At 68.7% G+C, this 56658-nt stretch carries 48 protein-coding genes and 1 pseudogene (2 of these 49 running past the window's edge); 23 read left to right on the top strand and 26 right to left on the bottom strand.

Translation table 11 applies throughout. From position 1 onward, the window contains the following. The 7 genes and pseudogenes from ACMV5O_RS15585 to ACMV5O_RS15555 form a co-directional block, all read right to left on the bottom strand. Positions 1 to 478 carry the 5' portion of a DUF5610 domain-containing protein gene (locus ACMV5O_RS15585; RefSeq protein ID WP_416164316.1) on the bottom strand. 107 nt of this gene lie to the left of the window's left edge, so only the first 478 of its 585 coding nucleotides appear in the window; its start codon is at positions 476 to 478; its stop codon lies beyond the left edge, outside the window. A gap of 35 nt (positions 479 to 513) precedes the next feature. Then, a pseudogene (locus ACMV5O_RS15580) lies at positions 514 to 1337 on the bottom strand (ABC transporter substrate-binding protein). 160 nt (positions 1338 to 1497) lie between these two features. After that, a complete protein-coding gene (locus ACMV5O_RS15575; RefSeq protein ID WP_416164315.1) occupies positions 1498 to 2577 on the bottom strand; it encodes a DEAD/DEAH box helicase family protein in 1080 nt (359 codons plus the stop codon). 45 nt (positions 2578 to 2622) lie between these two features. Continuing rightward, positions 2623 to 2922: a CcdB family protein gene (locus ACMV5O_RS15570; RefSeq protein ID WP_416164314.1), complete on the bottom strand. Its 300-nt coding sequence runs from the start codon at positions 2920 to 2922 to the stop codon at positions 2623 to 2625. Next, a complete protein-coding gene (locus ACMV5O_RS15565) occupies positions 2922 to 3167 on the bottom strand; it encodes a type II toxin-antitoxin system CcdA family antitoxin (RefSeq protein WP_416164313.1) in 246 nt (81 codons plus the stop codon). Before ACMV5O_RS15565 ends, ACMV5O_RS15570 begins: the two co-directional genes overlap by 1 nt. A 155-nt stretch (positions 3168 to 3322) precedes the next feature. Further along, a complete protein-coding gene (acnB, locus tag ACMV5O_RS15560; protein ID WP_416164312.1) occupies positions 3323 to 5920 on the bottom strand; it encodes a bifunctional aconitate hydratase 2/2-methylisocitrate dehydratase in 2598 nt (865 codons plus the stop codon). 146 nt (positions 5921 to 6066) lie between these two features. Next, positions 6067 to 6861 (bottom strand): DUF502 domain-containing protein, encoded by a 795-nt coding sequence (locus ACMV5O_RS15555; protein ID WP_416164311.1) that lies wholly within the window; start codon positions 6859 to 6861, stop codon positions 6067 to 6069. Between the two features lie 183 nt (positions 6862 to 7044). Here ACMV5O_RS15555 and ACMV5O_RS15550 point away from each other — a divergent pair, with 183 nt between their 5' ends. From ACMV5O_RS15550 to ACMV5O_RS15540, 3 genes are read left to right on the top strand one after another with little or no spacing between them, the layout of a single operon-like run. Then, positions 7045 to 7428 (top strand): YchJ family protein, encoded by a 384-nt coding sequence (locus ACMV5O_RS15550; RefSeq protein ID WP_416164310.1) that lies wholly within the window; start codon positions 7045 to 7047, stop codon positions 7426 to 7428. Positions 7429 to 7442: 14 nt separating this feature from the next. Continuing rightward, the gene (locus ACMV5O_RS15545) at positions 7443 to 7826 is read left to right on the top strand and encodes a DUF6394 family protein (RefSeq protein WP_416164309.1); all 384 of its coding nucleotides are present in this window, start codon (positions 7443 to 7445) and stop codon (positions 7824 to 7826) included. Positions 7827 to 7865: 39 nt separating this feature from the next. Continuing rightward, positions 7866 to 9602 carry an NAD-binding protein gene (locus ACMV5O_RS15540; protein WP_416164308.1) on the top strand — a complete coding sequence of 579 codons (1737 nt, stop codon included), beginning with the start codon at positions 7866 to 7868 and terminating at the stop codon, positions 9600 to 9602. A gap of 36 nt (positions 9603 to 9638) precedes the next feature. Here ACMV5O_RS15540 and ACMV5O_RS15535 read toward each other — a convergent pair whose 3' ends face one another. Continuing rightward, positions 9639 to 9878: an RNA-binding S4 domain-containing protein gene (locus ACMV5O_RS15535; protein WP_416164307.1), complete on the bottom strand. Its 240-nt coding sequence runs from the start codon at positions 9876 to 9878 to the stop codon at positions 9639 to 9641. A 90-nt stretch (positions 9879 to 9968) separates the two neighbouring features. On the opposite strand from ACMV5O_RS15535, the gene ACMV5O_RS15530 reads away from it, so the two are divergent. Further along, a complete protein-coding gene (locus tag ACMV5O_RS15530; RefSeq protein ID WP_416164306.1) occupies positions 9969 to 10916 on the top strand; it encodes an ATP adenylyltransferase family protein in 948 nt (315 codons plus the stop codon). 23 nt (positions 10917 to 10939) lie between these two features. Here the strand turns inward: ACMV5O_RS15530 and ACMV5O_RS15525 are convergent, their stop codons facing one another. Genes ACMV5O_RS15525 through ACMV5O_RS15510 form a run of 4 tightly spaced genes read right to left on the bottom strand, consistent with a single transcriptional unit; the run spans position 10940 to position 13867 of the window. Next, positions 10940 to 11269, bottom strand: a complete 330-nt coding sequence (locus ACMV5O_RS15525; RefSeq protein WP_416164305.1) for a YkgJ family cysteine cluster protein — start codon at positions 11267 to 11269, stop codon at positions 10940 to 10942. Continuing rightward, the gene (locus ACMV5O_RS15520) at positions 11262 to 12017 is read right to left on the bottom strand and encodes a UPF0149 family protein (protein ID WP_416164304.1); all 756 of its coding nucleotides are present in this window, start codon (positions 12015 to 12017) and stop codon (positions 11262 to 11264) included. The genes ACMV5O_RS15525 and ACMV5O_RS15520 overlap by 8 nt, the downstream gene beginning before the upstream one ends. Positions 12018 to 12071: 54 nt before the next feature. Then, positions 12072 to 12776 carry a tRNA (guanine(46)-N(7))-methyltransferase TrmB gene (trmB, locus tag ACMV5O_RS15515; protein ID WP_416164303.1) on the bottom strand — a complete coding sequence of 235 codons (705 nt, stop codon included), beginning with the start codon at positions 12774 to 12776 and terminating at the stop codon, positions 12072 to 12074. Positions 12777 to 12826: 50 nt separating this feature from the next. Continuing rightward, positions 12827 to 13867: a tRNA dihydrouridine synthase gene (locus ACMV5O_RS15510; protein ID WP_416164302.1), complete on the bottom strand. Its 1041-nt coding sequence runs from the start codon at positions 13865 to 13867 to the stop codon at positions 12827 to 12829. A gap of 168 nt (positions 13868 to 14035) precedes the next feature. Between ACMV5O_RS15510 and rpmE the strand changes: the two genes are divergently transcribed. Both rpmE and ACMV5O_RS15500 read left to right on the top strand, forming a co-directional pair. Beyond that, positions 14036 to 14254, top strand: a complete 219-nt coding sequence (gene rpmE / locus ACMV5O_RS15505; protein WP_324542870.1) for a 50S ribosomal protein L31 — start codon at positions 14036 to 14038, stop codon at positions 14252 to 14254. Between the two features lie 193 nt (positions 14255 to 14447). Continuing rightward, on the top strand, positions 14448 to 16106 hold the full coding sequence (locus ACMV5O_RS15500; RefSeq protein WP_416164301.1) for an ArnT family glycosyltransferase: 1659 nt from the start codon (positions 14448 to 14450) through the stop codon (positions 16104 to 16106). A 28-nt stretch (positions 16107 to 16134) separates the two neighbouring features. On the opposite strand, the gene orn is transcribed toward ACMV5O_RS15500, so the two are convergent. Continuing rightward, entirely contained in the window at positions 16135 to 16683 is a 549-nt protein-coding gene (gene orn, locus ACMV5O_RS15495; RefSeq protein WP_416164300.1) for an oligoribonuclease, read from the bottom strand. A 144-nt stretch (positions 16684 to 16827) separates the two neighbouring features. Between orn and ACMV5O_RS15490 the strand changes: the two genes are divergently transcribed. Genes ACMV5O_RS15490 through rsgA form a run of 3 tightly spaced genes read left to right on the top strand, consistent with a single transcriptional unit; the run spans position 16828 to position 19359 of the window. After that, positions 16828 to 18075: a M48 family metallopeptidase gene (locus ACMV5O_RS15490; protein ID WP_416164299.1), complete on the top strand. Its 1248-nt coding sequence runs from the start codon at positions 16828 to 16830 to the stop codon at positions 18073 to 18075. Between the two features lie 28 nt (positions 18076 to 18103). Continuing rightward, positions 18104 to 18421: a cytochrome c gene (locus ACMV5O_RS15485; protein WP_416164298.1), complete on the top strand. Its 318-nt coding sequence runs from the start codon at positions 18104 to 18106 to the stop codon at positions 18419 to 18421. A gap of 38 nt (positions 18422 to 18459) precedes the next feature. After that, complete coding sequence (rsgA, locus tag ACMV5O_RS15480) at positions 18460 to 19359, top strand: ribosome small subunit-dependent GTPase A (RefSeq protein ID WP_416164326.1); 900 nt, start codon at positions 18460 to 18462, stop codon at positions 19357 to 19359. Positions 19360 to 19412: 53 nt separating this feature from the next. On the opposite strand, the gene ACMV5O_RS15475 is transcribed toward rsgA, so the two are convergent. Next, positions 19413 to 20330, bottom strand: coding sequence for an alpha/beta fold hydrolase (locus ACMV5O_RS15475; protein WP_416164297.1), 918 nt, complete (start codon positions 20328 to 20330; stop codon positions 19413 to 19415). Between the two features lie 180 nt (positions 20331 to 20510). After that, a complete protein-coding gene (locus tag ACMV5O_RS15470) occupies positions 20511 to 22886 on the bottom strand; it encodes a DNA internalization-related competence protein ComEC/Rec2 (protein ID WP_416164296.1) in 2376 nt (791 codons plus the stop codon). Between the two features lie 153 nt (positions 22887 to 23039). Between ACMV5O_RS15470 and ACMV5O_RS15465 the strand changes: the two genes are divergently transcribed. Beyond that, positions 23040 to 23591 carry a DUF2062 domain-containing protein gene (locus ACMV5O_RS15465; protein WP_416164295.1) on the top strand — a complete coding sequence of 184 codons (552 nt, stop codon included), beginning with the start codon at positions 23040 to 23042 and terminating at the stop codon, positions 23589 to 23591. Between the two features lie 34 nt (positions 23592 to 23625). On the opposite strand, the gene lolD is transcribed toward ACMV5O_RS15465, so the two are convergent. Together lolD and ACMV5O_RS15455 are read right to left on the bottom strand one after the other, a co-directional pair. Beyond that, positions 23626 to 24342 carry a lipoprotein-releasing ABC transporter ATP-binding protein LolD gene (gene lolD / locus ACMV5O_RS15460; RefSeq protein WP_416164294.1) on the bottom strand — a complete coding sequence of 239 codons (717 nt, stop codon included), beginning with the start codon at positions 24340 to 24342 and terminating at the stop codon, positions 23626 to 23628. Continuing rightward, on the bottom strand, positions 24335 to 25591 hold the full coding sequence (locus tag ACMV5O_RS15455; protein ID WP_416164293.1) for a lipoprotein-releasing ABC transporter permease subunit: 1257 nt from the start codon (positions 25589 to 25591) through the stop codon (positions 24335 to 24337). The genes lolD and ACMV5O_RS15455 overlap by 8 nt, the downstream gene beginning before the upstream one ends. 196 nt (positions 25592 to 25787) lie before the next feature. On the opposite strand from ACMV5O_RS15455, the gene ACMV5O_RS15450 reads away from it, so the two are divergent. Then, positions 25788 to 27755 carry a CHASE domain-containing protein gene (locus ACMV5O_RS15450; protein WP_416164292.1) on the top strand — a complete coding sequence of 656 codons (1968 nt, stop codon included), beginning with the start codon at positions 25788 to 25790 and terminating at the stop codon, positions 27753 to 27755. On the opposite strand, the gene ACMV5O_RS15445 is transcribed toward ACMV5O_RS15450, so the two are convergent. After that, on the bottom strand, positions 27752 to 29854 hold the full coding sequence (locus tag ACMV5O_RS15445) for a YgiQ family radical SAM protein (protein WP_416164325.1): 2103 nt from the start codon (positions 29852 to 29854) through the stop codon (positions 27752 to 27754). The genes ACMV5O_RS15450 and ACMV5O_RS15445 overlap by 4 nt on opposite strands. A 475-nt stretch (positions 29855 to 30329) precedes the next feature. On the opposite strand from ACMV5O_RS15445, the gene ACMV5O_RS15440 reads away from it, so the two are divergent. From ACMV5O_RS15440 to ACMV5O_RS15430, 3 genes are all read left to right on the top strand, one after another. Next, a complete protein-coding gene (locus tag ACMV5O_RS15440) occupies positions 30330 to 32252 on the top strand; it encodes a PrkA family serine protein kinase (RefSeq protein ID WP_416164291.1) in 1923 nt (640 codons plus the stop codon). 103 nt (positions 32253 to 32355) lie between these two features. Beyond that, positions 32356 to 33630 carry a YeaH/YhbH family protein gene (locus ACMV5O_RS15435; protein ID WP_416164290.1) on the top strand — a complete coding sequence of 425 codons (1275 nt, stop codon included), beginning with the start codon at positions 32356 to 32358 and terminating at the stop codon, positions 33628 to 33630. Positions 33631 to 33662: 32 nt separating this feature from the next. Continuing rightward, positions 33663 to 35231, top strand: coding sequence for a SpoVR family protein (locus ACMV5O_RS15430; protein WP_416164324.1), 1569 nt, complete (start codon positions 33663 to 33665; stop codon positions 35229 to 35231). Positions 35232 to 35311: 80 nt separating this feature from the next. Here the strand turns inward: ACMV5O_RS15430 and ACMV5O_RS15425 are convergent, their stop codons facing one another. Together ACMV5O_RS15425 and ACMV5O_RS15420 are read right to left on the bottom strand one after the other, a co-directional pair. Continuing rightward, a complete protein-coding gene (locus ACMV5O_RS15425; protein WP_416164289.1) occupies positions 35312 to 39010 on the bottom strand; it encodes an AAA family ATPase in 3699 nt (1232 codons plus the stop codon). After that, a complete protein-coding gene (locus ACMV5O_RS15420) occupies positions 39007 to 40464 on the bottom strand; it encodes a toll/interleukin-1 receptor domain-containing protein (RefSeq protein WP_416164288.1) in 1458 nt (485 codons plus the stop codon). The genes ACMV5O_RS15425 and ACMV5O_RS15420 overlap by 4 nt, the downstream gene beginning before the upstream one ends. A gap of 259 nt (positions 40465 to 40723) precedes the next feature. Here ACMV5O_RS15420 and ACMV5O_RS15415 point away from each other — a divergent pair, with 259 nt between their 5' ends. Further along, positions 40724 to 41407, top strand: coding sequence for a hypothetical protein (locus ACMV5O_RS15415; RefSeq protein ID WP_416164287.1), 684 nt, complete (start codon positions 40724 to 40726; stop codon positions 41405 to 41407). Between the two features lie 22 nt (positions 41408 to 41429). On the opposite strand, the gene ACMV5O_RS15410 is transcribed toward ACMV5O_RS15415, so the two are convergent. From ACMV5O_RS15410 to ACMV5O_RS15400, 3 genes are all read right to left on the bottom strand, one after another. Next, the gene (locus ACMV5O_RS15410; RefSeq protein ID WP_416164286.1) at positions 41430 to 41738 is read right to left on the bottom strand and encodes a hypothetical protein; all 309 of its coding nucleotides are present in this window, start codon (positions 41736 to 41738) and stop codon (positions 41430 to 41432) included. 94 nt (positions 41739 to 41832) lie between these two features. Further along, positions 41833 to 42345, bottom strand: a complete 513-nt coding sequence (locus tag ACMV5O_RS15405) for an RES family NAD+ phosphorylase (protein WP_416164285.1) — start codon at positions 42343 to 42345, stop codon at positions 41833 to 41835. Continuing rightward, positions 42345 to 42821 carry an antitoxin Xre/MbcA/ParS toxin-binding domain-containing protein gene (locus tag ACMV5O_RS15400; protein ID WP_416164284.1) on the bottom strand — a complete coding sequence of 159 codons (477 nt, stop codon included), beginning with the start codon at positions 42819 to 42821 and terminating at the stop codon, positions 42345 to 42347. Before ACMV5O_RS15400 ends, ACMV5O_RS15405 begins: the two co-directional genes overlap by 1 nt. Before the next feature lie 150 nt (positions 42822 to 42971). Here ACMV5O_RS15400 and ACMV5O_RS15395 point away from each other — a divergent pair, with 150 nt between their 5' ends. Together ACMV5O_RS15395 and recJ are read left to right on the top strand one after the other, a co-directional pair. After that, positions 42972 to 44048, top strand: a complete 1077-nt coding sequence (locus tag ACMV5O_RS15395; RefSeq protein ID WP_416164283.1) for a hypothetical protein — start codon at positions 42972 to 42974, stop codon at positions 44046 to 44048. Beyond that, a complete protein-coding gene (gene recJ, locus ACMV5O_RS15390) occupies positions 44045 to 45736 on the top strand; it encodes a single-stranded-DNA-specific exonuclease RecJ (protein ID WP_416164282.1) in 1692 nt (563 codons plus the stop codon). Before ACMV5O_RS15395 ends, recJ begins: the two co-directional genes overlap by 4 nt. Positions 45737 to 45959: 223 nt before the next feature. Here the strand turns inward: recJ and ACMV5O_RS15385 are convergent, their stop codons facing one another. Then, positions 45960 to 46514 (bottom strand): hypothetical protein, encoded by a 555-nt coding sequence (locus ACMV5O_RS15385; protein WP_416164281.1) that lies wholly within the window; start codon positions 46512 to 46514, stop codon positions 45960 to 45962. A 120-nt stretch (positions 46515 to 46634) separates the two neighbouring features. Further along, positions 46635 to 46973: a hypothetical protein gene (locus tag ACMV5O_RS15380; protein ID WP_416164280.1), complete on the bottom strand. Its 339-nt coding sequence runs from the start codon at positions 46971 to 46973 to the stop codon at positions 46635 to 46637. Between the two features lie 457 nt (positions 46974 to 47430). On the opposite strand from ACMV5O_RS15380, the gene ACMV5O_RS15375 reads away from it, so the two are divergent. The 6 genes from ACMV5O_RS15375 (at position 47431) to ACMV5O_RS15350 (ending at position 54064) form a co-directional block, all read left to right on the top strand. Further along, positions 47431 to 49449, top strand: a complete 2019-nt coding sequence (locus ACMV5O_RS15375) for a PAS domain S-box protein (RefSeq protein ID WP_416164279.1) — start codon at positions 47431 to 47433, stop codon at positions 49447 to 49449. Positions 49450 to 49451: 2 nt separating this feature from the next. Next, complete coding sequence (locus ACMV5O_RS15370) at positions 49452 to 50087, top strand: response regulator (protein ID WP_416164278.1); 636 nt, start codon at positions 49452 to 49454, stop codon at positions 50085 to 50087. A gap of 60 nt (positions 50088 to 50147) precedes the next feature. Beyond that, the gene (locus ACMV5O_RS15365) at positions 50148 to 50720 is read left to right on the top strand and encodes a polyhydroxyalkanoate granule-associated phasin (RefSeq protein ID WP_416164277.1); all 573 of its coding nucleotides are present in this window, start codon (positions 50148 to 50150) and stop codon (positions 50718 to 50720) included. 182 nt (positions 50721 to 50902) lie between these two features. Then, entirely contained in the window at positions 50903 to 51991 is a 1089-nt protein-coding gene (gene pdhA / locus ACMV5O_RS15360; protein WP_416164276.1) for a pyruvate dehydrogenase (acetyl-transferring) E1 component subunit alpha, read from the top strand. Further along, positions 51984 to 52964 carry an alpha-ketoacid dehydrogenase subunit beta gene (locus ACMV5O_RS15355; protein WP_416164275.1) on the top strand — a complete coding sequence of 327 codons (981 nt, stop codon included), beginning with the start codon at positions 51984 to 51986 and terminating at the stop codon, positions 52962 to 52964. The genes pdhA and ACMV5O_RS15355 overlap by 8 nt, the downstream gene beginning before the upstream one ends. Further along, positions 52961 to 54064: a dihydrolipoamide acetyltransferase family protein gene (locus tag ACMV5O_RS15350; protein WP_416164274.1), complete on the top strand. Its 1104-nt coding sequence runs from the start codon at positions 52961 to 52963 to the stop codon at positions 54062 to 54064. Before ACMV5O_RS15355 ends, ACMV5O_RS15350 begins: the two co-directional genes overlap by 4 nt. A 14-nt stretch (positions 54065 to 54078) precedes the next feature. Here the strand turns inward: ACMV5O_RS15350 and ACMV5O_RS15345 are convergent, their stop codons facing one another. Beyond that, on the bottom strand, positions 54079 to 56658 hold the 3' portion of the coding sequence (locus ACMV5O_RS15345; protein ID WP_416164273.1) for an EAL domain-containing protein. It continues 72 nt past the right edge of the window; the window shows 2580 of its 2652 coding nt (coding positions 73–2652); the start codon falls outside the window, past its right edge; the stop codon is at positions 54079 to 54081.

Raw genomic sequence — 56658 nt, 5'->3', positions numbered from 1 at the left:
AGACGCCGAGCCCATCGAGAATGTCGCGCGCCTCGCCGAAGCCCTTTTCGAAACCGCCGCGGATGACGTCCATGAAGTCGCGCAGCACCGTCTCCGGGTCGTCGCCCGGGCGGCGCGCGGCGTAGGCATCGAAGAACGCGGTCGACATCGACACGATGCGCTCGGCCGTGGCCTCGGCCGAGTTGTCCTGGCTCATCGCGTTCTGGATCGCATCCGGCCCCAGCATCGGCGCCAGCGCCTCGTTGATGCCCTCGATCGCCGTGCGCAGCAGCAAGGCCTGCGACTCGTTACCCGACCGGATCGACACCTCAAGCGAGGCCTGCAGGATCTTGCCGTTGAGATCCTTGCGCAAGGCGCCTTCCGACACCTCGTCCTGACGCTGTGCGCGCGAGCCCGCCGCGCCGTTCTGGCGCACGACCTCACCCGGCTGAAAGGCACCACTGGCGAGGGCAGACTGCGCGGGCAGGATCGTGTTCATGGTCGACTCCTTCTTCAGAATTCACTGTTTTAATTCTAGACCGTGCCCGTAGGTCCCGCCTCACGCCCCGCCCAGCGCGCAATGATCTGCGCCAGCGCCGGCAGGCCCTCGCGGATCGCCACCGGCCCCGGCGCCAGGATCAGCGCCGACTTCAGCTCGTGCAGCTCGCCGTCGCGCACCGCCGGTACGTCCTCCCAGCCCGCACGCGTGGCCACGCGCTCGGGGGGAAGCGCTTGCCACACCACGAGCCCACCACGATGTCCGGCGCCCGCCTTGCCGCCTCCAGCGGATCGGCCAGGATGCGCTGGGCCGCGCCCGGATGGCGTGCGCGCTCGGCAAACACATCCTCGCCGCCGGCGATCCCGATCAACTCCGACACCCAGCCCACTGCGCTGATCGGCGGCTCGTCCCACTCCTCGAAGTACACCCGCGGCCGCCGCGGCAGCGCAGCGGCCTGCGCACGCACCGCCGCCATTGTCGCCTCGAGCTGAGCCACCAGGGCCAGCGCGCGCTCCTCCGCCCCCACCAGCCGGCCCACTGTCTCGACCATCGCCAGGATGCCGTCGACGCTGCGCTGGTTGAACACATGCACCACCACGCCCGCCTTGATCAGGTCGCGCGCCACGTCCGCCTGCATGTCGGAAAAGCCCAGCACCAAGTCGGGCTCGACCGCGAGGATCTTCTCCAGGTCGCCGCTGGAGAAGGCGAACACCTTGGGCTTCTCCTTGCGAGCGCGCGGCGGGATCACGGTGTAGCCCGTGATGCCCGCAATGCGGGCTTCCTCGCCCAGGGCGTATAGGACCTCGACCGTTTCGGTGGTGAGGCAGACGATTCGGGAGGGGAGTCGGCGTGGGTTCATGCGCCGATTATCCCTCACCAGCGAGCACCTGCAGGCGCGTCCCCAGCCGCAATTCTTTCCCAATCAGACCGCCCGCCCCTGCCGCTCACGCCCCTCGCAAGATGCTGAACTCCCTGAACAGCAGCCGCGGCCGCCCGCCAGCCTGCAGGCAAAGCCGCTTTTAGTCGAAGGCCGCCACCACCGTCTTGCCGGTACCGGTCGCAGCCACGACCAGGTTGCGCCAGCGGCCGTGATCGCGCTCGAGTTGCAGCTGGTCGAGCATCTCCTGCTGGTAGGCCTTGGGCTCGAGGTCGAAGTAGGTCGGACGCGCGATCAGCCCGTCCCCCGACTCGCGCCTGAGCGCCTCGCCCAGCGCCTTGCGATGCGCCGGGTTGGCGGGGTCGTAGCCCTGGAACTCGCTGTCCTCCCACAGCATCTCGAAGTGCGCGCTGGCGCGCTCGAACAGATCGGGCTGGCCACGCTCGGTGAACTTCACCGTCCATTCCAGCCCGCCCATCAAGGCCGCACCCGACAGGTTGGCGCTGCCCACGTAGGCCGAGCCGAAGCCGGTGCGGCGGCGGAACAGCCAGGCCTTGGCATGCAGCCGCGTGCGACGGCCGTCGAGTGAGACCCGGATCTCGCAGCCCGGCAGCCGGGCGAGTTCGTCCAGCGCGCGGATCTCGGTGGCGCCGGTATAGGTGGTGGTCAGCACCCGCAGGCGCGTGCGCGGCTGGCCATCGGGCCCGGCCGCGGTGATCGACTGCAGGATATCGAGCAGCTTGCGCACGCCGGAATGGGTGATGAAGCTCACCAGGATGTCCACCTGATCGCAGGCCGCCAGTTCGCGGCGCAACTCGGTCAGCAGCGACGGCGAGCCCTTGCCCGCGGTGAAGAGCCAGGGGAAAGCCAGGCCGGTCTCCGGAATCGACGGTTTGGGCGACTGCTGGTGGATAGCCTGGAGGATCTGCGGCGGAGCGGCGAGCGTCTCCCCCTCTTCGGCGCGCGTGCCGAGACGCTGCTTCAGGCTGATGAGGAGAAAATTGACCAGGTCGAGCTGTTGGCGGAGCTTCTCGGCGCCGTCGCCGTGCAGGTCGTCGAGGATGCGGGAGAGTTGGGAGGCGAGCGCGTCGGCGAGGCGTCCGGGGGCGTCTTCCGCGGTGAGGGGTTTGAGGCTGTGCGCGTGCTCGTCAGTCGTCCGGGTGACGGCGTCGCGAAGGGCCTCGGTGAGGAGTTGGTCGTAGAGACCATCAGGCAGTGTCATACGACTCCCGCTGGTCCTCCGCCTTGGCGAATGGTCCCTGAGACTTCAGAACCCCTGAAACAACATATCCAGCGCTGTCGTAATTTCGGCCCTGAAAGCGCCAAGTCGCGCCACCGGCGCCTTGAGCAGGCTGGCCGGTACCGCCGCCATGAACTGGGTAGCCATCACGAAACGGCCGTCTTCGATCTCAAAGATGGGATTGAGCCCTCGGGCTGGCTGGAGCTCACCACCGCTCGGCAGCAGCGGCACGACGACCCGGGTGTTCAGGTGGCTCAGCAGGTCGGCTTGAACGTCGAGCAGAAAGCCCTCGCCCGCGCTATTTCGGTAGACGTCGAAGCGTGCCATCAGAAGTTCCGAAACTGCGCGAGCGGCAAGCCGTGCTGCTCAACGTATGCGTTCGAGCTGTCGAGCGCGCGACGATTCTCTTCGAGCCATTGCGCTGCGCGACGCTCCGCCACGGCAAGTGCCAAACCGGCCTCGGCCGCCTGTGAAATGTTGATGCGCAGGGCCTTCGCCTCTACAAGCAAGGCTTCATCGAGCGTCACGTTCGTCGGTTTGCGGGCAGCGCCGGGAGCAGTCGTGTGCATCATGATGGAGTCGCCTCGTGAAACATGTGCCTACATTATAGATGCGGAATTTCGTGCGCATTCACGCCCACATAAAGCAAAACCCCCCGCCATGTCTGACGAGGGGTTCCCTGTAAGACGGCCTCGCGGCCGTCCCACCCAATCAGCTACCTACCGACTCAAACTTCCACCGTATCCGCCACCGAACGGAATTCCTCGATCTGGTCGAAGTTCATGTAGCGATAGATGTCGGCGGCCTTCTTGTTCACCACCTCGACCTGCGCCATGTACTCCTGCACCGTCGGGATCTTGCCCATCAGCGCGCACACCGCGGCCAGCTCGGCCGAGCCCAGATAGACGCGGGTGTCGATGCCGAGGCGGTTGGGGAAGTTACGCGTCGAGGTCGACATCGCGGTGCTGCCCTTGCGGATCTGCGCCTGGTTGCCCATGCACAGCGAGCAGCCCGGCATCTCCATGCGGGCGCCGGACTTGCCGAGCACGCCGTAGTAGCCTTCCTCGTTGAGGATCATCGCGTCCATCTTGGTGGGCGGGGCGATCCACAGGCGGGTCGGGATGTCGGTCTTGCCGTCGAGCACCTTGCCGGCGGCGCGGAAGTGGCCGATGTTGGTCATGCACGAGCCGATGAAGACTTCGTCGATCGTGTCGCCGGCGACCTCAGAGAGGAACTTGACGTCGTCCGGGTCGTTCGGGCAGGCGACGATCGGCTCCTTGATGTCGGCGAGGTCGATCTCGATCACGGCGGCGTATTCGGCGTCGGCGTCGCCCTTGAGCAGCTCGCCCTTGGCGATCCACTCTTCCATCGCCTTGATACGGCGACCCAGGGTGCGCTTGTCCTCGTAGCCGTTGGCGATCATCCACTTCATCAGCGTGATGTTCGAGTTCATGTACTCGACGATCGGCGCCTTGTTGAGGTGGACCGTGCAGCCGGCGGCGGAGCGCTCTGCCGAGGCGTCGGTGAGTTCGAAGGCTTGCTCCACCTTGAGATCCGGCAGGCCTTCGATTTCGAGGATGCGGCCGGAGAAAATGTTCTTCTTGCCTTTCTTCTCGACGGTCAGCAGGCCCTGCTTGATCGCGTACAGCGGGATGGCGTTGACCAGGTCACGCAGGGTGACGCCCGGCTGCAGCGTGCCCTTGAAGCGCACCAGCACCGATTCAGGCATGTCGAGCGGCATCACGCCGGTCGCCGCGGCGAAGGCCACCAGGCCCGAGCCGGCTGGGAAGGAGATGCCGATCGGGAAGCGGGTATGGCTGTCGCCGCCGGTGCCGACGGTGTCGGGCAGCAGCAGGCGGTTGAGCCAGGAGTGGATCACGCCGTCGCCCGGACGCAGCGACACGCCGCCGCGGGTGCTGATGAAGCTCGGCAGCTCGCGGTGCATCTTGACGTCGACCAGCTTCGGGTAGGCGGCGGTGTGGCAGAAGGACTGCATCACCAGGTCGGCGGAGAAGCCGAGGCAGGCGAGGTCCTTGAGTTCGTCGCGGGTCATCGGGCCGGTGGTGTCCTGACTGCCGACGGTGGTCATCTTGGGCTCGCAGTAGGTGCCCGGGCGGATGCCCTGGCCTTCCGGCATGCCACAGGCGCGGCCGACCATCTTCTGCGCCAGGCTGAAGCCCTTGCCGGAATCGGCGGGGGCCTGCGGCAGGCGGAACAGCGTCGAGGGCGGCAGGCCGAGGGCCTCGCGCGCCTTGGTGGTGAGGCCGCGGCCGATGATCAGCGGGATGCGGCCACCGGCGCGCACTTCGTCGAGGATCACCAGGGTCTTCAACTGCGATTCGGCGATCACGGCGCCGTTCTTGAGCGCGGTGACCTTGCCCGACTTGTCATCGACCTTGAGCTCGATCTCGTCGCCCATCTCCATCTGGCCGGCATCGATCTCGATCGGCAGCGCGCCGGCGTCTTCCATGGTGTTGAAGAAGATCGGGGCGATCTTGGAGCCCAGGCACACGCCGCCAAAACGCTTGTTGGGGACGAAGGGGATGTCCTCGCCGGTGAACCACAGCACCGAGTTGGTGGCGGACTTGCGCGAGGAACCGGTGCCGACCACGTCACCGACGTAGGCGACCAGGTTGCCCTTGGCACGCAGCTCTTCGAGGAACTTGACCGGGCCTCGCACGCCCGGCTCTTCCGGCTCGATGCCCGGACGCGGGTTCTTCAGCATGGCCAGCGCGTGCAGCGGGATGTCAGGGCGCGACCAGGCGTCGGGCGCGGGCGACAGGTCGTCGGTGTTGGTTTCGCCGGTGACCTTGAACACGGTGAGCTTTTGCGAGGCGGGGACTTCCGGGCGGCTGGTGAACCACTCGGCGTCGGCCCACGACTGCATGACGGCCTTGGCGTTGGCGTTGCCGGCGGCGGCCAGTTCCTTGACGTCGTGGAAGTAGTCGAACATCAGCAGGGTCTTCTTCAGACCCTCGGCGGCGACCGTGCCCACTTCGGCGTCGGCCAGCAGGTCGATCATCGGCTTGATGTTGAAGCCGCCCAGCATGGTGCCGAGCAGTTCGGTGGCCTTCGCGCGCGAGACCAGGCCACAGGCTTCCTCGCCCTTGGCGACCTTGGCGAGGAACTCGGCCTTGACCTTGGCGGCATCATCCACGCCTGCCGGCACACGATAGGTGAGGAGCTCGACGAGGAAAGCCTCCTCGCCGGCGGGGGGGTTCTTCAGCAGCTCGACCAGCTCGGTGACCTGCTGCTTGGACAGCGGCAGCGGCGGAATTCCGAGGGCGGCACGTTCGGCGACATGGGCGCGGTAGGCTTCAAGCACGGCGACTTCCTCACTTGTTCGTGGCGGTGATCAGGCTCCGGACGGAGGATACCCGTTCGGATCAGGCCGGATTATATGTCTTTTATAAGACTTGCGGTGCAGTGCAACACCAAGACATCCGATCCGGATGCAAAACCGGCAAAATTCTACTCCTCTCGCTGGCGCAGGCCCAGATCGACATCCCCCCGCGCCGGCGCCTCTGCCATCGTCGTAGTGTCCACTTCGCCCACACCGGCCGCGGGCGCAGCGCTTTGCCCGCCGACGGCGAGGCCGCCGCCGGGCGGGTTGCGAAAGCGGATGTGCGAGGGCGAGGTGGCGCCGCCGGTCATGACGAAGCTCATCGCCTCATCCATGGTCCAGTCGGTCGACACCACCTGCGCCACCGGCACGATCTCGATGTAGCCCGAGGTCGGATTGGGCGAGGTGGGCACGTAGACCGCGGCCAGCTCCTCGCCGGTGCTCTCGTCGCGGATGACGCGGGTGACGAAGCCGACCGCCTTCATGTCCTGGGAGGGAAAGCTGATCAGCACCACGCGCTGCACGCCCTCCGGCTTTTCCTTCACCGCCGCCAGGAAGCGCTTGGTGCCGCCATAGATCGCCGCCACCAGCGGGATGCTCTGCACCAGGCGCTCGAGCCAGCCGATGATGCGCTGGCCGATCACCAGCGAGGCCAGCCAGCCCAACACGTAGAGCACCACCACGGTGAAGATCACCCCCAGCACGGACTGGAACTGCGGCAGCAGGATGAAGTCCGCCACCGCCGGGTAGTTGCGCCGTAGCCCGCGTGAGATCGCGACCACCCAGGGCGTGCCGAGCTTGGATAGCTGGGTGAAGATGAAATCCAAGACGAGCCAGGTGACCCAGAGCGGTGCAGCCGTAAGCAGGCCGATGAGCAGGTAGCGTCGCGTGTTGCGGATACGTTCTTGGGTATGTTTGTCCATCGCGAGCGTCTGGTCTCGGGCCGTGTGCGAAGGAGCACGAGGATACCGCAAGCGCCGCGCCAACTGCCGCAGCGCACTTCGAGGGGAAGGCGTCTCGTGTCCACGCGAGAGGTCCAGCGCGGGTTTTTTGCGGCCGCCGCCTGCCATGGTGCAGAATTGCATCGCCATGCAAGCTCATGCCAGATGAAGCCCGACCAGCCCTGCCCCTGCGGTTCGGACCGCCCCTATGCACGCTGCTGCGGGCCGCTGCACGCCGGCGCCAGCGCCGCAACGGCCGAGGCCCTGATGCGATCGCGCTATGCAGCCTTCGCACTCGGCCTGGACAATTACCTGCTCGCCACCTGGCATCGCACCACCCGCCCCGCCGCCATCGACCACGACGACACTCATCCGCCAAAATGGATCGGGCTGCAGGTCAAGGCGTACCGGCAACTCGACGCCGAGCATGCCGAGGTCGAGTTCGTCGCCCGCTACCGAGTCGGTGGCCGAGCGCACCGTCTGCATGAGCTGAGCCGATTCGTGCTCGAGGACGGGCGCTGGTTCTATGTCGATGGCACCCTTTACTGAACCGGAGATCCGCCATGAACCTTGAAAAAGTCATCTTCGGTTTCTTCATCGTCCTCGCCGCCACGCTGAACTTCGGCTTCTTCATCGGCGACATGGACAACCCCGCCCATCACGACATCTACGAACTCTTCGCGGCGCTGGTGGTGAGCCTGGTCGCAACCGTGCTCAAGTTCGGCGACCGCACGCAGATCGGCGCGATCCACCTGTCGACCAGCCTCGTGGCCGACCTGCAACTGCTCGCCGCGGCGATGGTGTGGGGCTACGCCGCCCACGTCTCCGGCACCGGCCTGACGGCCGCCTCCACCGCCAGCGTGGTGTCGCTGTCGGGTGGCGCCCTGCTCGCCAACATGGTGTCGGTGATCATCCTGATCGCCGAAACCATCATCCAGCGCCGCTGACACCGCGCGGCCAACGCACACCGCGCTCGGGCCCCGGCCATGCAACAGCTTGCCCGCCACCACAGCATCTTCTTCATGATCCTGCGGCGCCTGCGTGCGCCGCTGATCGTGCTGATCACGATCATCGCGATCTCGGTGCTTGGCCTCACCCTCACCCCCGGCGTGGATGACGAAGGCAAGGTCACCTATCTCAGCTTCTTCCACGCCTTCTATTTCATCAGCTACACGGCGACCACGATCGGCTTCGGCGAGATCCCCTACGCCTTCTCCGACCAGCAGCGCCTGTGGGTGACGATCTCGATCTACATGTCGGTGATCGGTTGGGCCTACACCCTGGGCTCGGTGTTCGCCCTGCTGTCGGACCGCAGCCTGCGCCAGGCCATCTCGATGCAGGCCTTCGTGCGCGCCGTCCGTCGTCTGCGCGAACCCTTCTACCTGGTGTGCGGCTACGGCGAGACCGGCCGCCTGATCTGCCAGGCCCTGGACCGGATGGGCGTGCGCGCCGTCGTCATCGAGATGGACGAAGGCAAGGTCGGCGAGATCGACCTCCACAGCTATGCGCTCGACGTACCGGCCATCGCCGCCGACGCCGGCAACCCCGAGACCCTCAAATTTGCCGGCCTCACCCACCCGAGCTGCGTGGGCGTCATCGCGCTCACCAACGATGACCCGACCAACCTCGCCATCGCCATTGCCGCCCGCCTGCTCGCGCCCCGCGTCCCTGCCGTGTGTCGCGCGGAGTACCGCGCCACCTCGGCAAACATGGCGTCCTTCGGCACGCGGCACATCATCAACCCCTTCGAGCGCTTCAGCGAGACGCTCGCCCTAGCCCTGCACGCCCCCAAGACCTCGCAGTTGATGAACTGGCTCACCGGCCTGCCGGGCACCACCATCGAGCGCAGGCGCGATCCGCCGCGCGGCCCCTGGATCGTGTGCGGCCACGGTCGCTTCGGGCGCTGGATGGTCGACGCCATGGATGCCGAAGCAGTGCCGGTGACGATCATCGACATGGAGCCCAAGGGCGATGGCGTGCACCGCTGGGTGCAGGGCGACGGCACCGGTATGGAGGCGCTGCTCGAAGCCGGCGTCGACACTGCCACCGGCATTGTCTGCGGCACCAGCTCGGACGTGGACAACCTGTCGATCGCGGTTACCGCGCGCGAACTCAATCCCGACCTGTTCGTGATCCTGCGCCAGAATCACTACGACAACCGCGCGCTGTTCGATGCCTTCGAGTCGGACATCACCGTGGTGCCGAGCCGCATCATCGCCCACGAGTGCCTGGCGATCCTCAGCACCCCCTTGCTGATCCCCTTCCTGCAGGAAGTCAGGCGGCGCGACGAGGACTGGTCCGCCGTCCAGCTCGAGCGCCTCACCCATCGCCTCGGCTGGACGGTGCCCGAGGTCCGCAGCATACGGATCAACCTCAGCCGCGCGCCCGCCCTCTATCGACGGCTGATGCGCGGCGAGACGGTCACCCTCGAGATGCTGCTGCGCTCACCGACGGACCGGCGCGACGTCCTCGATTGCGAAGTCCTGTTCCTCGATCGCGACGACGATGACCACCTGCTCGCGCCGCCAGGCAACACCCGCATCCGCGCCGGCGACGAGATCCTGCTCGCGGGCAGCGCGGGGGCGCTCAGCGACGTCAGCCTCGTGATCGCCAACGAACACACACTCAACTACGTGCTCACCGGCGAGGACCTGCCCGGCGGCTGGGTGTGGGAGAAGCTCTCGCGCCGGCGGCCGGCATCGAACAATCCGCACCTTCCTTGAGCCGCGCCGCAAGCGAGTTCCGACACCGCGATGCCGCTACGCTGATTCAGGCGCCCCCGCCGCAGTCGCCACCAGCTCGACCTCCTCGTCACCGAGCCGCACGCGTTGCCCGGGCCGCAGCTTGGCGCGCTTGCGCGTCTCAAGCACGCCGTCGACCTTCACCCTGCCGGCGTCTACCGCCGCATGCGCCGCACCGCCCGAGTCGACGAGCCCCACAGCCTTGAGCAACTGATCAAGCTGGATGTATTCGCCGCGCACTGCAAACCGCATCGCCATCACCTTCCCCTTCGCCTTTGCGCCCCGCGACGGCGCAAGGCCGGGGAGCTCGTGTCAGAATGGCGCCATTGTCGCCCGCACCCCACACGCATGACCAGCCACGTCCCATCCGAGACCCGGATCAATGCCGGGGCCGTCCGCCCCCGCGCACCCGCCCCGCTCCACGATGTCGCCTGCGCCCCGGGCGACCTGCTCTGCCGCGCCGACCGCTGCGTCGCCGACGCGCTCGCCCATGGCGCGTTGCAGCCGATCCGCACCGAGCAGACTTGGCTGGAAAGCGCAGGCTTGCGCTTCTCGGTGCGCTGGGTGTCCTCGCTCGCTCTGAAGGATCGCGCCCGTGTCGACACCGTGATCCGGCGCCGGCCCGACTTCAACCCCTTCCTGCCGCCCGAGCCGGAACTGACCGTCGCCGCACTCGGCGACGAACACCTCGTCGTCCTCAACAAGTTCCCGGTCATCGACCGCCACCTGCTCATCATCACGCGCGACTTCGAGGACCAGACCGCGCCGCTGTCGGCGGCGGATTTCGCCGCCCTGGCCACCGTGATCGCCACGCATGGCGGCCTCGGCTTCTACAACGGCGGGCGCATCGCCGGCGCCAGCCAGGCGCACAAGCACCTGCAGTGGATCCCCATCGCGGCGGCCGACCTCAACCCCTTCGTGCCCGCCGCAGCCGCCAAGCCCGGCGGCGAGGTGGCGACCAACCCGGCGCTGCCCTGGGCGCATGCCTTCGTGGCACTGGATGCGGGCATCTGGCAGGACGGCGCGCGCGCTGGCGCGGCCATCCAGGCTGCGTTCCGGCGCGCCTGCCGTGCGCTCGGCATGCCTTCAGACTGCGAACCAATGCCGGCCTACAACCTGCTGGTCACGCGCGAGTGCCTGTTGCTGGTGCCGCGCACGCAGGAGAAATGGCAGGACGTGTCGGTGAATTCGCTCGCCTACGCCGGCTCGCTGTTCGTGCGCGACCGCGAACAGATCGAGCGCCTGCGCCAGGCCGGACCGCTGGCCGTGCTGGCCGCCGTGGGCCGGCCGCGCTGACCCATCGGCCTCGGGTCATTCATTTACAGCGGCGGCAGCCCGTGACGTGCGCGAGCGCGGTCGCAGGCCTCGTCGCCGATGCCCAGGGCCGCATAGGGGGCAAACTCGTGGCAGGGCGACGGGCGGCGGTCGTAGATGCCGCAACGCACCCCGACGCCGACCGTGCCTTCGAGCGCCACGCAGCGCGGCGCCGTGGCGTCGGTACCGCGCATGCGCACCAACGTGGCCGTGAGCGGCACGGTCAGCGCATCGGGTACGCCGTCCGAGCGGCGGCTGGCGAGTTCCGAGTGGTGGAAATCGACCCGGAACGCGCAGCAGCAGGCGCCGCAGCGGGTGCAGTGGTCTTCACGCATCCGCGTCGCTGCTTTCGGCCCCGCAGCACTTCTTGTACTTCTTTCCGCTGCCGCAGGGGCAGGGGTCGTTGCGTCCCGGCGTCGCCGCGGCCGGCTTGCGCGGCGGCTCGGTCGACAAGGGGGCGACAGCGGGCAGTCCGAGGTCGCGCCAGTGCGAATAGATGTCGTTGACCGCCTCGCCCACCGCAGCGAGCCAGCCCAGGCGGGTTTCGTCGTCGGCCTTGGCCGCATCGTCCTCGCCCCATGGCGTCAGCACCTCGTCGAGCGTCTCGCGCACGGCCTCGACCGCCTCTTCGTCCAGCCCCTCCTCCCAGCCCTCGGGCCACAGGTCCAGGCCCTGCGCAAAGCCATCGATCCAGGCCTCGCCCAGCTTGAGGCCGTCGCCCTCGGCGATCGCGAAGCAGAACGGCTCCCAGCAGGCCTCGTCCTCATCGTCCAGGCCAAGGGTCGCGAGCAGCTCGTTGTGATAGGCCTTGACCAGCCGGATCGCGCGCTGCAGGCCGCTGCCGGAACCGAAACCGACCTCGTCGCCATGTGCGGACCAGATGCCGGGCATCCAGCGCTCGGGGCCGATCGGGCGCGGCGAGACCAGCACGCCGGCGAGGTAGCCGTCGAGCATCTCGAGGTCCATGCAGTCCTCGGGCACGATGTCGGAGGTCAGGATCTCCTCGAGCGCCTCGAAGTCCTCGTCACTCATCAATTGGGGCTTGGGTTGAGCCGGGGCGGCAGTCGGGGAAGCGTCGTTCATGGCAGTCTCCATTGGTCGGCGCCTAGGGTGGCGCAGCGGGCGTGTGCCGGCAAGTCAAATATTTTCGCATGCAGCGGAGCGCCCGGACGGCGTCTCCAGCTCGATGCCAAGGCGGTACAAGGCCTGCCCCGAGTCCCTGTACTTGCGCTCGAAGGGGGTCAGTGGCGAATCGGCCTCGAAGCGCTCCCACGGCACCCCCGCGCCCGTCGCCAGTTCGAGCGCGAACGCGAACTCCTGAATATAGACCGGCCAGTTGCTGCGACATTCCAGTACGCCGCCCAGCCGGACAATCCAGGGGAACACCGGATGCGCATGCCAGCGCCGGCCCAGGTGGCCGATCTTGGGCCAGGGGTTGGGATAGAGCAGGTAATGCCGCGCCAGACGCAGCCCGGCTTCGTCGAGCAGACGCCAGTAATCGACAAGATCGGCGCGCACGAAGACCATGTTCGTGGGCAGCAAGGCGTCGGGATAGGGCTTGCGCCTCGCCAGCCTGTCCTGCGACTGATCGACGCCGATCACCCAGTGGTCGGGATGCTGGCGGGCGATCTGGATCGTGCTGTGGCCGACGCCGCAGCCGGCATCGAGGATCAGCGGCGCGCGCCCGTCCCAGCCGGCCAGGCTGGCGTCGAGCGCGGCGCGGTTGTAGGGCGCAAGGGGTTTGCGGAACGGCTCGACGAGGTGCTTGCGCACGCGCTCGGCGAGCGCCTCGTGCACTCCTTGCTGGGCGCTTTGTGGAATGCGGGAATTGGCGTAGCTCATGGGTCAACCTCGAATCGGTAGCGGCGCGGCCCGCGACGCGGATCCTGCGCCTACGCCGCCGCGGCCAGCGCCAGATGCTGCGCGGGGTTGGCGGCGCGCAGCAGCCCGCCCGGCGCGTCGGTCTCCGCCGGCACGCCGTACCGCTGCATCACCGCGCTCACCTCGGTCAGCGTGCGCAGGCCACGGATGTCAGCAAACAGGCGCGCGGCCTGCGGGTAGCTGCGCGCCAGCAGGTGCAGCCACTGCTTGATGCGGCCCGGCGCGTGGCGCGCCTCGACCTTGCGTCGCACCCGTTCGCGGAACTCCGCCAGCAGGCTCAGCACCACCTGCCACTCGCATGCGCGCTCGGCCTCGTCCGGCGCGTCGAGACGGCCGTCGCCGATGCGGGCGGCAAGATAGGGGTCGGCCACCGCACCGCGACCGAGCATCACGTCGGGCACGCCGGAGACGGCCCGGCAGCGCGCCCAGTCGGCGGCGGTCCACACCTCGCCGTTGGCCACCACCGGCACCCGCACCGCGTCGGCCACCCGCGCCACCCATTCCCAGTGCGCAGGCGGCCGATAGCCCTGCAGCTTGGTGCGCGCGTGCACCACCAGCGCGCCCGCACCGCCGGCGACCAGGGCCTGGGCGCATTCGCGCGCGCGCCCCGGGTCGGCGACGCCGAGGCGCATCTTTGCCGTCAGGGGCACGCCGGCCGGCAGCGCGCCGGCCACCGCCTCGGCGATGCGGCACAGGAGTTCGGGTTCGTCGAGCAACACCGCACCGCCGCGGTGGCGATTGACGGTCGGGGCCGGGCAACCGAAGTTCAGATCCACTCCGGCCGGCGCCAGACGGGCCAGACGGGCGGCGTTGTCGCCCATGCACGCCGGATCCGAACCCAGCAGCTGCACCCGTACCGGCGTACCGGCGACCGTGCGACTGCCGTTGTCGAGCTCGGGCGCGATGCGCCGAAAGAAGCGGTCGGGCAGCAGCGTGCCGGACACCCGTGCAAACTCGGTCACCGCGTAGTCGTAGCCGCCCACACGGGTCAGCGTCGCACGCAGCACATCGTCGAGCAGCCCCTCCATGGGTGCGAGCAACAACACCGCCATCTCCCGGCCGCCACCGCGGCAATTGCCTGAAAGGCCGCGATTGTAATGCGCCGCAGCGCCTGAATCACACCTCTTTCGCTTGCCATGCCCTGGCGAGTGCAGGATAATCGCGGGCTCTACACAACAGGGCGGTCACACCCGCCGCCCGCTAGATTCCAGGAAATCACCATGAAAGCGGACATCCATCCGAAGTACAACGACGTCAACGTGACCTGCTCGTGCGGCAACACGTTCGTCACCCGTTCCACGCTGGGCAAGCCGCAGTACCACGTCGAAGTGTGCTCCGCCTGCCACCCCTTCTACACCGGCAAGCAGAAGATCGTCGACACGGCCGGCCGCGTCGAGCGCTTCCGTCAGAAGTACGGCAACGTCCAGCGCTCCAGCTGATCGACGGCAGGCCAGCGCCTGCGCATCGGCGACGTCCGCCAGCGACGTCCTCTGAGAAAGGCAGCCTCGGCTGCCTTTTTTGCGTCGGCTGACGACTCCCCGGCACCCACCGCGCGCCACGAACGAGGCGCACCGCCCCTTGCCTTCGGCAGCGCCGTTTGCCTGCACCGGCACTCACCCGCACAATGCGCGCATGATTCGCGAACCTGCCACGCCTACCCTGTTTCAGCGCCGGATCTACGGTACCGTCGGCCTCGTTCTGCTGGTCGGCACCTACCTGCTCGTCGGCCTCACCATCCATGATCCCTGGCGGGGCGACGATGCGCGCTATTTCGGCCCGGTACTGAGCCTGCTGCGCGGCGAGCAATGGCTGTTCCCGATGCTGGCGGGCGAGCCGCTGCCCGACTATCCCCCGCTCTATTTCTGGGTCGCGGCCGGCTTCTCATGGCTGACCAGCCCCATCCTCCCGCTGCATGGCGGCGCCCGCCTGGCCAGCGCCTTCTTCGTTGCGCTGGCCCTCTACTTCATCGCGCGCTCGGCCGAAGCGCTGCACGGCCGTCCGACGCGCACGGCGGCCGCCCTGCTCGCGCTCGGCCCGCTCGGGCTGATCCTGCATGCCCACGAGACCCAGCCCCTGCTCGCGGTGTTCGCCATGCTCGGGCTCACCCTGCGCGGCCTGTCGGCGGTGCCGCAACAGCCGCTGCTGGGCGGCCTGACCGCCGGCCTCGGCAGCGCGCTGGCCTTTTTCGCCGGCGGTCTGGGCGGGCTCATGGTCACCGCGCCGCTGCTGCCCCTGGTCCTACTGCTGAGCGCGGAATGCCACACGCCACGCGCAAGCGGTGGCCTGCTCGCCGGCCTGTGCCTGGCGCTGGCCCTGTCCGCTGCCTGGCCGCTGGCGCTGCACCTGGGCTCGCCCGAGCTGTTCTCGCTGTGGCTGGGGAACGAGTGGGCGCGGCTTTCCGCACCGCTGCCGGCCTTGTCCGAGATTCCGCGCCTGCTCGAACTGGCAGGCTGGTTCCTGTGGCCCTTGTGGCCGATCGCGCTGTGGGCGCTATGGCGCGCGCGCCGCAGCCTGCTTTCGCTGCCGACCCTGCTTCCCGCGCTGAGCGCGCTGCTCGTACTTGCCTGGCTGTGGATCACCGCCGACCTGTCGCAGGCCAACCTGCTCGTCATCGTGCCCGCGATCGCGCTGCTCGCGGCCGGCGGCATCCTCCAGCTGCGCCGCGGCGCCGCCAGCGCCTTCGACTGGTTCGCCTTGATGAGCCTGGCCGTGTTCGGCGTGCTGGTGTGGCTGGCGTGGAGCGCGCAGGCTTTCGCCTGGCCCGGCGGTCTGGCGCGTCACGTGGCGCGCAACGCGCCCGACTTCGTGCTGCCGCAGGCACACTTCCGGCTTGTACTCGGCCTGCTGATCACCGCGGTGTGGATCCTGCTGGTGGCCCGGCTGCCGCGCTCGACTTCGCGCGCGCCGGCCAACTGGGCGATCGGCCTGGTCATGCTGTGGAGTTTGGCGGTGGTGCTGCTGATGCCGTGGTTCGACCATGGCCGCAGCTACCGCGAGGTGGTGCGCTCGCTCGACATCGCGATCCAGGGCGAGCGCCTGGAACGGCCTGATGCCTGCGTCGCCACCACCGGGGTGTCCGACGCGCTGCGCAGTTCGCTCGACTATTACGCCGACCTGCGCCCGCGCCGGCTCGAGTCCGGCACCAGCCCCTGCCCGCTGCTGCTGGTGCATGTGGAACGCCGCAGCCGCGTGCTGGCGCTGGCACCCGAATGGGAAACGGTGTGGGAATACCGCCGCGGCGCCGGCAAGCGCGAGGAGAGCTTCAGGCTACTGCGCCGCAGCCTGCCCTGACGCCCGCCGACACGAACGGTGGCGCGCCTCAATCGAGGCGCAGGAAGTGGTCGCGGTAGTGGCGCAGCTCGGCGATCGATTCGTGAATGTCGGCCAGCGCCGTATGGCTGCCGGCCTTCTTGACCCCCTCGTACACTTCCGGGCGCCAGCGCCGGGCGAGCTCCTTCAAGGTTGACACGTCGAGGTTGCGGTAGTGGAACCAGGCTTCGAGCCCCGGCATCCAGCGCGCCAGGAAGCGGCGGTCCTGGCACACCGAGTTGCCGCACATCGGCGAGGTGCGCGCCGGCACCCACTGCTGCAGGAAGGCCAGCATCTGCGCCTCGGCCTCGGCCTCGGACACCGTCGACGCCCTCACCCGCGCGCTCAGGCCCGACTTGCCGTGCGTGTTGCGGTTCCACTCATCCATCGCGTCGAGCACGCTGTCGGGCTGATGCACGGTGATGACCGAAGCCTCGGCAATCGTCTGCAGGTTCTCGTCCGTCAGCACCACCGCCATCTCGATGATGCGGTCGCGCTCGGGTTCGAGGCCGGTCATCTCCATGTCCAGCCAGATGAGGGTTTTCGGGTCCTGTGCCATAATCGCTCCGCCTTTTTCGGCGCCTTGGTACGAAACAATCGAGGGCGCGATTGTGTCACAGTTCTCGCCCCTCGCTGCCACGACGGGGCAGATGCGGCCCGCCGCCGGCCACGCCAGTCAACCCTCACCGCCGCCGGATACTCGATGAACGCCTTTTCCCTGCTCTTCGTCTGCCTGCTCGTGGCCGGCCTCGCCGCGCGCCTGCTGCTGATGCGGCGCCACGTGCACCATGTGCAGGCCCATCGCGACCGCGTGCCGGACGCCTTCGCCGCCTCGATCCCGCTCACCTCCCACCAGCGTGCTGCCGACTACACCGCCGCACGCGCCGGGCTCGGCATGCGCGACGCGATCGCCGGCGCGGTCTTCGTGCTGGTGCTCACACTCGGTGGCGGACTGCAGGCCATCCACGACGCCTGGAGCGCCGCATTCGCCCCCGGCGGCCTGGCGCACGGCGTTGCCCTGCTGGCCTCGGTCGGCGTGCTGGGCTGGCTGGTTGAACTGCCCTTCGTGCTGGCGCGCACCTTCGGCATCGAGAAGCGCTTCGGCTTCAACCGCATGACACCGGCGCTGTTCGCCGCCGACACCGCCCGCGAGGCGGTGCTCGCCACGCTCATCGGCCTGCCCCTGCTGGCGCTGCTGCTGTGGCTGACCAGCTCGATGGGCGAGCTGTGGTGGTTCTGGGTGTGGGTCGCATGGCTCGGCTTCAACCTGCTCGTGATGCTGATCTGGCCCACCTTCATCGCGCCCCTGTTCAACAAGTTCACCCCGCTTGCCGACGCCGCCCTGAAGGCCCGCGTCGAAGCCTTGCTGGCGCGTTGTGGCTTCCAGTCCAAGGGCCTGTTCGTGATGGACGGCTCGCGCCGCTCGGCCCACGGCAATGCCTATTTCACCGGCTTCGGCGCCTCCAAGCGCATCGTCTTCTTCGACACCCTGCTCGACAAGCTCAATGCCGATGAGGTCGAGGCGGTGCTGGCCCATGAGCTCGGCCACTTCCGCCACCGCCACATCGTCAAGCGCCTGGCCCTGCTCGCCCCCACCAGCCTCGCGCTGCTCGCCCTGCTCGGCTGGCTCACCGGCCAGCCGTGGTTCTTCAGCGGCCTGGGCATGAGCGCCAGCGACACGGCCAGCGCGCTCGCACTGTTCTTCCTCGCGCTGCCGGCCTTCACCTTCCCGTTGGCGCCGATCTTCAGCCACTGGTCGCGGGTGCACGAGTTCGAGGCCGACGCCTACGCGGCCCGCCAGACGCGCGCCGCCGACCTCGTCGCCGCGCTGGTCAAGCTGTATCGTGACAACGCCTCGACGCTCACGCCCGACCCGCTGTATTCGCGCGTCTTCGACTCCCACCCCCCTGCCGCCGTGCGCGTCGCGCGCCTGCAGGCCATGCAGCATTGAACGACACCCATCGTCGCCGGAGACAAGCATGAACATGCCCCGCGCACTCACCGCCGCGCTGCTGTTATCCGCTTCCCTGCCCGCCCTGGCCGACCCGTTCCCGGACGCGGACCTGGTCGCGGCGAAGAAGATGCACGCCGAGCTGTGCGTCCAATGCCATGAAAGCAAGTTCGGTGGCGAGGACGGCTCGGACATCTACACGCGCATCGACCGCCGCGTCACCACGCCGAGCGCGCTCGCGCAGCAGCTCACCGCATGCACCACCATGCTCAATCTCGACCTCTTCCCCGAGGATGAGCATCACCTCGCGGGCTACCTCAACAAGCACTACTACAAGTTCGAGTGAGAAAACGCATCCGCCCAGGCGGGCATGGCGGCGACAGGGTGGACGGCGTGATCGTCGCCGCGTTCGGCCGCCATTACGAGATCGACACCCCATCCGGGCGTTTGCACTGTTACCCACGTGGCAAGAAGAGCAGCTATGCCTGCGGCGACGAGGTCGAGGTGCTGCCCGGCGGCGATGGCCAGGGCGTCATCGAGGCCCTGAAGCCGCGACGCAACCTGTTGTGGCGCTCCGACGCCTTCCGCGAAAAGCTCATCGCCGCCAACCTCAGCCACATCGTCATCGTCGTCGCGACCGAGCCCGGCTTCTCCGACCTGCTGGTGTCGCGCTGCATCGTCGCCGCCGAAAGCCAGGGCATCACGCCGCTGATCGTGCTCAACAAGGCCGATCTGGGCGACCGCCTGGCCGCGGCCCGGGCGCAGCTCGCCCCGTTTATGGCGCTCGGCTACGAGGTGCTGGCGGTGTCCGCGCTCGATGGTGCCGCGCGCCTGCGCGAACGACTGGCGGGCCTGCAGGCGATCTTCGTGGGCCAGTCCGGGATGGGCAAATCGACGCTGACCAATGCCATCGTCCCCGAGGCCAACGCGGCGACGCGCGAGATCTCTGCCGCGCTCGACTCGGGCAAGCACACCACCACCTTCGCACGGCTCTATGCACTGCCCGCCGGCCAGGCCGACAAGCCAGGCTGGCTCATCGACAGCCCCGGGCTGCAGGTTTTCGGCCTCGCCCACCTTTCGGCAGCGGACCTCGCCGAGGCCTTCGTCGAATTCAGGCCCTTCCTCGGCGAGTGCCGCTTCCGCGACTGCCGACATCAGGCCGAGCCGGGTTGTGCCCTCCTCGAGGCCGTCCAGGCGGGGAAGATCCATGCGCGGCGCTGGGACCACTTTTGCACCATCCGCGCCGAGATCGCCACCGCGCGCAAGCTCAACCCGGGCTGGTGAGCCGCCGCCGGACGCGGACCCGCAGGTGCGACGGCCGCGCCCCGTGGACCGACCTAGCCGCCGGCAAGCAGGAAATCGCGCACCACGGCGATCTGCGCCTCGTCCATCAGCATCGGTGCGTGCCCCACGCCGTCGAACTCCACCAGCTGCGCCTGCGGACCACGGCCCGCCATCGCGGCGAAGGTGTCGGGGGTGAGCAGGTCCGATTCCGCACCCCGCAGCGCGAGGGTCGGGCAGCGCACATTGTCGTAGACGCCCCACAGGTCGATGTCCTCCAGGATCGGCGAGGCGCGAAAGGCCTCCCCCAGCCCGGGGTCGTACACCATCGCGAAGCCCCCATCGGCGCCCCCCACCGGCCGCACCGAATACTGGACCAGATGGCGCCACTGGCTGTCGGTCAGCGGGCCGAAGGCGGCGCTGATCTCGCGAATGTAGGCCTCGGCCGCCTCCATGCTGGGAAAGCGCGGCGCCATGCCGACGTACTGGGCGATGCGCTGCAGCGCGGTGGTCGTGATCACGGGACCGACATCATTGAGCACCAGGCGGGTGATCGGGGAATGCGGCTGGCTGGCGAGCAGCATGCCGATGATGCCGCCCATCGAGGTGCCCACCCAATGCACCTGCTCGACATCGAGGCGCGCGATCAACGTCACCATGTCCGCCACATAGACCGGAAAGCCGTAGTCCGCCTTCACCCCCAACCAGTCGCTGCGCCCGCGGCCGACGACGTCGGGACACACCACCCGGTAATCATCGGCCAGCGCCTGCGCGAGGTCGTCGAAGTCACGCCCGTTGCGGGTGAGGCCATGCACGCAGACGAGCACGCGCGGATTGTGCGCATCGCCCCACTCGGTATAGGCCATGCGATGCAGGCCATGCGGGCCGAGGCATTGCACGCTGCGTTCGCGCACGCCGTGTCGCGGGCGCTGGGGTGAGGGCGGCGTTTCGAACAGACTACCGAATGAGGACATGGTGGCAAGGTGGCAGATGCACGCGAGGCGCGGGTTGGAGGAAGCGGGTAGCGACGAGTCTAGCCCGAAACGCGTGCCCGGGCGCAAGGGCGCAACACGCGCGGCCGCGCCTTGCGCCCGCGCCTCTTCACGCACGCCCCTCCACGCGTACCCCTTCACGCGTCCGTCTTCATGCCGGCCTCAGCGCCCGTGCCAGTAGCGCGGACGTTCGATGCGCTGTGCCCGCAGCGTGACGCCCGCGTCGCCATCAGCGTCAAAGTCGGCCTCGATCGCTCCCTGGCTGTCGGTGCGCCAGTTCCGCGTGCCGGCCTCGGCCCAGCGCGCCCACACCTGCGGGTGCGGGTGGCCAAAGGGGTTGCGATGGCCCGCGGCATGCACCACATGGGCCGCCAGCGTGGCGTCGACGAAGGCTGCAGAGGACGAGCTGCGGCTGCCGTGGTGCGGGCTCACCACGACCGTGCTCTCCAGTGCGGCGGGGTCTGCCGCGAGCAGACGCGCCTCGGTAGCGACGCCGATGTCGCCGGTCAGCAGCAGCGTTCCCGACGCCGCCGACACGCGCAACACGCACGAGCCGTCGTTGTCGTGGCGGCGCGATGCGGACGGCGATGCTTCACGCGAGGGGTGAAGCATGTCGAAGCGCACTCCATCCCAAGTCCATCCCTGCCCGGCCACGCAAGGCTGGACCACAGTCGATGCCTCTAGCGCGGGCCACCAGCGCGAGCCGGGCTTGGGCCGGCCGGCAAGCACGCTGTCGACAGGCAATGCACGCAGCAGGCTGGCGGCGCCGCCGACGTGGTCGCTGTCCTCGTGCGAGAGCACCAGGTGGTCGAGCCTGCGCACCCCGATCGCGCGCAGATAGGGCAGGATCACCCGGCTGCCGGCGTCGGCCTCGCTGCCGTAGGGCGGGCCGGCATCGAACACCAAGTCGTGCGCCCGGGTCTGCACATGGACCGCAAGCCCCTGCCCGACATCGAGCACGCGCACGCGAAATGCCCCCTCCGCGGGCCGCGGCGCCTCCCACAGCAGCATCGCGACCAGCAGCGCGGGCGCCGCAAGACGGCCGGGCGTCGCGCGCGGCAGCAGCAGCACGCCCACTGCCGCGACTCCGAAGGCCACCAGCCAAGGTGGCGGCAGCGCCTGCTCCCACAGTGCAAGCTCGAGTGCCGCCAGCGGCCGCACCCAGCTCATCATCAGGGCTGTCGCTGCATGCGCAAGCACCAGCACGGCATCGACAGGCACGATCACCCCGAGCAGCACGGTTGGCGCAATGACGAAACTGACAAGTGGAATCGCCACCAGGTTGGCCAGCGGCGAAACCAGCGGAAAGGCATTGAACAGCACCAGCAGCAGCGGTGCCAGCGCGAGGCTGATCGCAAGCTGGATGCGCAGCGCCGCGCGCCAGCCGCGAGGCGGCGCGACCCGCCCGCCAAGCACCGCCAGGATTACCGCCACCGCACCGAAGGAGAGCCAGAAGCCGGCCGCCAGCACCGCCCAGGGATCGATCGCGACGACCACCAGCAGCGCGATCGCCAGCACCCTTGACGGCGCCTGCGCGCGCCCCGACAGCAGCGCGATCACCGCCACCGCCAGCATCAGCCAGGCGCGCATCACTGGCACCCCCATGCCGGCAAGCAGGGCGTAGGCGGTGGCCCCTGTGAGCGCCGCCAGCGCCCTCGCCTTCTGCGCCGGCAGTCGCAGCGTCAGGGCCGGGATACGCCGCCACGCGGCGCCGACCATGCCGCCGCAGAACAGGCCGACGAGGGCGACATGCAGCCCTGAGATCGACACCAGATGCCCGATGCCGGTGCGACGGAAGATCTCCCAGTCGGCGTGCCGGATCGAGCGCTGATCACCGACCGCAAGGGCAAGCACGATGCCGGCGTGAGGCGCCTCGGCCAGGCTCTCCAGCATGCGCGCGCGCAACGCGCCCCGCAGCCGGTGCACCCGCTGCATGAGCCCGTGCGGCGCATCGTCGAGCTTATGGGCCTCGCCGCGCACATGGCCGGTGGCGCGAATGCCACGCTCGAGCAGCCAGGCCTCGTAGTCGAAACCGTACGGATTGGCGAAGCCATGCGGGCGCTTCAGCCGTGCCACCAGGCGCCAGCGCTCACCCGCACGCGGCGCCGGCAGCGCAACAGCCTGGCCACGCTCGCCGTACCAGGACAGCAGCACGCGGCGTGGAATACCCGCCTCCGCAGGCTCGACGTCGAGAATGAAACGCCAGCCGTTGCCGACGGCCTGTGGCAGGCTGGCGATGCGCCCGACCAGCACCAGATCGACCCCTTCGCGCACCCCTGTCAGCTCGTCCGCGAGCCGCCACTCGGCGCGCACCGCGGCCCAGCCGAAACCAGCCACCGCCATCGCGACCGCAAGCAGCAGCAGCGCAACCTGACGGCGAGGAAGCCCGACCCAGGCCAGTCGGACCCGCGACAGCAGCACGGCCGCAGCGAGCACCAGCGCCATCGCAGCGCCAGCCAGCGCGCCGGCGCCGGCCAGCGAGGCGCGGCCCTGCAGCAGGCACACGCCGAGCAGAAAGGAGATCGCAGCAATTCTCATGGCATCCAATAATGCCAAAAGGATTACCGCTACGGGGTGGCGGGTGCAAGCGCGCCGCGCACGAGCCGAGCGGGACCGGGCACGCTGCCAGGGCCGCACACGTCTTTGGCACCGCGGTGCGAACTGCTAGACTGCGCCGCCATCCGAGCCCTCATGCGCAAGCGACTCAAGCGATTCCTGCCCGACCACGAGACAGTCAGTTCCAACCGCTGGCTGCGGCCCTTCGCGTCCACGTTGCTGCACCCAAGGCTGTGGCACCTGAACCGCCACTCCGCCGCCGGAGCCGTCGCCGTCGGCATGTTCTGCGGTCTGATCCCCGGCCCACTGCAGATGCTCGGCGCCGCCATCTGCTGCGTCGCCTTTCGCGTCAATCTACCGCTCGCGCTGATCACCACGCTGTACAGCAACCCGATCACCATCGTGCCGCTCTACCTGCTGGCGTTCGGCATCGGCAGCCTGATCGTGGGCGACGGCGAGTTCGATTTCACGCCCCCACCCGGACTCAACAGCATCAATCCCGCCCACTGGGTCGCCGACCTGCTGACCTGGGCCACCAGCCTGGGCAAGCCGCTCTTCATCGGCCTCGTCGTGCTGGCCGCCAGCCTGTCGGTGTTCTCCTACCTGGCCGTGCGCTGGGGCTGGCGGCTATGGCTGATCCGACAGTGGCGACAGCGCCAGTCGCGCCGCCGGCATCCGCAGTCCTGAGGCCGCGGCCCCCTGTTCGCCGCCGCGGCCTGCCTCATTCGAGCCGGCCGTCGACCAGCCGCAGGGTGCGCTGCGCGCGCGCCGCCAGGGTCTCGTCGTGGGTGACGATGACGAAGCTGGTGGCGAAGCGCTCGTTGAGCGAGAGCATCAGGTCGAACACCGCCCCTGCAGTGCGCCGATCGAGGTTGCCGGTCGGCTCGTCGGCGAGCACACAAGCCGGCTCGCTGACCAGCGCGCGGGCGATCGCCGCGCGCTGGCGCTCGCCGCCCGAAAGCTCGCCGGGGGCGTGACCGAGGCGGTGGCCGAGCCCCACCTCGGCGAGCATCTTCGCCGCGCGCGCTTCCGCCTCGGCCCGCGCCACCCGCCGCACGTAGAGCGGCATGGCGACGTTCTCGAGCGCGCTGAACTCGGGCAGGAGATGATGGAACTGGTAGACGAAGCCGAGCGCGGCGTTGCGCAGACGCCCGCGCGCCGTTTCGGACAGCCCCGAAAAATCCTGTCCCATCAGCCGTACCGAACCGGCACTGGGCACGTCGAGCCCGCCAAGCAGGTGCAGCAAGGTGCTCTTGCCCGAGCCCGAGGCGCCGACGATGGCGACGCGCTCGCCGCGATCCACCCGCAGCCCGACGCCGTCGAGCACCTTCACCGCCTCCGCGCCCTCGCGAAAATGCTTGCTCAAGCCTTCACAGGCGACCACGGCGGGCGGCGTGCCATCGGCACGCCTGCGCAGCGTTTGCTGTTGATCATTCATAGCGCAGCGCCTCCGCCGGATTGACCCGCGAAGCCCGCCAGCTCGGGTACAGGGCGGCGATCAGGGTCAGCACGAAGGACACCGACACGATCGTGATGACGTCGGCCGGCAGCACCTTCGAGGGCAGTTCGTTGATGTAATAGATTTCCTTGTTCCACAACGTCGCGCCGGTGAGGGCCTCGAGCGCGGGAATGACCACGTCGAGGTTGTGCGCGATCGCCAGGCCGCCGACCACGCCCGCGAGCAGGCCAACGAAGCCGATGATCGAGCCCTGCAGCACGAAGATCGTCATGATCGACGCGGGGCTGGCGCCGAGCGTGCGCAGGATGGCGATGTCGGCATATTTTTCCTGCACCGCCATCACCAGCGTGGAGACGATATTGAACGCCGCCACCGCCACGATCAGGAACAGGATCAGCGTCATCATCGTCTTCTCCAGGGCCACCGCACGGAAGAAGTTGGCATGGCTGCGCGTCCAGTCCGCCACCATCAGACCTGGCGCGCTGATGCTCAGCGCAAGTTCGCGCGCCACGCGCGGCGCCGCGAAAAGATCGTCGAGCTTGAGACGCACGCCGCTCACCGCGTCACCCAGGCGGTACAGCGCCTGGGCGTCGGCCAGGTGCACCAGCGCGAGCCCCGAGTCGTATTCGTACATGCCGGCCTCGAAGAGGCCGACGACCTCGAACTGCTTCACCCGCGGCAGCACCGCCGCCGGCGTCACCAGGCCCTGCGGCGCGATCAGGGTGACCTTGTCGCCCAGTTGCACGCGCAAGGCGAAAGCCAGGTCGCGCCCGAGCACGATGCCGAAGCGGCCGGCCTGCAGGGCATCGAAGTCGCCGGCCTGCATGTAGCCGCCAAAGTCGGCCACCTTGTTTTCCTCGCTCGGGATCACGCCACGCACGATGGTGCCGCGCACCGCCTCGTCGAAGGACAGCATGCCCTGCTCCTGGACGTAGGGTGCCGCCGCCAGCACGGACGGATGCTGCAGGCTCTCGTCGGCCACCTGCTGCCACACCTCGAGGCCGTCCCCGCTGCTCTGGACCTGGACGTGGGAAGCCACGCCGAGGATGCGCGTACGCAGCTCCTCCTGAAAACCGTTCATCACCGACAGCACGACGATCAGCGCGGCCACGCCGAGCGCGATGCCGAGCATCGATACCAGGGAGATGAAGGAAATAAAGCGGTTGCGGCCCTGCGCCCGCTTGCGCGAACGCGTGTAGCGCACTCCGACCAGAAATTCGTAACGCATCGACAGGACGATTCCCGAGACCACGACAGGCAAGGCCGGCATTGTGCCCGCGGACGCCCGCCAGCGCGACCTCAATGCGCATGCGAATGTAAGCCCCGGCCAGTCGCGCCGCGCAGATTGGGGCGCCATGTGCTGGCAGCATGTCGTGATTCGTGGAAGACTTCAGAACCCTCACCGGCACGGCGACCACTGAAACATGCCGCCCAATGCGAACACCCCGCACGGTCGTACCCTCGGACTGCTCGACCGCAGTGCCGCCGCCTGGCTCGCGCTTGGAATCGGCCTCGTGCTTGCGGTCGCCATGTGGGACTACTCGCGCAACCATCTCGCCAAGCGTGCGGAGGACCGCTTCGAGCACCACACCGAGGTCGCGCGCAACACCCTGCTGGCTCGCCTGAGGGATTACGAGCAGGTGCTGCGCGGCGCCGCCGCCCTGTTCGCCGCCAGTGACGACGTCACCCGCGGCGAGTGGCGCACCTACGTCTCGGCACTGCGGCTCGACGAGTCCCTGCCCGGCATCCAGGGCACGGGCTACACGGTCATGGTGCCGGCATCCCGCCTGCAGGCCCACCTGGCCGCAGTGCGCGCCGAAGGCTTCCCCGACTACCGCATTCAACCGCCCGGCGAACGCGACCCCTACAGCAGCATCGTGTATCTGGAGCCCTTCACGGACCGCAACCTGCGCGCATTCGGCTTCGACATGTATGCCGAGCCGGTGCGGCGCGAGGCCATGGAGCGCGCGCGCGACACCGGCCGGGCCGCGCTGTCGGGCAAGGTCACGCTGGTTCAGGAAGACGGCGAGGACACCCAGGCCGGCTTCCTGATCTACCTCCCCGTGTACGCCGACGGGGCCAGCCCCGACGACCTGGACAGCCGCCGCGCAACGCTGCACGGCTTCGTCTACAGCCCCTTCCGTGCCAGGGACATGATGCGCAGCATCTTCGCCGACGGGCTGCGCGATGCCGACATCGAAGTGTTCGATGCCGCCCTGGCCGACGACACCCTGCTGTTCGCCTCATCCCCGCGCCGCCGGACGGCCCACCACAGCGTGCTGCATCAGGTCGAGTTCGCCGGGCGCCCCTGGCTGGTCCGCTTCAGCAGCACCGAAACCTTCGAGGCCGACAACGCCAGCGCCGAACCCACGCTGATCCTGCTCGGCGGCTCGGCGCTGAGCCTGATGTTGTTCGCAGTCATGAACAGCAACGCGCACCACCGCCGTCGCATGCGATCGGCCGCAGCCAGGCTGGCGGCGAGCCGCGACGAGTTCCGCACCCTGGTGGAGAATGTTCCCGGCGTGGTGTTCCGTTGCCAGGTCGGAGCGCCCTGGGCCGTCATGCACATCAGCCGCAGCATCGAGGCGCTGACCGGGGCCACGACCGGAGAATTCGTCTCGAGCGAGGTTTCATTCGGCGACTTCATCGAGCCTGAGGATATCCCGGCGATCGAGAAGGCGATCGAGGCCGCCGCGCGCGAACGCACGAGCTACGAGGTCGAGTACCGCATGCGCGACCGCGAGGGCGTCACGCGCTGGGTGAGCGAGCGCGGCCGCGTCTTCATCGACGAGCATGGCCAGGCCCTGTGGCTCGATGGCGTCATCATCGACATCACCGAGCGCAAGGCGGCCGAGGAGGCGATGCGTAACCTCGCCTTCGTCGACACCCTCACCCAGTTGCCGAACCGGCGCTTCCTGCTCGACCGCCTGCGCCAGGGCCTGGCCAACAGCCGCCGTCACGGACGCCACGGCGCCCTGCTATTCGTGGACCTGGATCACTTCAAGCAGGTGAACGACACCTTCGGCCACGAGGCCGGCGACAAGCTGCTGTGCGAGGTGGCGCGGCGCCTCAAGCAGAGCGTGCGGGAGGGCGACACGGTCGCCCGCCTCGGCGGCGACGAATTCATCGTCATGCTCGAGGACCTCGGCGCCTCGTGCCCAGAGGCCACCGATAAAGGCGCCGTAATTGCGAAAAAGATCCTTGTCGCGCTCAACAAGCCCTTCTCGGTGGACAGATCGCTCCACTGGACCACCCCCAGCATCGGCATAAGCTGCTTCAGCGGCGACGACGAACGCGCGGAAGACCTGCTGCGGCGGGCCGATGCAGCGATGTACCGCGCCAAGGTGGGCGGGCGCAACCGCCTCGAGACAGCGGGCAGCCCCGACCTCTAGCCGGCGCCGCCGCGGCCACGCCGCGGCGCCCCGGCCGACCGGCTGTCTGCACCGACAGGTTTGCGCCCGCCCGCCCCAGCGCGCTTGCGGACCTCGGCCTGTGCGCCCTGGATCGCCGCCGGCTGCTGACGCGGCACCAGGCAGTTGGGGCCGTTGCCGATCAGCTCCGCCCGCCCCATGCGCATCAGCCCCTCGCGCAGGATCGGCCAGTTCTCCGGGTCGTGCCAGCGCAGGAAGGCCTTGTGCAGCTTGCGGATCTTGCCCGCGCGCGCGGTCTCGACCACCTCGGAGTCCGCCGACACCTTCCTCAGCGGGTTCTTTCGCGAGTGGTACATCGTGGTCGCCAGCGCCATCGGCGTGGGCAGGAAGGTCTGCACCTGGTCGAGACGGAAGTTGTGCTTCTTCAGCCACAGCGCGAGGTTGAGCATGTCCTCGTCGGTCGTGCCCGGATGGGCGGCGATGAAGTACGGCACCAGGTGCTGCTTCTTGCCCGCCTGCGCCGAGAACTTCTCGAACATCTGGCGGAACTCCTCGTAGGCGCCGATGCCCGGCTTCATCATCTTCGAGAGCGTGTTCTCCTCGGTATGTTCGGGCGCGATCTTGAGCAGGCCGCTCACATGGTGGGTGACCAGCTCCTTCACGTACTCGGGCGAGCGCACCGCAAGGTCGTAGCGCAGACCCGAGCCGATCGTGATGCGCTTGATGCCGGGCACGGCCCGCGCCTTGCGGTAGAGCTCGATCAGCGAGGAATGGTCGGTGTTGAGGTTCTCGCAGATGCCCGGATACACGCAGGAAAGCCGCCGGCAGTTCTCCTCGATCGCCTTGCTCTTGCAGGCCATGCGGTACATGTTCGCGGTCGGCCCGCCGAGGTCGGTGATGTGGCCCTTGAAGTCGGGCGACCTGTCGCGGATCTCCTCGATCTCGTGAATGATCGAGTCGTGCGAGCGGCTCTGGATGATGCGGCCCTCGTGCTCGGTGATCGAGCAGAAGGTGCAGCCGCCGAAGCAGCCGCGCATGATGTTGATCGAGAACTTGATCATGTCCCAGGCCGGGATGCGCGCACCGCCATAGCTCGGGTGCGGCGCGCGGGCATAGGGCCGGTCGTAGACGAAATCCATCTCGGGCGTGGTCAGCGGCACCGGCGGCGGGTTGATCCACACGTCGCGCGCGCCCGGGCCTTCGCCGTGGCACTGCACCAGCGCACGCGCGTTGCCCGGGTTGGACTCGAGATGGAAGACGCGCGAGGCGTGGGCGTACAGCACCGCATCGTCCTTCACCTGCTCGTAGGACGGCAGACGGATCACCGTGTGGGCGCGGTCGGCGCGGCGCGCCGCAACGCGCTCGGCGGCCGGCACGATGCGCACCGGCTGGGCGCCGTCAACCGCCGCCTTGGGCACGGCCGCAGTGGGCTCCATCGCATAGGGGTCGGGATGGGTGTCGATGCGGCCCGGCCTGTCCAGCGCCAGCGAGTCCACCTCATGCCATTCGTCCGCCGGCCGCCAGCCCGGCTTCACCATGAAGGCGGTGCCGCGCAGGTCGCGGATGGCCTCGATCGGCTCGCCCGCCGCCAGGCGGTGGGTCAGCGCCACCAGCGCGCGCTCGGCATTGCCGAACAGCAGGATGTCGGCCTTGGAATCGGGCAGCACCGAGCGGCGCACCTTGTCCGACCAGTAGTCGTAGTGTGCGATGCGGCGCAGGCTGGCCTCGATGCTGCCGATGACGATGTTGGCGTCCGGGAAGGCCTCACGCGCACGCTGGGCGTACACCGTCACCGCGCGGTCCGGCCGCCTGCCGGCCTCGGCATTGGGGGTGTAGGCGTCCTCGGAGCGGATCTTGCGATCCGAGGTGTAGCGGTTGACCAGCGAATCCATGTTGCCGGCGGTGATGCCGAAATACAGCCGCGGCTTGCCCAGCGCACGGAAGGGCTCGGCCGAGTGCCAGTCGGGCTGGCTGAGGATGCCGACGCGAAAGCCGTGCGCCTCGAGCAGGCGCCCCACCAGCGCCATGCCGAAGCTCGGGTGGTCGATGTAGGCGTCGCCCGTCACCAGGATGATGTCGCACGCCTCCCAGCCGAGCGCGGCCATCTCCTTGCGCGACATGGGCAGGAAGGGGGCGGCCCGATAGCCGGGGACGGCGCCCGCCAGGATGCTGGACGCCGAAGCTTCGACTGCGAAAGCGTCGGAGACGGTGGTGGGGTGGCGCGAAGCCTGGGTAGTTGAACGCATGATGGCCGCCATTGTATCGACCCGAAGGACCGAGGGCGTGAACTCGGACAGAGGCGGCAGCCTTTCATTCCCGACGTCGCTGCCGACGCTGCGGCCGGGGCTGCCGTTGGTCGCGCCGCGCCCCGCTCTGCCCTCTTCCGGTGCAGGGACGCGCAGACATGCATCGTCCTTGTGCGCGCGAACACTGCGTGCGCGGGCTGCGTCTCCCCTTCAGCGCCGTTTCCCGGCTGTTCCGCATGGCTTTTGTGCACTGCAGCATCCCTGGCACGCCTGATGCTTTGATCGTGTCGACGGCGCCGCAAGCGCGCGCCAGCAGGGTTCATCCATCACCATGCAAGGAGACGTCGCCATGAGCATCTTCAACGCCTATCAGGCCCGCTTCGAAGCGGCACGCGAAGAGGAAATGTCGCTGCAGGAGTATCTGGAGCTCTGCCGCCGGGACCGGATGGCCTACGCCACCGCGGCGGAGCGCATGCTCGCCGCGATCGGCGAGCCGGAGCTGGTCGACACCCGGCTCGATCCGCGCCTGTCGCGCATCTTTTCCAACAAGGTGCTGAAGGTCTATCCCGCCTTCCGCGACTTCTACGGCATGGAAGAGGCGATCGAGCAGATCGTGTCCTACTTCCGTCACGCCGCCCAGGGCCTGGAAGAGAAGAAGCAGATCCTCTACCTGCTGGGGCCGGTGGGCGGGGGCAAGTCCTCGCTCGCCGAAAAGCTGAAGAGCCTGATCGAGAAGGAGTCCTTCTATGCGATCAAGGGCTCGCCGGTGAATGAGTCCCCACTCGGCCTGTTCGACGTCGGCGAGGACGGCCGCATCCTGGAAGAGGACTACGGCATTCCGCGCCGCTACCTCAACACCATCATGAGCCCGTGGGCGGTCAAGCGCCTCAACGAGTTCGGTGGCGACATCACCCGCTTCCGCGTGGTCAAGCTCACGCCCTCGGTGCTCAAGCAGACCGCGGTGGCCAAGACCGAGCCGGGCGACGAGAACAACCAGGACATCTCGTCCCTGGTCGGCAAGATCGACATCCGCAAGCTCGAGCAGTACTCGCAGGACGACCCGGACGCCTACAGCTACTCCGGCGGCCTGTGCCTGGCCAACCGCGGCCTGCTCGAGTTCGTCGAGATGTTCAAGGCCCCAATCAAGGTCCTGCACCCGCTGCTCACCGCCACCCAGGAAGGCAACTACAAGGGCACCGAGGGCTTCGGCGCGATCCCCTTCGACGGCATCGTGATGGCGCACTCGAACGAGTCCGAATGGGCTGCGTTCAAGAACAACAAGAACAACGAGGCCTTCCTCGACCGCATCTACACGGTCAAGGTGCCCTACTGCCTGCGCGTGTCCGACGAGATCCGCATCTACGACAAGCTGCTCGCCCACAGCTCGCTCTCTGAGGCGCCGTGCGCGCCGGACACGCTGAAGATGATGGCGCAGTTCTTCGTGCTGTCGCGCCTGAAGGAGCCGGAGAACTCGAGCATCTATTCCAAGATGCGCGTCTATGACGGCGAGAACCTGAAGGACACCGACCCCAAGGCCAAGAGCTACCAGGAGTACCGCGACTACGCCGGCGTCGACGAGGGCATGACGGGCTTGTCCACGCGCTTCGCCTTCAAGGTGTTGTCCAAGGTGTTCAACTTCGACCACCGCGAGGTCGCCGCCAACCCGGTGCACCTGATGTACGTGCTCGAGCAGCAGATCGAGGCCGAGCAGTTCCCGCTCGAAGCCGAGGCGCGCTACATGGGCTTCATCAAGGAGTACCTGGCGCCGCGCTACGCCGAGTTCATCGGCAAGGAGATCCAGACTGCCTACCTCGAGAGCTACTCCGAGTACGGCCAGAACATCTTCGACCGCTACGTGACCTACGCCGACTTCTGGATCCAGGACCAGGAGTTCCGCGACCCCAACACCGGCGAGATCCTCGACCGTGGGGCGCTGAACGAGGAGCTGGAGAAGATCGAGAAGCCGGCCGGGATCAGCAACCCGAAGGACTTCCGCAACGAGGTGGTGAACTTCGTGCTGCGCGCCCGCGCGAAGCACGACGGCCGCAACCCGAGCTGGACCTCCTACGAGAAGCTGCGCGCGGTGATCGAGAAGAAGATGTTCTCCAACACCGAGGACCTGCTGCCGGTCATCAGCTTCAACGCCAAGGCCAGCGCCGACGAGCAGAAGAAGCACCAGGACTTCGTCGATCGCATGATCGACAAGGGCTACACCGAGAAGCAGGTGCGCCTGCTGTGCGAGTGGTACCTGCGCGTGCGCAAGTCGTCGTGAGCACATCGACCGCCTGAACCGCGGCCGCGCCCAGCGCGCACCGCGGGCAGCCGGCGCCCCGCCCAGTGGCGGACGCGCCGGCGGCACACCCCGAGGAGGCAACATGGCCCGCATCATCGATCGACGTTTCGACAGCAAGCACAAGAGCACGGTCAATCGCCAGCGCTTCATGCGCCGCTTCAAGCAGCAGATCCGCAAGGCGGTTTCCGGCGCGATCCAGGGCCGCTCCATCCGCGACCTCGACCACGGCGAACAGGTCTCGATCCCGGCGCGCGACCTCGCCGAGCCCACCATCCACCACGGCCGGGGCGGCATCTGGGAGCAGGTGTTCAGCGGCAACGACCAGTTCGCCACCGGCGACCAGATCAAGCGCCCGTCCGGTGGCGCCGGCGGTGGCAGCGGCAAGGGCGAGGCGAGCAACGATGGCGAGCATGAGGACGATTTCGTCTTCCAGCTCTCGCGCGAGGAGTTCCTCGACCTGTTCTTCGAGGATCTCGAGCTGCCACGCCTGATCCGCACCCAGCTCGCGACCATCACCGAGTTCAGGACGCGCCGCGCCGGCTTCAGCGCCGACGGCGTGCCGACCAACATCAACGTGGTCCGCTCGCTGCGCAGCGCGCTCGGTCGCCGCCTCGCCCTCGGTTCGCCCTGGCATGCCCAGTTGCGCGAGCTGCAGGAGGCACTCGACAGCGCGCTCGAGGAGGAAGAAGAAGACGCCGACGGCGCCACCGTGCTCGCGCTGCGCGAGCGCATCGGCCATGCGCGCGCGAAGATCGACGCCATCCCCTTCATCGACAGCTTCGACCTGCGCTACAACAACCGCGTCAAGGTGCCCGAGCCCACCACGCAGGCGGTGATGTTCTGCCTGATGGACGTGTCCGGATCGATGGACGAGGAACGCAAGGGCATCGCCAAACGCTTCTTCATGCTGCTGCACCTGTTCCTCACACGCAGCTACGAGCGCATCGACGTGGTGTTCATCCGTCACCACACCGTCGCCAAGGAAGTCGACGAAGACGCGTTCTTCCACTCGCGCGAGTCGGGCGGCACGGTGGTGTCGAGCGCGCTGCGGCTGATGCGCGACATCATCCGCGAGCGCTATGCCGGCGGGCAGTGGAACATCTACGGCGCGCAGGCTTCGGACGGCGACAACTGGCAGAACGACTGCGCCGTCAGCCGCGACCTGCTCGCCGCCGAGGTGCTGCCCGCCTGCCAGTACTTCGCCTACATCGAGATCACCGACGGCGAGCCGCAGAACCTGTGGCAGGAATACCAGAGCGTACTGGCCACCCGGCCCAACTTCGCCATGCAGCGCATCCAGTCGCCGGCCGACATCTATCCGGTGTTCCGCGAACTCTTCAAGAAGAGCCTGACATGAGAACCTCCGCCCACAGCGCCCGCGCCGCCACCATGACCGCGCCCCTGCCCGCCACCCGATCCGCCCCTCGACCCGTCCAGCTGCCGGCCGGCTCGGAGTGGTCCTTCGACAGCATCGAGCACTACCACACCGAGATCGCCCGCGTGGCGAAGGACTTCGGCCTCGACACCTATCCGGTGCAGATCGAGGTGATCACCGCCGAGCAGATGATGGACGCCTACGCCTCGGTGGGCATGCCGGTGAACTACCACCACTGGTCCTTCGGCAAGCACTTCATCGCCACCGAAAAGAGCTACCGCCGCGGCCACATGGGCCTCGCCTACGAGATCGTCATCAACTCCGACCCCTGCATCGCCTACCTGATGGAGGAGAACACGCTGACGATGCAGGGCCTGGTGATCGCGCACGCCGCCTACGGCCACAACAGCTTCTTCAAGGGCAACTACCTGTTCCGCACCTGGACCAACGCCGACGCCATCATCGACTACCTGGTGTTCGCGCGGAACTACATCAGCCAGTGCGAGCAGCGCTACGGCGAGGAGGAAGTGGAACTGCTGCTCGACTCCTGCCACGCGCTGATGAATCTCGGCGTCGACCGCTACAAGCGACCGGGCAAGCTGTCGCTGGCACAGGAAAAGCTGCGCCAGAAGGAGCGCGAGGAATACCTGCAGAGCCAGGTCAACGACCTGTGGCGCACCCTGCCCGGCCAGGATGCGCGTGCGGACAGCCGCGCGCCGGGCACGCGCTTTCCAGCCGAGCCGGAAGAGAACCTGCTCTACTTCATCGAGAAGCACGCCCCGCTGCTCGAGCCCTGGCAGCGCGAAGTAGTGCGCATCGTGCGCAAGGTCGCGCAGTATTTCTTCCCCCAGCGCCAGACACAGGTCATGAACGAGGGCTGGGCGACCTTCTGGCACTACACCCTGCTCAACACACTCTACGACGAGGGCCTGCTGGCGGACAGCTTCATGCTGGAGTTCCTGCAGTCGCACACCAGCGTGGTGCATCAGCCGCCCTACAACAGCCGCTGGTACAACGGGCTGAACCCCTATGCCCTGGGCTTTGCCATGTGGCAGGACATCCGCCGCATGTGCGAGAACCCGGACGACGAGGATCGGCGCTGGTTCCCCGAGGTCGCCGGCAGCGACTGGCTCGAGACCTTCGATTTCGCGATGCGCAACTTCAAGGACGAGAGCTTCATCGCCCAGTACCTGTCGCCCAAGGTCATGCGCGACTTCCGCCTGTTCGCCGTGCTCGACGACGATCGCGAGAACAACCTGCAGGTCTCCGCCATCCACGACGACGCCGGCTTCCGGCGCGTGCGCGAGATCCTGTCCGAGCAGTACAACCTGGGCAGCCGCGAGCCGAACATCCAGGTGTGGAACGTCGACCTGCGCGGCGACCGCTCGCTCACCCTGCGCCACCAGCAGCACCAGCGCCGGCCCTTGGGCGACAGCACCGAGGAGGTGATGAAGCACATCGCCCGGCTGTGGGGATTCACGGTGAGGCTGGAATCGATGGACGGCGCGGGCGAATGCCGGCTCACGCACGAGACGCGGGTCGAGCGGCCCGGCATGCATGCGGGGCAAGTCATTTCGCCCTGAAGTCCCGACGCGGCCTGACTCGATGAACGGCGAGGGCAGCGAGCTCGGCCTCCCGCGCCGCCGCCTCAGGGCGGCCGAGCTCACTGCACCGAAGGCGCCGCATTGCAATCAGCCATGTCCGGGGGATCGGGCAGCGCGGGGCAGGTCTTGCGATAGGGTGCGTCGGGCAGGATCTCGCGCCACTCGTCGCAGCGCAGGTTGCGCGTGAGACGGGCGCAGGTATCGGCGAAGAGATCCTCCGGCGCCAGGTGCCACAGCCGGACCACGCGGTCCGTGCCGGCCGAGGCGAGCCAGCGCCCGTCGGGACTGTAGGTCGAATCGGCCAGGCGGCCGCCGTGCCCGCGCGTGGCGCGCTCGAGCGCATGCTCGGTAAGCACCGTCTTCCGCGCAGTCGCCGCCTTTAGCCAGGCGTAGTCCAAGCGCTCGAGGCGACGGGGCCTGGCGTATGACCATGGCCACTCGCCAGCCTGCCCCGCGAGCGCGACGTCTCCCCCCGCTGTCGCCGCCAACTGGTCCAGGGATTGCTGCGCGACCACGAAGCCGGCATAGCGTCCGTTGCGGTCGTGCTCGAGGTCGAACATCCAGCCCAGCTCGCTGCCGCCGGCGATGGACCACACCCGGCGCGTGGTGGGCCGGGTGAAGCCGATGCCGCGCGAGAACGCCCCCTCGGTGACGGTCGCGAGCGCCTTGCCGTCGGGGCTGAAGGCGAGGTCGTCCACCCCGCCTTCGACGGCCAGCAGGCCGCCGGTCTGCCAGGGCGTGCTCGCGGTGTCGACGAGCCGCAAGCCGCCCGCCTCGATCGCGGCAATCCATCGCCCGTCGGGGCTGAAGGCAAGGCCGCGGGTCCTCGCCGGCAGCGTGGTGCGCATCACTTCACGCCAGTCGGCAGTAGCGAACACGCGTAGTGTGGTCGCGCTCGCGCTGGCGAGCCGCGCCCCATCGGCGCTGAAGGCGACCGCATCCACCGCCTCGTCGTGGGGCAGCACGCGCACCGCCTTCTCGACCGCGTCCCACTCGTCCACCGTGCCGTTGTCGTTGCCAGTCAGCAGCCGGTTGGCGTCGATGAAGGCGAGCGCGCCCGCTGCGCGCGGAATGCGCGTGCGTTCGCCGCCGCTGGCCACCGAGCCGACCAGCACCGCATCGTGGCCCGGCCCGCTGACCGCCACATGGCGCCCATCCGCACTGAACACCGCCGGTCCGCGCGAGGCGGCGCGCAGCATGCGGCGCTCGGCGCGGACCACCAACCGGGTGGCTGCGTCCGCCGCGACGAGCTCGACCAGTTGCAGGCCGTTGCCCTCGCCCTCGACCGCGATCGACGTGCCGTCCGGGCTGAATGCAAGCGGTTCGCCCCAATGGTTGCGAATCTCGAGTGTCGCCAGCGGCCGCAAAGCGTCGGTCGTCCACAGCGCGAGCCGGTTGCTGCCGGAGGTGGCGATCTGCTGCCCGTCGGGGCTGAACTGCAGCCCCCAGGCCGGCGCCTCCTCCATCGCCACCGTGGCGCGTTCGCGCCAGCTCGCGGTGTCGTACAGCGCCATCAGCGGCGGCCGGAAGCTCACCGCCGCCAGCGTCCGGCCATCGGGGCTGAAGCGCAGGACGCTCTGCGCCGGGCGCGGGATCGGCAGGCGGCGGACCACCTGCCAGTCGCGCGTGTCGTACAGGCAGACCTCGACATCGCAGCGCGCGGCGAGCCAGCGTCCGTCCGGGCTGGCGGCCAGCGTGGCGACTGCGGCGTGGTGGGAAGCGTTCAGCTTGATCGGCGCGGCGGCCGGGTCCGCCTGCAGCACGAAGGTGCCGCCTTCGGCCGCCACCGCCAGCCAGCCCAGGTCCGGGCCCGGCGCCAGCCCGGCGATCCGCCCCGCCTGCAAGGACCAGGTCCGGCGCGGCGCGTCCGGCAGCTGATCGATGCGCCCAAGCAACGCGGCATGCCCCTCCGGCGTCCACCGTGTGCGCAGCGACTCCAGCGTCAGCAGCAGGCTGTGCTCCAGCCCGCGCACGGACGCGTCGGCGGCCACCTCGGCCGATACGTTGAGCTGGCGCGCCAGCGCCAACGCCGCCTGGGCTTCGGCGTTGTCGCGCTCGACGTCCGCTCTGGCGCGCTCGGCATTGGCTATCAGACGCTCGGTGTCGGCACGCCGCGTCGAGTCGACGGCGGCATACAGCAGCACCAGGGCGACCACCGCCAGCGCGCCCATACCCAGCGCCAGCAGGCGGAATCGCCGTCCGGCGCGCAGCTGGGCCTGCACCCATTTCTCGCGTTCCTCGCGGCGCTGGCGTTCGGCCTCCTCCTGCGCCCGCCGCGCCTGCTCGGCGAGCTCGCGTTCGGCGCGCTGCTGCCCGGCGCTGCGGTCGAGAAAGCGCATTGCGAGCGCATGGTCCTCGGCGCTGCCGTAGCGCCGCGCCCACGCCGCGTTGGGCGCCTCCTGCTCGCGCCACGCCAGCCCCTCCTCGAGTTCGGGCGACCGCCACAGGGCCGCGCGCCCGGCCTGCTCGCGCCGCGCCGAATCCATCAGGCGGAAGTACACATCGGCCGACTTCGCCTCGGCATCGACCCAGGCGTTGAGCCGGTCCCAGCGGCGGATCAGGCTCTCGTGGCCGATGTCCAGGATGGTGTCGGCGCCCAGCGCCACCCCGACGGGCGGGGTGACGAAGCTGCGGTCGGTGCGGCGGAAGGCCTCGACCACCACGATCAAGTCCTGCTCGGCCACGCCCGCGACCGCGGCGACGTCGTCGAGCCGCGCCGGGCGGCGGGTGTCGCGCTTGCCGGTGGCGCGATGCGTCAGGCGGCGGAACAGGCGCTCGGCGATGCGCTGCGCCGGCGGATCGAGCCTGTCGAACACCTGGTCGGCATGGGCCGACAAGGCCTTCGCGATCGAGCCGACGGCGGCGTAGTCGGCCAGCGTCAGCAGCGCGCGGTCCCGCTCTGCCGCGCGGCCGATCCGCGCCTGCATGTGCTGCCACATGCGCATCAGGGCGTGCTGCAGCAGCGGCAGCTGGTCGGGATCGGCGCCGATCTCGTTGAGCAGGTGCGTCACCAGCGCGGGTTCGACGTCGGCGTCGAACACCCGCGCCGGCCCGACGATCGCGCTGCGCGTCTGGTCGCGGGTCATGCGCGGTGTCAGGTACTGGCCCTCGTTGATCGCCTCGGGCAGGCCGTGGAACAGCGCACAGTCGCCGAGAAAGTCCGAGCGCATGGTCAGCACCACGTACACCGGGAACCCCACCTGTGCCGCCGACGCCAGCAACAGGGCGACGAAGGCGTCGGCCTCGTCCGCGCTGCCCTCCTGGCGAAAACGGAAGATCTCCTCGAACTGGTCGACCAGCACCAGTAGGTTGGCGCCCGCCGGCAGCCAGCGCTCCTGCAGCAGCTCGACCAGGCCGAGCGGCCCCCGGCGCAGCGTGGCATCGGCGAAGGCGAGCGCGGCACCGCCGCCGTCGCGCTCGATGTCCAGCGCCGCCGGCGCCGCCAGCGCGCTTGCCAGCCGCCACAGCGGACGGGCGCCGGGGCGCATCTGGGCGATGCGCCAGTGCGCGCCGGCGTCGGCCATCAGGCCGGTCTGCAGCGCGGCAATCATGCCCGCGCGCACCAGCGAGGACTTGCCGCAACCCGAGGGGCCGACGATGGCGAGAAAGCGCGTGCGACGCAGGCGGTCGAGAAGCTGGTCGGTCTGCGCCTCGCGGCCGAAAAAAAGCTCGGCCTCGTCCTCGGTGAACGGGCGCAGGCCGGGATAGGGCGAGGCCGGCCGCGCGTCGGGCAGGTGGTCGGGCGTGGCGATGTTCATGGCGCGCCGCCCCGCAGCTCGCGGACGAACTCGGCGAGCGCCTGCCGCGCCCCGGCGTCTATGCCGCGCCGGCAGTCGATGAGGCGCTGGTTGGGCAGCTTGATGCCGGGGTCGGCCTTGGCTTCGTCCGGCTCGGCCTGGCACAGCACCACCCGCCCGAGCGGGCGGTCGCGCACGCTCTTGATCTTGAGCGTCTCCTTCAGTTGTTGGCGCACCCACACGGGCCGCGTGCTGCCATACACCACCACCAGGCCGTCGCAAAGCCGCAGGTTGTCCTCGAGGTCGGCGCGCATCGCCTCGGCGCTGTCCTGCGGCTCGGGGCGCAGGAAGCCCAGGCCCTGTGCGTCGAAGAAGTCGCACAGCTCGGCCGCCACGCGGGCATCGTCGCGGTCGTGATTGACGAACACGAGCAGTTCGCCGTCCGCGGCCGGTAGCGCCGCGGGCGCCGGCGGGCACAGCGCGGCCAGCACGCCGGCGGCGAAATCCTCCAGCCCCTCATTGACCACGTCGGTGGCGAACACCGACTGCCGGTGGCTCGCATCGCGGATGTCCTCCTCGCGGAGGCCGAAACGCCGCCAGCGCCGCAGCGGCACGCCGGCACGCTGCGCCAACTGGTACTGCAGCGCCGACAGCGAAACCTCCCAGCCGCGCACCCGCCCCGGGTATTCGCCGAGCAGCTGCACGAATAGCCGCGCGCGCCGCAAGTCCTCGCTCATCGCCGCGGCGAAGCTGTCGGGATCGGTGCGCGGGTAGGCCCGCTCGGGCAGCACCGCGATTCCGGCCTGCTCCAGGCTGCGCTGCAGCCGCTCGTAATCGTCCATGAGGTCGTCGCCGACCTCGGCGAGGAACACCGCAGGCCCGGCGCGCCCGGGCGCAGCGGCCGCCGGCGCGGGATCGGCCGGCGCGCCCTGCATCCGCGTAAGGCCCTCGGCGACCTTGAACGCCAGGTCGTTGAGTCGCGCCCAGTAATGGCGATCTTCCAGGCTCGGCAGCGGATCGCCCAGACGCTGCGGCGCCGCCCCCTCGGTCTCACGCTGCCAGAAGCGCACCCGCAGCAGATCGCCGAACGCTTCGGGCAGGCGCTCGTGCTCGAGATCGTCGCACTCGACCATGAACACCGGGCGCCGCAGGTTGCGCCGGTCCTGCAAACCGTCGAGAAAGCCGCCGCGCTCGCGCGCGCACCAGGGCGAGTTCAGATAGGCGCGCGACAGCACCACGAGCAGCCCGGCCGAGCGCTGCAAGCCCGCCAGGATCGGCGCGCTCAATTGCGACTCGGCCACCAGGCGCTGGTCCATCCAGATGTTCGAGCGGATGCCCAGGCGGCGGTCGAGGCGTGTCTTGAGGTTGTCCTTGAGGGTGGCAACCCAACCGAACTCGCGGCCGACGTCGGGCGCGTCGTCGATGTGCGCATAACTGACGAACAGGTCGTACTCGAAACCCGGAACGCATCCCATCGCGGCCCTCCCGTGGCGCTGCACACGATGGCGGCGCAGCCCGTCGCGCGCCGCCAATGCAAGCGTAGTCTGCCGCCGCAGGATTCGCGAGTTGCCTGACTCGCGCCGCCCGGGTGCGCGCGTGGTGCCCGTGCCGCCTGGCTTTCCTGGCCCTGCGCGTCTAGCTTGAGGGGAGGTCCGGGGCGCCCGGACTGACGGCGCGCCAGACCGCGCCCCGGATCACCCTCGGGGCCGTGTCAATGACAAGGAGGAAACGTCCATGTTCAAGCCAAAGGCGATCCTGATGATTCTGGCCGGCTCGTCGGTGCTGTGGGGCGCGCTGCCCCCCGACGCCGCCGGCAGCGACATGTCGTTCTTCGTGACCAGCGTGGGCCTCGGCAACGGCGCCGACCTGGGCGGCCTGGCAGGCGCCGACCGCCATTGTCAGTCGCTCGCCACTGCAGCGGGTGCGGGCCAGCGCACCTGGCGCGCCTACCTGAGCACCCAGGCGGCCGCGCTGAGCGACACGGCTGTGGTGCATGCACGCGAGCGCATCGGCAACGGCCCGTGGCACAACGCGAAGGGCGTGCTGATCGCAGCCAGCGTCGACGATCTGCACTCGCCCAGTTCCGGGCTGACGAAGGAGACTGCGCTCGACGAGATGGGGCAGAGGGTCAATGGCCGCACCGAACAGCCCAACCGGCACGACATCCTCACCGGCTCCAGGCCGGACGGAACGGCTTTTCCGCCCAGCCCGCCGTTTCCGGACATGACCTGCGGCAACTGGACGAAGGGCGGTGATGAAGGCGCGGCGATGACAGGGCACCACGACCGTGCCGGCCCCACCGGCGATAACTGGGCGACCTCCTGGAACTCCGCCCACCCGAGCCGGGGCGGCTGCAGCCAGGCGGCATTGCGCAGCACCGGCGGCGATGGGCTGTTCTACTGTTTCGCCGCGAACTGAGGCGGGCCGACGTGCGGACATGCTATGCGCCGGCCCCGCCGATGCCGTGACGCCGCATCCACGCCCTGAAGTCCGCCGCCTCGCTGTCGCGGCGCAGGCGCGACAGGTGGAGCAGCATGTTCTCCACCATCGAGTGTGCGGCGATCGCGGCCATCATCTCCACACGCTGGTCGGGCGCCAGCCCCAGCTCGACGAACTTGCGATCGATGTCGCAGAAGTGCGCGGCCATCAGCAGGCGAGCGCCAGCTGCGTCCAGGGCAAGGCCGGCAAAGTCGAGCGGATCTTCGGCCTCGATCTCGGCGATCAGGGTGGCAACGGTCTCGGGTGTCATGGCGGTCTCCGCGCAAGGATCCTGTGCTGCCTTCGACCTTGCCACGCGGCCTGAGTGCCGCCACGAGGACGAGTTCGCCGCCGATCCCAGGCGCTCACCACAGGCGCGGATCGGCCCGATACAGCACCCGCCGGGTCCGCACCCTGCGTGCATCCGCATGTGCAGGATTGAGCAGGTAGTTCCAGCCTGCCGGCACCACCACCGAGGGCACACGCAACAGCAGCGCGGCGCCCTCTTCCAGCCAGGCGTCGCCGATCGCCTGGCTTGCGGTGCGGCCGACCGACCAATCCACGTTGTCGGCATTCCAGCCTGGTGGCAGGACAGGCGTCTGCGCCGCCACGAGCGCCGCTGCCGGCAGGCTCACCTCCACCGCCACCATGTCGCGCGGTGGCCGCTGGGGCGTGTGGACGCGCTTTTCGAGCTGGGCGAGGGCAAGGCTGTCGGCGAGGTAGATGACCACCGAGCCAACACCATTCCAGCGCCCGCCGACCGCGGCGGCACCACGGCCAGCGCAACGGAAGTCCTCCGCCGCGCACAGCACGGCGCCGGTGTCGAGGTCCATCCAGTCCTGCGCCAGCCGCCACAAGGAGGCCGTGCGGGCAGCCATCAGGCGGCGGTACCCGCCATGATGCGGCGCAGGGCGTTCATGACCGCCTGGTGTCCGGGCGTGGTCGCGATCAACTCGATCGGGACCGCCCCACCGAGGACGGGCACCGGCGTTGCGAGCCACTCGCGCGCGGCCGCCTCGTCGCCGAACACGCGCGTAGCCGCGCGCTCGACGTCGATGAGACGGGCGACGCGGTCGGAATCGTCCTGCGACAGCGGCTTGCCCTCGCGCACGCGCCGGTCATAGGTCGCCGGCGCCACGCCCAGCAGTTGCGCAAGGCTGCGCCCGCTGCGACCGAAACGGTGCGCGAAGGCGTCCAGCGAGCCGGGCTCGAAGCCCTCGCGCACCATGTGATCGCGCTCGAGGGCCGAGGCCGCGTGCAGGTAACGCTCGATGCTGGCGCCGACGAGCGCGCCGCGCACGGCATACGCAGCGCCAGGCTCTCGGCTGGAAGGACCTGCCTTATTCGTGGACACTTTCATCACCTGATTGTTTTCATGGAATCAATTGAAGCCTTTTGAGCCCAGGGTGTCAAGTTGCGCCCCTCACCTCGACCGGGATCCGGCACGACAGGACCGCCCCGCCGCGCGTGCTAGACTCGCGCCGCTTCCCTCAGTGTGTTCCCGATGCAGATCCAGCTCCTGATTCCCGGCCTGCTGTGGCCCGCCGCAACGCTGCTCGGGCCCGCCTCGGGCCTCGCGCTCGACGGTCTCGCCACCCTGCTCGGCCGCGGCCGGCGCCAGGTCAGCCCCTTCGAGCCCTATGACCGCCAGCTCGCACGGCTTTTTGGCCTGCCCGGCGACAGCGTGCCGATGGCAACCTTGCGCCGCCTGGGCGAAGCCGATGCGCCGCCCCACGATCCCGGCCGCCACTGGCTGTGCGCGGACCCGGTCAATCTGTCCTTTTCGCGCGAGCACCTGCTGCTGCAGGCCTTTCCCGACGACGAGCTCGAGGACGAAGAAAGCGCCGAACTGGTGGCGGCGCTGAACGAGGTCTTCGCCGACCTGGGTCGCTTCGAGGCCTGCACGCCCACACGCTGGTACCTGCGCCTGCACCAGCCGAGCGCAGTCACGCTCTACCCGCTCGACGATGTCACCGGACGCCCCATCAAGCACTTCCTGCCCGAGGGCGAGGACGCCCGCCTGTGGCAGCGCACGATGAACGAAGCACAGATCGTGCTGCACAACCACGCACGCAGCCGTGCCCGCGAAGAGGCCGGGCGACGTCCGGTCAACAGCGTCTGGCTGTGGGGCGCCGGCGCACTCGAGCAGCCCCTGCGGGCGCCCGCGCGCCAGGTGCAGGCCACCGATCCGGTCAGCATCGGCCTTGCCCGCGCTGCCGGGCTGCCGGTCGGCGCACCGGACGCCGCGGCGGCCCTCGCCCAGGACACGCTGGTAGTGCTCGACAGCCAGCGCAAGCCCGCCCAGCAGCTAGACCTCCAGGCGTGGCGCGGCGGTCTCGAAGCCCTCGAGCGCGACTGGTTCGCCCCACTTGCCGCTGCGTTCCAGCATGGACGCCTCGACACGCTGCGCCTCACCGCACCGGGCGACCGCGGAACGCTGCAGCTCGAATTGTCGCGCAGCGCGCGCTGGAAGTTCTGGCGCAAGCCCTACGCCTTCGAGACCGTGTTGAAGTCCCTCGCCCCCGCGCCGATGCCCGTCAGCGACACCCCGCCCCCCACGAATCCAGCCCAAGCCCGATGACCCGCATCCAGCCCCGCGCCGTCTCGCAACCTGCCCTCAGCCGCCTCGCCGATGCCGGCCTCCATCCCCTGCTCGCCCGCCTTTACGCCGCGCGCGGCATCACCCGCGCCGAAGAACTCGACACCAGCCTGAAGAACCTGCTGCCGCCCGAGGCGCTGAGCGGCACGCAGGCGGCCGCGCAACTGCTCGCCGACGCCATCGAAGCCGGCGCCCGCATGGTCATCGTCGCCGACTACGACTGCGACGGCGCCACCGCCTGCGCGGTCGGCATGCGCGCGCTGCGCGCTTTCGGCGCCGACGTGCATTACCTGGTGCCCGACCGCGTCACCCAGGGCTACGGCCTCACGCCGGCGATGGTCGAGCTCGCCGCCCGCCTGGAGCCGGACGTGCTGATCACCGTCGACAACGGCATCGCCAGTGTCGAGGGCATCGCCGCCGCGCGCGCCCACGGCATGACCACCCTCATCACCGACCACCACCTGCCCGGCGACGTGCTGCCCGAAGCCGACGTGATCGTGAACCCCAATCAGCCCGGCTGCGACTTCCCGAGCAAGGCGCTGGCCGGCGTGGGCGCAATGTTCTACACCATGCTTGCGCTGCGCGCCGAGCTGCGCGAGCGCGGCGCCTTTGCCGACGCCAGGGAGCCCAATCTCGCCGACCTGCTCGACCTCGTCGCACTCGGCACCGTGGCCGACGTCGTCAAGCTCGACCGCAACAATCGCATCCTGGTGGCCCAGGGCCTTGCGCGCATGCGCGCCGGGCGCATGCAGCCGGGCATCCGCGCCTTGTTCTCGCTTGCCGGTCGCGAGCCGGCGCGCGCCAGCACCACCGACCTGGGCTTCATGATCGGCCCGCGCCTGAACGCCGCCGGGCGGCTCTCCGACATGAGCCTGGGCATCGAATGCCTGATCACCGACGACGCCGGGCACGCGATGAACATCGCCCAGGAGCTCGACAAGCTCAACCGCGAGCGGCGCAGCATCGAAGCCGGCATGCAGGAAGAGGCGCTGATCCGCCTGGAAGGCTTCGACGCCGGCAACCGCGCCACCGTGGCGCTGTTCGAGCCCGACTGGCATCAGGGCGTGATTGGTATCGTCGCCGGCCGCATCAAGGAGAAGCTGCACCGCCCGACCATCGCCTTTGCGCGCGCCAACGACGGCGAACTCAAGGGCTCCGGGCGCTCGATCGCCGGCCTGCACCTGCGTGACGCACTCGACCTGGTCACCAAGCGCCACCCCGAGCTGATCGTGCGCTTCGGCGGCCACGCGATGGCCGCCGGATTGACGATCCGCGAGACGGAGCTCGCCCGCTTCGACGCCGCCTTCGAGGAAGTCGTCAGCGAACTGCTCGAGCCCGCCCAGCTCGAGCGCCGCATCGAAACGGACGGCACGCTCGAGTCCGGCTATTTCGCCCTCGACGCGGTTCGCATGCTGGACAACGAGATCTGGGGCCAGGGCTTCCCCGCGCCGCTGTTCGACGACGTGTTCCGCGTCGAGCGCCAGCGCGTGCTCAAGGAGCGCCACCTGAAGCTCGAGCTGAGCCGCAACACCGCACGCTTCGAGGCCATCCAGTTCAACCATGCCGGCGGCGCGCCGCAACAGATCCACGCGGCCTATCGGCTGGGCATCAACGAGTTCCGCGGGGTGTCGAGCGTGCAGTTGATGCTGGAACACTTCGAGGCGGCCTGAGCAGCGTGCGGTTTCCATCGCCCCGGGCACCCGGCGACAGGCCCGCACACGCACACGCAGTCGCACTCGCACTCGCACTCGCCGTGCGGCACGCTGCTGGATCTGGCGGCGAGCGCAGGGCGCAGCGAGCAGCGAGCCGGGACGCACCGCCCATGTTGGGCGCACAAGAAGAAAGGCCCCTGAATCTCAGGGGCCTCCAGGTGGGATCGCTTGAACGCCCTGCTTACGCGGCCTTCCTCGCCACCTTCTTCTCGGTGCTGCCGGCAGCGGCACCCACCGGCGGCACGACCTCTTCCGCCGCGGCCAGACTGCGCTCGGCGAACTCGCTGCTGGTCCTGATCACACGTTCATACGCTTCGGTCGCGCTGCTCAGGGCCGACTTGATCTGCTCGACCACTTCGGCGCTGCCGGTGGGGCCGGAGCGGGCCATGGTGTCGAGCAGCGAGCCGAAGGACTGGGCGAGTTCGTTGGCGCGGTCGACGTTGATCTGCCCGATCTCGGCCTGCGACTTGATGCAGATGCTGCTCGCATTGCGCAGGTAGTCGCTGGCCAGCTCGAGCGAACGTGCCGCCGAACCCGACTGCGCAGTCAGCTGCTCGAAGAAGCTCCCGCCATTGCTCACTGTGGCGCTCGCCTTGTACGACCTCACCGTGTTCATGTTGAGCGCGAACATTTGCTCCGCTGTGTTCAGCGTGATCTCAACGATCGCATTGAAGGCATCCCCGTTGGCCGTGACGACTTCGGTAAATCGTTCATGCAAGGGCGTGATCGAATGCATGGTGTGCTCCTGAAAAGTGGAAAGTGGCGATGGCGGTCGCCAAAAAAATGACATGCGGTTTGCCGGTGAAGCTCATCCGGAAGGCAACCCCATTGTGCAGGGCAAGCCGTCAGGCGTCTGTCAGTTCAGTGGCAGCGCAAGGTCGGAAAAACAGTCAATCGGTGTCGGATTATTCCTATGCGCTCTTGGTCGCGACGGAAACCGGTCCGTGCGCTCCACCAGCAGACCCAGAGCCTGGGCACTGGTCTCGATGAAACGCGCCTCGATTTCGCTGCAAAAGGGCCCGAGCAGCACGCAAGCGGGCTCGCGTCGTGCACCTGATCGTCTTCGACCGGACACCCGCGTGACGGCGGGCACGACCAGGTAATAGCCCGGGCGCGACGAATCGACCGGCGGCAGCGCGCGCACCGACCGGCCCTGCTCGCGCAACCCGACAAACCTCTCCTGCAAGTTCTGCACAGCTGTCTCCTCCACGCGGTGGCGCGTCAGGCACTCGCCTCGTGCCTGCCCCGACACCCCCGCTGTCGTTTCGCGCAGCGCTTTCGGGTGATCGGAAAAACGTGCCGTGTGCCTATTCGCGCACCTTCGTTGTTCATTCATTCCGCGCCGCAATCATGCAACTTCGATTGACTGCAGTCTGTCGGCAAAGGGCTGGATCATCGTCGGATGAGCGCACCGTGCACGTAGGATTTTTCCTACACCGATCAATCACTTGAGGCTGGCATACCGCTTTTCGGAAGATTGCAGTAGGCTAAGGGCGGTGTCCCCCGGTTCGGGATCGGGTTACGCCCCTGCTGCGTACCGGATTGCCCGATGGAGTCGATTCCCGATCATGAAGCCTGATTGCCGGCCCCCTAACTCGGCCCAGCCCCCCGCACAACGCGGGCCGGTCGCGGTCGATCGACAAGGCACCGCCTTGCCCGAGCGCGCCGCCGGAACACTGCTGCATCAAACGCGAGGGGATCAGGCCGGGCTGGAGGCGCACTCCGACGTCGCGCACGACAGGCCGTATGATTTGAAGGCGTCGCCGGATCGCTACCTCAGCCTGTTCGATCACGCGCCGACCGCCCATCTCCTGCTGGACGACAAGGGCCGCATTTCCGAACTCAATCGAGCGGCAGCCATGCTGCTCGGAGAAGTCCGCAGCAAGTCGCTCCGCCGTCGTTTTGCGCGGTTCCTGCACCCCGAAGCGATCGACACCTGGCGCCAGTTTCTCCGCCACGGACTGCAGCACGAAGACATGCACAGCTGTGAGCTGAGGCTTCAGCGCCGTGAGCGCGAGGCCTTCTGGGCGCGCCTGAGCGGCCGTCGTCACCTGGAGACGGACGGAACCGTGGTGCTGCAGCTCGCGCTCGAAGACATCAGCGAACGCAAGCAGCTGGAACAGAGGCTGCTCGAGAAGGAGCGCCACCAGCGCGCCCTCCTGGACAACATCCCGTTCATGGTGTGGCTGAAGGACATCGACGGCCGCTTTCTCGCCGTCAACCGCGCATTCGCCCGATCATTCGGCGGAGATCGCGCCGAAGAATTCGTCGGCAAGAGCGATTTCGACCTCGTTCCGCCCGCGCTGGCCATGGGCTACGTCGCCACCGACCGCGAAGTGCTCGCGTCGCGCCGGCAGATCACGCTCGAGGAGGAGACTCACAACAACGGCCACTCCACCTGGTCGGAGACCTACAAGGCGCCGGTCCTGCACGATGACGGCAAGCTGCTCGGCACCGTCGGTTTCGCGCGCGAGATCACCGCTCGCAAGGAGGCCGAGTCCGCCCTGCTGCACCTGAACGACGTGCTCGAAGAAGAGGTCGCCGAGCGCACCGCCGAGGTGGATGCGCGCTCGCTCGCGCTCTCCGAATCGGAGCGCTTCTTCCGCGCGACGATCGATGCCCTGCCCTCCAACCTGTGCGTACTCGACGAGTCCGCCGGCATCGTCGCGGTCAACAAGGCATGGCGCGAGTTCGCCGCCGCCAACGGCGGCAACCCCGACCAGATGAGCGAAGGAACCAACTATCTCGAGGTGTGCGACGCCCCGGCAACGGGTTCGCCGGGCAGCGCCCTCGAGGTGGCGAACGGCATCCGCGAGATCCTGGCGGGGAAGCGCAAATCCTTCGTGCTCGAATACGAGTGCAGCACGCCGGTCGAACAACGCTGGTTTGAAGTCCGCATCTCGCGCTTTGCCGGCGAAGGTCCGGTACGTCTGGTCGTGGTCCATGACAACATCACCCGGCGACGGCAACTGGCAAGCGCCCAGCGCGAAACCTCCCTGCGCCTGAAGCGCCTCGCGGCCCACCTCGAATCGGTGCGCGAGGAGCAAAGCACGCGGATCGCACGCGAGGTCCACGACGAACTGGGCGGCACCCTGACCATGCTCAAGCTCAGCCTCGCCACGACGATGGACAGCCTGACGGAGGCTGCACCCTTGGCGGCCCCGTTGCAGGGCATGCTCGAACAAGTGGATGCGGCATTGCAGACGGTGAAGCGCATCTCCGCCAACCTGCGCCCCGGCATGCTCGACACGCTCGGGCTGCTGGCGACGATCCGCTGGCATGCGGATCAGTTCTCCCGCATGACCGGGATCGCGGTCGAACTGGACATGCCGCCCTATGTGAGCCTCACGGCCGAGGCCAGTACCGCGGTGTTCCGCATCATCCAGGAAGGGCTGACGAACATTGCCAAGCATTCGGGGGCGAAGAAGGTGAGCATCACCGCGGTCACGCACAAGGGAAACCTGATCCTGCGGATCTGGGACAACGGCAGGGGACTGCCGAAGGACAGCCTCGGCAAGCACGACTCGTTCGGCCTGATCGGCATGCTCGAGCGGGCACAGAACCTTGGCGGCGAACTGTCGCTGAGCGGCACGCCACAGAGCGGAACGCAACTGACGCTGCGGCTTCCGCTGGACGCCGGCGCCGCGCCGGCCATTCGGCGCGAGGCGTGAGCATGGTCAGAATCGTCATCGTCGACGACCACGCCGTCGTCCGCAGCGGCCTGCGCCAGTTCCTCGCCGCAACCGAAGACTTCGAGGTCGCGGCCGAAGCCGCAACCGGTGGCGAGGTGCTCGCCCTCGTCAATTCGACCGAAGCGGACGTCGTGCTGCTCGACATCACGCTGCCCGACATCAACGGGCTCGAAGTGCTCAAGCGCATCAAGCTGGTCCAACCCGCCCTGCCGGTGCTGATCTTCAGCATGTTCTCAGAAGAGGAATTCGCGCTGCCGGCGCTGCACGCAGGCGCATCGGGCTACCTGAACAAGGACAGCCCGCCGGCACAGATTCTGACCGCAATTCGCACCGTGGTCGGCGGCGGGCGCTACGTCAGCCCCGCACTGGCCGAGCGACTGCTCGACGGTACGATCCATGCGGCCAGGCGGCTGCCGCACGAGACCCTCTCCCCGCGCGAGATGGCCGTGCTGCTGTTGCTGAGCAAGGGGGTTCCGCTTACCAGGATCGCGGAACAGATGCATCTGAGCGTGAAGACGATCAGCACCTACCGCTCCCGCATCCTGGACAAGCTGAACGTGCAGTCCAACGCCGAGATCACGCGCTACGTGCTGCAGCACAAGCTCGGCCCCGATTAGCAGTCACGGCCAGCCTGTGCTAAAACCCCTGCCTGCATCTGGACACTTCAAGGAACACGCATGACCACCTCGACACTGCAACGCATCGGAAGCCGGGACCGAGCCTGCGCAGACGCCGCCACCCTGCGGTCCGATCCGCCCACGGCGCGCACCTGCCACGACCCCCTCGCGCCCTGGCTCGGTATCGCCAGCCAGGCCAGCGAGATGATGCTCGCCTCCGTCGAGGTCATCGGCCACCGTACCGGACGCATGGCCACCGCCGGCCCTGCGCCAAGCGCCGACGATCTGGATGAGTTCAGCCTGATGGCGCAGGAAAAGTTCGAGGCGGCGACCGAATCGTCGTGGTCGGTGACCGCACATTGGCTGCAGCTCAACCAGCAGCTGTGGGCGCAGATGTTCGCCCAGATGCAGGCCGGCATGGCGGCGATGATGTCGGCGGCAAGCAGCCCGAACGTTGCCGAATCGATGTCGCACCACGCGGCGCTGATCGCCGCCCTGTCCCCCAGTGCCGACGCACACGCGCAGTTCTCCCACGCCGCCGCCGACCTCGCCCGCCGCGCGCTCGAGCCGATCCACGCCCGCGCGACGGCCAATGCCGAGCGCCTCGGCAGGTACGCTGCCGGCACTGCCTGAGCGATGGCGGGAACATCGACGGCGCGCTAGGCTCCAATCGGGCAGGCAGCAACAGGGAGCAAGGGCCACAAGCTCCTGTCACCCCGCCTGGTGAGGCCACGCACCCAGCACCCAGGCATCTTTACGCTGCCGCGTCGTGGCGGCTTCATTCGAGCCGCAGCGAGACTGAAACGGAGATTGCCATGAGCACCGTCGCCCGCTTCCAGATCGATCACGTCCGCTTCCTCGACCCCCAGGGCGAAATTCTCGCCCCGCTTCCCGATTTTGCGCACGACGCCACGGCGCTGCTGCCCTTGTACCGTGCGATGTATCTGACGCGCACCTTCGATGCCAAGGCGATCGCGCTGCAGCGCACCGGCAAGCTCGGCACCTTCGCCTCTGCCCTCGGTCAGGAGGCGATCGGCGTCGGCGTGGCGAGTGCAATGCAGGCCGAGGACGTGCTCTTTCCGTCCTACCGCGAGCACGCCGCGCAGCTGCTGCGCGGCGTCACCATGGCCGAGAGCCTGCGCTACTGGGGCGGCGACGAGCGCGGCAGCGACTTCGCCGGCCCGCGCAGCGACTTCCCGATCTGCGTGCCGATCGCCACCCAGGTGTGTCATGCCGCCGGCGCTGCCTATGCATTCAAGCTCAGGCGCGAAGCGCGCGTGGCGGTGTGCTTTCTCGGTGACGGCGCGAGCTCGAAGGGCGACTTCTACGAAGGCATGAACTTCGCCGCCGTATGGCAGGCACCACTGGTGCTGATCGTCAGCAACAACCAGTGGGCGATCTCGGTGCCGCGCAGTGCGCAGACATCGTCGGCGACACTGGCGCAGAAGGCGATCGCGGCCGGCATCGAAGGCTGCCAGGTCGATGGCAACGACGTCGTCGCGGTACGCCATGTCGCCCGCCAGGCGATCGACAAGGCGCGCGCCGGCGGTGGGCCGAGCGTCATCGAGGCGCTGACCTACCGCCTCGGCGACCACACCACCGCCGATGACGCCTCGCGCTACCGCGACCCGGCGCTGGTGCAGGAGCAATGGTCCTTCGAGCCGCTCACCCGGCTGCGCAACCACCTGCTGCGGCTCGGTGCCTGGGGCAAGGAGCAGGAGGAGGCGCTCGCCCACGACTGCAGCGAGGCGGTCAATGCCGCGGTCGAGGACTACCTCGCCACCCCGCCACCGCAGACGGCGGCCATGTTCGAGCACCTGCATGCCGCACTGCCCAAGGCCCTCGAGGCAGAGCGCGAGATGGCGCTGCGCTTCGCCCCACCGAGCGGAGGCGATCATGGCTGAGATCAATCTCGTCGAGGCGGTCAACCTGGCCCTCGGCCGTGAAATGGAAGCCGACCCGGCGGTGGTGCTGCTCGGTGAAGACATCGGCGCCAACGGCGGCGTGTTCCGCGCCACCATCGGCCTGCAGCAGCGCTTCGGGGCCGAGCGCGTGATCGACACGCCGCTGGCCGAGACCGCCATCGCCGGCACCGCAATCGGCATGGCGGCGATGGGGCTCAAGCCGGTGGCCGAGATCCAGTTCTCGGGCTTTCTCTACCCTGCCCTCGACCACCTCATCAACCACGCTGCGCGCCTGCGCAATCGCACCCGCGGCCGCCTCGCCTGCCCGATGGTGTTGCGCACCCCCTGCGGCGGCGGCATCCATGCGCCCGAGCACCACTCCGAGAGCCCTGAGGCCCTGCTCGCCCATACCCCCGGCCTGCGCGTCGTCATGCCCTCCTCCCCGGCACGCGCCTACGGCCTGTTGCTGGCGGCGATCCGCGACCCCGACCCCGTAATGTTCCTCGAGCCGACCCGTCTCTACCGCCTGTTCCGCCAGCCGGTCGACGATGATGGCGAGGCCCTGCCGCTCGACGTCTGCTTCACCCTGCGCAGCGGCAGCGACCTCACCCTGGTGAGCTGGGGCGCGATGCTGCACGAGACCCAGGCGGCGGCCGACGCCCTGGCGGCCGAGGGCATCAGCGCCGAGGTGATCGACGTCGCCACCCTCAAGCCGCTCGACATGCCGACCATCCTCGAGTCGGTGGCGCGCACCGGGCGCTGCGTGATCGTGCACGAGGCGGCCCGCAGTGCCGGCCTGGGCGCCGAGATTGCCGCCAATCTCGCCGAGGAAGGGCTGTACTCGCTGCTCGCCCCGGTGCAGCGGGTCACCGGCTACGACACGGTGATGCCGCTTTCCCGCCTCGAATATCAGTACCTGCCGAGCGTCGAGCGCATCGTCGCGGCGGCCAGAAAGACCCTGGAGGGATCATGAAGATCTTCAAGCTGCCCGACCTGGGCGAAGGCCTGCAGGAAGCCGAAGTCGTCGAATGGCACGTCAAGGCCGGCGACGAGATCGCCGCCGACCAGCCGCTGGTGTCGGTGGAGACGGCCAAGGCGATCGTCGACATCCCTTCACCCTACTCCGGCCGCGTAGCGAAGCTGTATTGCGAGGCCGGCAAGGTGGTGCACGTGGGCGCGCCTCTGGTCGGCTTCGAGGGCGCGGGCGAAGAGGCCGACAGCGGCACCGTGGTCGGCGAGGTGCAGGTCGGCAGCGAGGTGAAGGCCGAGGCGCCTGCCGCCGTCAGCCACGCCGGCGCCGCCATCCGTGCCACGCCGGCGGTGCGCGCGCTGGCCCGTCAGCTCAATGTCGAGCTGGAGATGGTGACCCCCTCCGGGCCGGATGGCGTCATCACCACCGCCGACATCAAGCGCGTGGCGAAGATCCTGTCCGAGGTCGGCCCGGCCGAGATCCTGCGCGGGGTGCGCCGGGCAATGGCGCAGAACATGAGCCTGGCGCAAAGCGAAGTCGCCGCCGCCACCGTCATCGACGACGCCGACATCCACGCCTGGGCGCCGGACGCCGACATCACCATCCGCCTGATCCGCGCGCTGGTGGCCGGCTGCCGCGCCGAACCCGCGCTCAACGCCTGGTACGAGAGCCACAACATGGGTCGCCGCCTCGTCAGTCGCATCGACGTCGGCATCGCGCTCGACCTCCCCGAAGGCCTGTTCGTGCCGGTGCTGCGTGACGTCGCCCAGCGTGACGCGGCCGACCTGCGCGCAGGCCTCCAGCGCATGCGCGCCGACGTGCTCGCACGCAAGATCCCGGCCGAAGAGCTGCGCGGCAATACGATCACGCTATCGAACTTCGGCATGATCGGCGGCAAGTACGCGTCGCCCATCGTGCTGCCGCCCACGGTCGCCATCCTCGGCGCCGGTCGGGTGCATGAGCAGGTCCGGGCGGTCGATGGCCAGCCCGCGGTGCGCCGCGTGCTGCCGCTGAGCCTGTCCTTCGACCACCGCGTAGTCACCGGCGGTGAGGCGGCGCGCTTCCTGATGGCAGTGATCGAGGATCTGCAACAGGCGTCCTGAGGCGGGCTTACGACCTACACCGCGAGCGCGCAGCGGGCGTCGAGGAGGGCTTCGAGCTCGGCCAGCGGCAAGGGGCGGCTGAACAGGTAGCCCTGGTAGAGGCGACATCCTTGCTGCGCGAGGAAGATGCGCTGCTCGTGGCTTTCCACGCCCTCGGCGACCACGCCGAGCCCCAGGTTATCGGCGAGCACGATGATCATGCGGGCGATCGCCGCATCGTTGGGATCGATCAGGATGTCACGCACGAAACCCTGGTCGATCTTCAGGCGATCGAGCGGCAGGCGCTTGAGGTAGGCGAGCGAGGAGTAGCCGGTGCCGAAGTCGTCGAGCGAGAAGCCGACCCCGCGCGCCTTGAGCGCATCCATCTTCGCGCCGACCTTGTCGACATCGGTCACGAGCGAGCTCTCGGTCAGCTCCAGTTCGAGCCGGGCCGGATTCGCCCCCGAGCGCTCGAGCGCGCTCAACACTTCGCCGACGAAGTCTTCCTGCCTGAACTGGCGTGCGCTGACATTGACCGCGATCTTGAGCTGGGCGCGCTGCGGATCATGCGCCCAGGCCGCCAGCTGGGCACAGGCGGTCTCGAGCACCCAGCGCCCCAGCGGCAGGATCAGGCCGTTCTCCTCGGCCAGCGGGATGAACTCGGCCGGCGGAATCATCCCGCGCTCGGGGTGGCGCCAGCGCACCAGGGCCTCGAGACCGACCACCCTGCCGTCCGCGGCGACCTGGGGCTGGTACTGAAGCAGGAACTGCTGCCTCTCCAGCGCCTCCCACAGCCCGGCCTCCACCTCGGCCCGCGCGCTCACCTCGGCCTGCATCTTCGGATCGAAGAAGCGCAGCGCGTTGCGCCCGGCGAGCTTGGCCTGATACATCGCCATGTCGGCGCGCTTGAGCGGCTCCTCGACGCGTTCGCCCGGGTGGTCACCGAACAGCGTCACGCCCACGCTGGCAGAGACCCGATGCTCCGAACTACCGAGCTCGAAGCGCTTGTGCAAGGCCTGCAGGATCTTGTTGCCGATCGCTTCCGCATGGTGGCTGGCCTCGATGACATCGCTGCTCAGCTCCTGCAGCATGACGACGAACTCATCGCCGCCCAGCCGGGCCACGGTGTCGTCCCGGCGCACGCAGTGGATGAGGACGGCCGCGACCTGCTCGAGCAGGCGATCACCTTCATCGTGGCCCACCGTGTCATTGACGGCCTTGAAGTTGTCGAGATCGATGAACAGCAAGGCACCCTTGCTCCGGTCGCGCGCACCGGCCTCGAGCGCGAACTCGAGCCGCTCCATCAGCAGGCGGCGGTTGGGCAGGCCGGTCAGCGGGTCGAAGTAGGCCAGCCGCCTGACCTCGGCCTCGGACGACTTGCGTACCGAGATGTCGCGCGCCGAATTGAACAGCACCGTCTTGCCATCGACCTCGAGCGGAAACGCACTGATCTCGACCGGCAGCACACTGCCATCCTTGCGCCGAAAGGCCGACTCGAAGGTGTGGACCTCGCGCGATGCGAGCAGGCGCGAAAGGCCCGTGCGCAGCGCCTCCTCCGGGTAGTACGCATCCCATTGCGACACGTTCATGCCGATGATGTCACCGTGCGCGTAACCGAGCATGCGGCAGAAGGCGTCGCTGGCCTCGATCACACTGCCATCCCCATCCATGATGTGGATGCCGTCGCTCGCGTTCTGCAGCAGGATGCGGCTGCGCTGGTTGGCGCGCTCGTTGGCACTGACCAGTCGCCACAGCAGCCCGCCCGCGAGCACCGTGACCGCCAGGAACAGCGCCCACAGCAGCATCGCCTTGCGCACGTCCTCGCGCCATTGCGCCAGATAGTCCTTCTCGCCCCAGCCGAGCACGACGAAGGCCGGCATGCGCTCGAGCTTGCGGTAGGCATTGATGCGCGTGACGCCATCCGCGGTGCGCGTGCTGTAGAACGACTGTGCCTGCACCCCGGAGGCGACGATCTCGCTCAGCTCCTGCGAGCCGCCGCGGCTGCCGATCGCACCCGCCGGCGAGTCGAGCGCGGGCCAGCGCGCGATCATCACCATGTCCTGGTCGCGTATCAGCGCGATGCCATGCGGCCCCAGCCTGAGACCCGCCAGCAGCCCCTGGAAATGCGCAGCCGGCACCGCGGCCGTGATGATCCCGGCAAAGCGGCCATCGCGTGCGTTGTAGCGGCGCGAGAACACGGTGATCCATGTGTCGGCGATGCGCCCGAACAGCAGCTTGCTCGCCCGGGTGCGCTCATCGTCCCGCGCACGGTGCTCGATGAAGAAATCGCGGTCGGCATAGATCACCTGCGTATCCGGCCTCACCCCGTGTCCAAAAACCACCTTCCCCGACGCATCCGTGACGCGGATCTCGACAGACTGCGACAGCCAGCTTTGATGCTCGGCGATCAGACCGTTGACCTCGCCTCGGTCGAGCGACCACCCCTGGCGCAGCTCCCGCTCGAGATGGGCCTGCACCTCGCGTAACAACAGTTCGATCTCGCGCGCCGAGGCGCTCACGCTCTGGTCGAGCAACAGCGCCATGTTCTCGACGGTGGTGCGCACCTCCTGCTCCTTGCGCTCCTTCGCGGCTGACAGCGCATACGCGAGCAGGCC

This window comes from Thauera sp. WH-1 (genome assembly GCF_047806685.1).
Taxonomy (GTDB): Bacteria; Pseudomonadota; Gammaproteobacteria; order Burkholderiales; family Rhodocyclaceae; genus Thauera.
Note: the sequence above shows the minus strand (reverse complement) of the source record. Positions and strands in the feature narration are given on the sequence as shown.

Bases quoted from the DNA above. Each gene is read 5' to 3' on its own strand.
- ACMV5O_RS15430 (WP_416164324.1), top strand. From the start codon at position 33,663: ATGACCGCGCCCCTGCCCGCCACCCGATCCGCCCCTCGACCCGTCCAG.
- ACMV5O_RS15470 (WP_416164296.1), bottom strand. From the start codon at position 22,886: ATGAGAATTGCTGCGATCTCCTTTCTGCTCGGCGTGTGCCTGCTGCAG.
- ACMV5O_RS15485 (WP_416164298.1), top strand. From the start codon at position 18,104: ATGAACATGCCCCGCGCACTCACCGCCGCGCTGCTGTTATCCGCTTCC.
- orn (WP_416164300.1), bottom strand. From the start codon at position 16,683: ATGGCACAGGACCCGAAAACCCTCATCTGGCTGGACATGGAGATGACC.
- pdhA (WP_416164276.1), top strand. From the start codon at position 50,903: ATGAGCACCGTCGCCCGCTTCCAGATCGATCACGTCCGCTTCCTCGAC.
- lolD (WP_416164294.1), bottom strand. From the start codon at position 24,342: ATGAATGATCAACAGCAAACGCTGCGCAGGCGTGCCGATGGCACGCCG.
- ACMV5O_RS15350 (WP_416164274.1), top strand. From the start codon at position 52,961: ATGAAGATCTTCAAGCTGCCCGACCTGGGCGAAGGCCTGCAGGAAGCC.
- ACMV5O_RS15490 (WP_416164299.1), top strand. From the start codon at position 16,828: ATGAACGCCTTTTCCCTGCTCTTCGTCTGCCTGCTCGTGGCCGGCCTC.
- ACMV5O_RS15535 (WP_416164307.1), bottom strand. From the start codon at position 9,878: ATGGCGATGCGGTTTGCAGTGCGCGGCGAATACATCCAGCTTGATCAG.
- ACMV5O_RS15510 (WP_416164302.1), bottom strand. From the start codon at position 13,867: ATGGCGGTGTTGTTGCTCGCACCCATGGAGGGGCTGCTCGACGATGTG.
- ACMV5O_RS15450 (WP_416164292.1), top strand. From the start codon at position 25,788: ATGCCGCCCAATGCGAACACCCCGCACGGTCGTACCCTCGGACTGCTC.
- ACMV5O_RS15475 (WP_416164297.1), bottom strand. From the start codon at position 20,330: ATGTCCTCATTCGGTAGTCTGTTCGAAACGCCGCCCTCACCCCAGCGC.
- ACMV5O_RS15575 (WP_416164315.1), bottom strand. From the start codon at position 2,577: ATGACACTGCCTGATGGTCTCTACGACCAACTCCTCACCGAGGCCCTT.
- ACMV5O_RS15570 (WP_416164314.1), bottom strand. From the start codon at position 2,922: ATGGCACGCTTCGACGTCTACCGAAATAGCGCGGGCGAGGGCTTTCTG.
- rpmE (WP_324542870.1), top strand. From the start codon at position 14,036: ATGAAAGCGGACATCCATCCGAAGTACAACGACGTCAACGTGACCTGC.
- ACMV5O_RS15455 (WP_416164293.1), bottom strand. From the start codon at position 25,591: ATGCGTTACGAATTTCTGGTCGGAGTGCGCTACACGCGTTCGCGCAAG.
- ACMV5O_RS15420 (WP_416164288.1), bottom strand. From the start codon at position 40,464: ATGGGATGCGTTCCGGGTTTCGAGTACGACCTGTTCGTCAGTTATGCG.
- ACMV5O_RS15435 (WP_416164290.1), top strand. From the start codon at position 32,356: ATGGCCCGCATCATCGATCGACGTTTCGACAGCAAGCACAAGAGCACG.
- ACMV5O_RS15545 (WP_416164309.1), top strand. From the start codon at position 7,443: ATGAACCTTGAAAAAGTCATCTTCGGTTTCTTCATCGTCCTCGCCGCC.
- ACMV5O_RS15425 (WP_416164289.1), bottom strand. From the start codon at position 39,010: ATGAACATCGCCACGCCCGACCACCTGCCCGACGCGCGGCCGGCCTCG.
- ACMV5O_RS15385 (WP_416164281.1), bottom strand. From the start codon at position 46,514: ATGCATTCGATCACGCCCTTGCATGAACGATTTACCGAAGTCGTCACG.
- ACMV5O_RS15520 (WP_416164304.1), bottom strand. From the start codon at position 12,017: ATGAACGACGCTTCCCCGACTGCCGCCCCGGCTCAACCCAAGCCCCAA.
- trmB (WP_416164303.1), bottom strand. From the start codon at position 12,776: ATGAGCTACGCCAATTCCCGCATTCCACAAAGCGCCCAGCAAGGAGTG.
- ACMV5O_RS15370 (WP_416164278.1), top strand. From the start codon at position 49,452: ATGGTCAGAATCGTCATCGTCGACGACCACGCCGTCGTCCGCAGCGGC.
- ACMV5O_RS15445 (WP_416164325.1), bottom strand. From the start codon at position 29,854: ATGTCGCGCAAGGAGATGGCCGCGCTCGGCTGGGAGGCGTGCGACATC.
- recJ (WP_416164282.1), top strand. From the start codon at position 44,045: ATGACCCGCATCCAGCCCCGCGCCGTCTCGCAACCTGCCCTCAGCCGC.
- ACMV5O_RS15525 (WP_416164305.1), bottom strand. From the start codon at position 11,269: ATGCGTGAAGACCACTGCACCCGCTGCGGCGCCTGCTGCTGCGCGTTC.
- ACMV5O_RS15355 (WP_416164275.1), top strand. From the start codon at position 51,984: ATGGCTGAGATCAATCTCGTCGAGGCGGTCAACCTGGCCCTCGGCCGT.
- ACMV5O_RS15410 (WP_416164286.1), bottom strand. From the start codon at position 41,738: ATGACACCCGAGACCGTTGCCACCCTGATCGCCGAGATCGAGGCCGAA.
- ACMV5O_RS15405 (WP_416164285.1), bottom strand. From the start codon at position 42,345: ATGGCTGCCCGCACGGCCTCCTTGTGGCGGCTGGCGCAGGACTGGATG.
- ACMV5O_RS15440 (WP_416164291.1), top strand. From the start codon at position 30,330: ATGAGCATCTTCAACGCCTATCAGGCCCGCTTCGAAGCGGCACGCGAA.
- ACMV5O_RS15395 (WP_416164283.1), top strand. From the start codon at position 42,972: ATGCAGATCCAGCTCCTGATTCCCGGCCTGCTGTGGCCCGCCGCAACG.
- ACMV5O_RS15465 (WP_416164295.1), top strand. From the start codon at position 23,040: ATGCGCAAGCGACTCAAGCGATTCCTGCCCGACCACGAGACAGTCAGT.
- ACMV5O_RS15365 (WP_416164277.1), top strand. From the start codon at position 50,148: ATGACCACCTCGACACTGCAACGCATCGGAAGCCGGGACCGAGCCTGC.
- ACMV5O_RS15565 (WP_416164313.1), bottom strand. From the start codon at position 3,167: ATGATGCACACGACTGCTCCCGGCGCTGCCCGCAAACCGACGAACGTG.
- ACMV5O_RS15540 (WP_416164308.1), top strand. From the start codon at position 7,866: ATGCAACAGCTTGCCCGCCACCACAGCATCTTCTTCATGATCCTGCGG.
- ACMV5O_RS15550 (WP_416164310.1), top strand. From the start codon at position 7,045: ATGAAGCCCGACCAGCCCTGCCCCTGCGGTTCGGACCGCCCCTATGCA.
- ACMV5O_RS15415 (WP_416164287.1), top strand. From the start codon at position 40,724: ATGTTCAAGCCAAAGGCGATCCTGATGATTCTGGCCGGCTCGTCGGTG.
- ACMV5O_RS15530 (WP_416164306.1), top strand. From the start codon at position 9,969: ATGACCAGCCACGTCCCATCCGAGACCCGGATCAATGCCGGGGCCGTC.
- ACMV5O_RS15500 (WP_416164301.1), top strand. From the start codon at position 14,448: ATGATTCGCGAACCTGCCACGCCTACCCTGTTTCAGCGCCGGATCTAC.
- ACMV5O_RS15555 (WP_416164311.1), bottom strand. From the start codon at position 6,861: ATGGACAAACATACCCAAGAACGTATCCGCAACACGCGACGCTACCTG.